The organism is Mycobacterium scrofulaceum, assembly GCF_001667885.1.
GTDB classification, from domain to species: Bacteria; Actinomycetota; Actinomycetes; order Mycobacteriales; family Mycobacteriaceae; genus Mycobacterium; species Mycobacterium scrofulaceum_C.
This window is the reverse complement of the sequence record NZ_LZJW01000017.1, coordinates 1-51,350: the sequence shown is the minus strand read 5'-3', so window position 1 is coordinate 51,350 and position 51,350 is coordinate 1. Positions and strand designations below refer to the sequence as shown.

The 51,350-nt window shown below is 67.3% G+C and carries 52 protein-coding genes and 1 riboswitch; of the genes, 28 read left to right on the top strand and 24 right to left on the bottom strand.

What is annotated here, in order from left to right; translation table 11 throughout:
- Positions 1-413: 413 nt before the first annotated feature.
- Complete coding sequence (locus A5681_RS01605) at positions 414-908, bottom strand: nitroreductase family deazaflavin-dependent oxidoreductase (RefSeq protein WP_067268836.1); 495 nt, start codon at positions 906-908, stop codon at positions 414-416.
- Between the two features lie 89 nt (positions 909-997).
- On the opposite strand from A5681_RS01605, the gene A5681_RS26235 reads away from it, so the two are divergent.
- The 5 genes from A5681_RS26235 (at position 998) to A5681_RS01585 (ending at position 3,628) form a co-directional block, all read left to right on the top strand.
- Positions 998-1,357, top strand: a complete 360-nt coding sequence (locus A5681_RS26235) for a hypothetical protein (protein WP_082968157.1) — start codon at positions 998-1,000, stop codon at positions 1,355-1,357.
- 71 nt (positions 1,358-1,428) lie between these two features.
- Positions 1,429-1,827, top strand: coding sequence for a VOC family protein (locus A5681_RS01600; RefSeq protein WP_067268835.1), 399 nt, complete (start codon positions 1,429-1,431; stop codon positions 1,825-1,827).
- Between the two features lie 110 nt (positions 1,828-1,937).
- Positions 1,938-2,297 (top strand): hypothetical protein, encoded by a 360-nt coding sequence (locus A5681_RS01595; RefSeq protein ID WP_067268834.1) that lies wholly within the window; start codon positions 1,938-1,940, stop codon positions 2,295-2,297.
- 139 nt (positions 2,298-2,436) lie between these two features.
- Positions 2,437-2,991 (top strand): glycoside hydrolase, encoded by a 555-nt coding sequence (locus tag A5681_RS01590; protein ID WP_082968156.1) that lies wholly within the window; start codon positions 2,437-2,439, stop codon positions 2,989-2,991.
- A 313-nt stretch (positions 2,992-3,304) separates the two neighbouring features.
- Entirely contained in the window at positions 3,305-3,628 is a 324-nt protein-coding gene (locus tag A5681_RS01585; protein WP_067268832.1) for a putative quinol monooxygenase, read from the top strand.
- On the opposite strand, the gene A5681_RS01580 is transcribed toward A5681_RS01585, so the two are convergent.
- Genes A5681_RS01580 through A5681_RS01570 form a run of 3 tightly spaced genes read right to left on the bottom strand, consistent with a single transcriptional unit; the run spans position 3,625 to position 5,497 of the window.
- The gene (locus A5681_RS01580; RefSeq protein ID WP_067268831.1) at positions 3,625-4,314 is read right to left on the bottom strand and encodes a guanylate cyclase; all 690 of its coding nucleotides are present in this window, start codon (positions 4,312-4,314) and stop codon (positions 3,625-3,627) included. The two genes, A5681_RS01585 and A5681_RS01580, sit on opposite strands and share 4 nt — an antisense overlap.
- Complete coding sequence (locus tag A5681_RS01575) at positions 4,314-4,685, bottom strand: carboxymuconolactone decarboxylase family protein (protein ID WP_067268830.1); 372 nt, start codon at positions 4,683-4,685, stop codon at positions 4,314-4,316. The genes A5681_RS01580 and A5681_RS01575 overlap by 1 nt, the downstream gene beginning before the upstream one ends.
- Positions 4,686-4,696: 11 nt before the next feature.
- Positions 4,697-5,497 (bottom strand): SDR family oxidoreductase, encoded by an 801-nt coding sequence (locus A5681_RS01570; protein WP_067268829.1) that lies wholly within the window; start codon positions 5,495-5,497, stop codon positions 4,697-4,699.
- 77 nt (positions 5,498-5,574) lie between these two features.
- Between A5681_RS01570 and A5681_RS01565 the strand changes: the two genes are divergently transcribed.
- Positions 5,575-5,784 (top strand): hypothetical protein, encoded by a 210-nt coding sequence (locus A5681_RS01565; protein WP_067268843.1) that lies wholly within the window; start codon positions 5,575-5,577, stop codon positions 5,782-5,784.
- Here the strand turns inward: A5681_RS01565 and A5681_RS01560 are convergent.
- Positions 5,736-6,560, bottom strand: a complete 825-nt coding sequence (locus A5681_RS01560; protein WP_067268828.1) for an adenylate/guanylate cyclase domain-containing protein — start codon at positions 6,558-6,560, stop codon at positions 5,736-5,738. The genes A5681_RS01565 and A5681_RS01560 overlap by 49 nt on opposite strands.
- Before the next feature lie 122 nt (positions 6,561-6,682).
- Between A5681_RS01560 and A5681_RS01555 the strand changes: the two genes are divergently transcribed.
- A complete protein-coding gene (locus tag A5681_RS01555) occupies positions 6,683-8,089 on the top strand; it encodes a glucose-6-phosphate dehydrogenase (protein ID WP_067268827.1) in 1,407 nt (468 codons plus the stop codon).
- 12 nt (positions 8,090-8,101) lie between these two features.
- Positions 8,102-9,124 (top strand): phosphogluconate dehydrogenase (NAD(+)-dependent, decarboxylating), encoded by a 1,023-nt coding sequence (gnd, locus tag A5681_RS01550; protein ID WP_067268826.1) that lies wholly within the window; start codon positions 8,102-8,104, stop codon positions 9,122-9,124.
- A 73-nt stretch (positions 9,125-9,197) separates the two neighbouring features.
- Here the strand turns inward: gnd and A5681_RS01545 are convergent, their stop codons facing one another.
- The gene (locus A5681_RS01545) at positions 9,198-10,061 is read right to left on the bottom strand and encodes an alpha/beta fold hydrolase (RefSeq protein WP_067268825.1); all 864 of its coding nucleotides are present in this window, start codon (positions 10,059-10,061) and stop codon (positions 9,198-9,200) included.
- A gap of 121 nt (positions 10,062-10,182) precedes the next feature.
- Between A5681_RS01545 and A5681_RS01540 the strand changes: the two genes are divergently transcribed.
- The 3 genes from A5681_RS01540 to A5681_RS01530 all read left to right on the top strand — a co-directional run bounded on the left by A5681_RS01540 (position 10,183) and on the right by A5681_RS01530 (position 12,915).
- Positions 10,183-10,656 carry a VOC family protein gene (locus tag A5681_RS01540; RefSeq protein WP_067268824.1) on the top strand — a complete coding sequence of 158 codons (474 nt, stop codon included), beginning with the start codon at positions 10,183-10,185 and terminating at the stop codon, positions 10,654-10,656.
- A gap of 111 nt (positions 10,657-10,767) precedes the next feature.
- Positions 10,768-11,673 carry an alpha/beta fold hydrolase gene (locus A5681_RS01535; RefSeq protein WP_067268823.1) on the top strand — a complete coding sequence of 302 codons (906 nt, stop codon included), beginning with the start codon at positions 10,768-10,770 and terminating at the stop codon, positions 11,671-11,673.
- Positions 11,674-12,915 (top strand): WS/DGAT domain-containing protein, encoded by a 1,242-nt coding sequence (locus tag A5681_RS01530; RefSeq protein WP_067268822.1) that lies wholly within the window; start codon positions 11,674-11,676, stop codon positions 12,913-12,915.
- Here A5681_RS01530 and A5681_RS01525 read toward each other — a convergent pair whose 3' ends face one another.
- Both A5681_RS01525 and A5681_RS01520 read right to left on the bottom strand, forming a co-directional pair.
- A complete protein-coding gene (locus tag A5681_RS01525) occupies positions 12,916-13,530 on the bottom strand; it encodes a hypothetical protein (RefSeq protein ID WP_067268821.1) in 615 nt (204 codons plus the stop codon).
- Positions 13,527-15,158, bottom strand: coding sequence for a pyruvate, phosphate dikinase (locus A5681_RS01520; RefSeq protein ID WP_231996190.1), 1,632 nt, complete (start codon positions 15,156-15,158; stop codon positions 13,527-13,529). Before A5681_RS01520 ends, A5681_RS01525 begins: the two co-directional genes overlap by 4 nt.
- A gap of 140 nt (positions 15,159-15,298) precedes the next feature.
- Between A5681_RS01520 and A5681_RS01515 the strand changes: the two genes are divergently transcribed.
- The gene (locus tag A5681_RS01515) at positions 15,299-15,808 is read left to right on the top strand and encodes a DoxX family protein (RefSeq protein ID WP_067268819.1); all 510 of its coding nucleotides are present in this window, start codon (positions 15,299-15,301) and stop codon (positions 15,806-15,808) included.
- On the opposite strand, the gene A5681_RS01510 is transcribed toward A5681_RS01515, so the two are convergent.
- The 5 genes from A5681_RS01510 to A5681_RS01490 form a co-directional block, all read right to left on the bottom strand.
- Entirely contained in the window at positions 15,805-16,269 is a 465-nt protein-coding gene (locus A5681_RS01510) for a hypothetical protein (RefSeq protein WP_231996189.1), read from the bottom strand. The two genes, A5681_RS01515 and A5681_RS01510, sit on opposite strands and share 4 nt — an antisense overlap.
- A 47-nt stretch (positions 16,270-16,316) precedes the next feature.
- Positions 16,317-17,093 (bottom strand): SseB family protein, encoded by a 777-nt coding sequence (locus A5681_RS01505; RefSeq protein WP_067268842.1) that lies wholly within the window; start codon positions 17,091-17,093, stop codon positions 16,317-16,319.
- A 116-nt stretch (positions 17,094-17,209) separates the two neighbouring features.
- Positions 17,210-17,557, bottom strand: coding sequence for a hypothetical protein (locus A5681_RS01500; protein WP_067268817.1), 348 nt, complete (start codon positions 17,555-17,557; stop codon positions 17,210-17,212).
- A 41-nt stretch (positions 17,558-17,598) separates the two neighbouring features.
- Positions 17,599-17,934 carry a hypothetical protein gene (locus A5681_RS01495; RefSeq protein WP_067268841.1) on the bottom strand — a complete coding sequence of 112 codons (336 nt, stop codon included), beginning with the start codon at positions 17,932-17,934 and terminating at the stop codon, positions 17,599-17,601.
- 188 nt (positions 17,935-18,122) lie between these two features.
- A complete protein-coding gene (locus tag A5681_RS01490) occupies positions 18,123-19,487 on the bottom strand; it encodes a flavin monoamine oxidase family protein (protein WP_067268816.1) in 1,365 nt (454 codons plus the stop codon).
- Between the two features lie 117 nt (positions 19,488-19,604).
- Here A5681_RS01490 and prpD point away from each other — a divergent pair, with 117 nt between their 5' ends.
- Positions 19,605-21,110, top strand: a complete 1,506-nt coding sequence (gene prpD, locus A5681_RS01485) for a 2-methylcitrate dehydratase PrpD (RefSeq protein WP_082968155.1) — start codon at positions 19,605-19,607, stop codon at positions 21,108-21,110.
- A 108-nt stretch (positions 21,111-21,218) separates the two neighbouring features.
- Here the strand turns inward: prpD and A5681_RS01480 are convergent, their stop codons facing one another.
- Positions 21,219-21,437 (bottom strand): hypothetical protein, encoded by a 219-nt coding sequence (locus A5681_RS01480; RefSeq protein WP_067268814.1) that lies wholly within the window; start codon positions 21,435-21,437, stop codon positions 21,219-21,221.
- 125 nt (positions 21,438-21,562) lie between these two features.
- Here A5681_RS01480 and A5681_RS01475 point away from each other — a divergent pair, with 125 nt between their 5' ends.
- Entirely contained in the window at positions 21,563-23,293 is a 1,731-nt protein-coding gene (locus A5681_RS01475; RefSeq protein ID WP_067268813.1) for a DUF3556 domain-containing protein, read from the top strand.
- A gap of 67 nt (positions 23,294-23,360) precedes the next feature.
- Here the strand turns inward: A5681_RS01475 and metE are convergent, their stop codons facing one another.
- Entirely contained in the window at positions 23,361-25,631 is a 2,271-nt protein-coding gene (gene metE / locus A5681_RS01470) for a 5-methyltetrahydropteroyltriglutamate--homocysteine S-methyltransferase (protein ID WP_067268812.1), read from the bottom strand.
- 138 nt (positions 25,632-25,769) lie between these two features.
- Positions 25,770-25,967, bottom strand: a riboswitch (cobalamin riboswitch).
- A gap of 61 nt (positions 25,968-26,028) precedes the next feature.
- Positions 26,029-26,670 carry an SDR family oxidoreductase gene (locus A5681_RS01465; protein WP_067268811.1) on the bottom strand — a complete coding sequence of 214 codons (642 nt, stop codon included), beginning with the start codon at positions 26,668-26,670 and terminating at the stop codon, positions 26,029-26,031.
- Between the two features lie 124 nt (positions 26,671-26,794).
- Here A5681_RS01465 and A5681_RS26230 point away from each other — a divergent pair, with 124 nt between their 5' ends.
- The 3 genes from A5681_RS26230 (at position 26,795) to A5681_RS01450 (ending at position 30,877) form a co-directional block, all read left to right on the top strand.
- A complete protein-coding gene (locus tag A5681_RS26230; protein ID WP_197498475.1) occupies positions 26,795-27,787 on the top strand; it encodes an AraC family transcriptional regulator in 993 nt (330 codons plus the stop codon).
- 235 nt (positions 27,788-28,022) lie between these two features.
- The gene (locus A5681_RS01455; protein WP_082968154.1) at positions 28,023-29,651 is read left to right on the top strand and encodes a GMC family oxidoreductase; all 1,629 of its coding nucleotides are present in this window, start codon (positions 28,023-28,025) and stop codon (positions 29,649-29,651) included.
- A 20-nt stretch (positions 29,652-29,671) separates the two neighbouring features.
- Entirely contained in the window at positions 29,672-30,877 is a 1,206-nt protein-coding gene (locus A5681_RS01450) for a cytochrome P450 (protein WP_197498474.1), read from the top strand.
- Here A5681_RS01450 and A5681_RS01445 read toward each other — a convergent pair.
- From A5681_RS01445 to A5681_RS01425, 5 genes are all read right to left on the bottom strand, one after another.
- Positions 30,874-31,716, bottom strand: coding sequence for an SDR family oxidoreductase (locus tag A5681_RS01445; RefSeq protein WP_067268809.1), 843 nt, complete (start codon positions 31,714-31,716; stop codon positions 30,874-30,876). The two genes, A5681_RS01450 and A5681_RS01445, sit on opposite strands and share 4 nt — an antisense overlap.
- A 77-nt stretch (positions 31,717-31,793) precedes the next feature.
- Positions 31,794-33,074 (bottom strand): TetR/AcrR family transcriptional regulator, encoded by a 1,281-nt coding sequence (locus A5681_RS01440; protein WP_067268808.1) that lies wholly within the window; start codon positions 33,072-33,074, stop codon positions 31,794-31,796.
- A gap of 137 nt (positions 33,075-33,211) precedes the next feature.
- Complete coding sequence (locus A5681_RS01435) at positions 33,212-33,859, bottom strand: nitroreductase family protein (RefSeq protein WP_067268807.1); 648 nt, start codon at positions 33,857-33,859, stop codon at positions 33,212-33,214.
- The gene (locus tag A5681_RS01430; protein ID WP_067268806.1) at positions 33,859-34,959 is read right to left on the bottom strand and encodes an acyl-CoA dehydrogenase family protein; all 1,101 of its coding nucleotides are present in this window, start codon (positions 34,957-34,959) and stop codon (positions 33,859-33,861) included. Before A5681_RS01430 ends, A5681_RS01435 begins: the two co-directional genes overlap by 1 nt.
- Positions 34,956-36,101 (bottom strand): acyl-CoA dehydrogenase family protein, encoded by a 1,146-nt coding sequence (locus A5681_RS01425; protein ID WP_067268805.1) that lies wholly within the window; start codon positions 36,099-36,101, stop codon positions 34,956-34,958. The genes A5681_RS01430 and A5681_RS01425 overlap by 4 nt, the downstream gene beginning before the upstream one ends.
- A gap of 204 nt (positions 36,102-36,305) precedes the next feature.
- On the opposite strand from A5681_RS01425, the gene A5681_RS01420 reads away from it, so the two are divergent.
- From A5681_RS01420 to A5681_RS01390, 7 genes are all read left to right on the top strand, one after another.
- Complete coding sequence (locus A5681_RS01420; protein WP_082968158.1) at positions 36,306-37,955, top strand: nitric oxide reductase activation protein NorD; 1,650 nt, start codon at positions 36,306-36,308, stop codon at positions 37,953-37,955.
- A gap of 108 nt (positions 37,956-38,063) precedes the next feature.
- Positions 38,064-38,906, top strand: coding sequence for a CbbQ/NirQ/NorQ/GpvN family protein (locus tag A5681_RS01415; RefSeq protein ID WP_067268803.1), 843 nt, complete (start codon positions 38,064-38,066; stop codon positions 38,904-38,906).
- An 84-nt stretch (positions 38,907-38,990) separates the two neighbouring features.
- Entirely contained in the window at positions 38,991-40,103 is a 1,113-nt protein-coding gene (locus A5681_RS01410) for an ABC transporter substrate-binding protein (protein ID WP_067268802.1), read from the top strand.
- Between the two features lie 11 nt (positions 40,104-40,114).
- Complete coding sequence (locus A5681_RS01405) at positions 40,115-41,257, top strand: spirocyclase AveC family protein (RefSeq protein ID WP_067268838.1); 1,143 nt, start codon at positions 40,115-40,117, stop codon at positions 41,255-41,257.
- Positions 41,250-42,239: an SDR family oxidoreductase gene (locus tag A5681_RS01400; RefSeq protein WP_067268801.1), complete on the top strand. Its 990-nt coding sequence runs from the start codon at positions 41,250-41,252 to the stop codon at positions 42,237-42,239. The genes A5681_RS01405 and A5681_RS01400 overlap by 8 nt, the downstream gene beginning before the upstream one ends.
- Positions 42,240-42,247: 8 nt before the next feature.
- Positions 42,248-43,462, top strand: a complete 1,215-nt coding sequence (locus A5681_RS01395; RefSeq protein WP_067268800.1) for a cytochrome P450 — start codon at positions 42,248-42,250, stop codon at positions 43,460-43,462.
- 90 nt (positions 43,463-43,552) lie between these two features.
- Positions 43,553-45,037 (top strand): aldehyde dehydrogenase family protein, encoded by a 1,485-nt coding sequence (locus A5681_RS01390; protein ID WP_067268799.1) that lies wholly within the window; start codon positions 43,553-43,555, stop codon positions 45,035-45,037.
- A 77-nt stretch (positions 45,038-45,114) separates the two neighbouring features.
- On the opposite strand, the gene A5681_RS01385 is transcribed toward A5681_RS01390, so the two are convergent.
- On the bottom strand, positions 45,115-45,405 hold the full coding sequence (locus A5681_RS01385) for a hypothetical protein (protein WP_067268798.1): 291 nt from the start codon (positions 45,403-45,405) through the stop codon (positions 45,115-45,117).
- A 196-nt stretch (positions 45,406-45,601) separates the two neighbouring features.
- Between A5681_RS01385 and A5681_RS01380 the strand changes: the two genes are divergently transcribed.
- Both A5681_RS01380 and A5681_RS01375 read left to right on the top strand, forming a co-directional pair.
- Positions 45,602-46,750 carry a thiolase family protein gene (locus A5681_RS01380; protein ID WP_067268797.1) on the top strand — a complete coding sequence of 383 codons (1,149 nt, stop codon included), beginning with the start codon at positions 45,602-45,604 and terminating at the stop codon, positions 46,748-46,750.
- 53 nt (positions 46,751-46,803) lie between these two features.
- Positions 46,804-47,550, top strand: a complete 747-nt coding sequence (locus A5681_RS01375) for a crotonase/enoyl-CoA hydratase family protein (RefSeq protein WP_067268837.1) — start codon at positions 46,804-46,806, stop codon at positions 47,548-47,550.
- Between the two features lie 165 nt (positions 47,551-47,715).
- On the opposite strand, the gene A5681_RS01370 is transcribed toward A5681_RS01375, so the two are convergent.
- Both A5681_RS01370 and A5681_RS01365 read right to left on the bottom strand, forming a co-directional pair.
- Positions 47,716-48,732, bottom strand: coding sequence for an NAD(P)/FAD-dependent oxidoreductase (locus A5681_RS01370; protein ID WP_067268796.1), 1,017 nt, complete (start codon positions 48,730-48,732; stop codon positions 47,716-47,718).
- A complete protein-coding gene (locus A5681_RS01365) occupies positions 48,729-49,229 on the bottom strand; it encodes an isoprenylcysteine carboxyl methyltransferase family protein (RefSeq protein WP_067268795.1) in 501 nt (166 codons plus the stop codon). Before A5681_RS01365 ends, A5681_RS01370 begins: the two co-directional genes overlap by 4 nt.
- 178 nt (positions 49,230-49,407) lie before the next feature.
- On the opposite strand from A5681_RS01365, the gene A5681_RS01360 reads away from it, so the two are divergent.
- Positions 49,408-50,553 (top strand): NAD(P)H-binding protein, encoded by a 1,146-nt coding sequence (locus A5681_RS01360; RefSeq protein ID WP_067268794.1) that lies wholly within the window; start codon positions 49,408-49,410, stop codon positions 50,551-50,553.
- A complete protein-coding gene (locus A5681_RS01355) occupies positions 50,550-51,272 on the top strand; it encodes a CPBP family intramembrane glutamic endopeptidase (protein ID WP_067268793.1) in 723 nt (240 codons plus the stop codon). Before A5681_RS01360 ends, A5681_RS01355 begins: the two co-directional genes overlap by 4 nt.
- Positions 51,273-51,350 lie beyond the last annotated feature (78 nt).

Genomic DNA, 51,350 nt, shown 5'->3' with positions numbered 1-51,350 from the left:
ACGGAAAACCCGAACTTCATTACGCCACACCGTGTACTGACGTCCGCCGACGGATACCCGATCACCGGCGCGGCAGGCTTCGTCTTGCCTGCCAGGCAAGGCCGGGGACGCTACGTGCGAGGTCCGGCCGACTCCCGGCGAAACAGCGCAGCGCACGATAGAACGCCCAAACCTGCCGCGCCGGTGATCGGGTATCCGTCGGCGGACGTCAGTACACGGTGTGGCGTAATGAAGTTCGGGTTTTCCGTCGAGCGGGAACACTGGCTTCATGGGACGAACTGACACCGCTTCGTTGGTGATTGCCGCCCCGCTGAGTCGGCGCGTAACCCCGCATCGCGCAAAGCAATTCACCATTAGCGGCGAAGCGACGAGCGGGCTCCGATGACATCGCGGACGGGAAGCCCGGTCCGGCGCTAGCGCGATTTCAGCCGGAAGATCGGAATGTCGCGGCCCGCGGGCGCCGCGCGGTCCCGGTATTCGGCGTATCCCGAGTAGATCCGGTTGGCCAACTCGAAGAGTCGGGCGTACTCGCCGGGATCGGTGACCAGCTGGGCGGTGAAGCGCTCGCCGCCGAATTCGCAGTCCGGATGCGCCTTCAAGTTGTAATACCACTGCGGGTGCTTGGTGCCGCCGAAGTTAGAGGCCAACAGGATGACGTCGGGCCCGTCATGGAAGTAGGTGAGTTGCACCACGCGCTTCTGACCGGACTTCGCGCCGGTGGTGACGAGCGGCGCATTGATGATCGAGCCCATGTTGACTCGGCCGCCGGTGAGGCGGAACAGGTGCGGATCGGTATGGCGTGCGATGTGGCGGGCCATGAACTGCCCCGCTCGCGAGCGTCCGAAACGAACGCTTGCCCGATACAGCGGACCCCGTCGTTTGTGCGGGTCCACGTACCTCAGCGGCATGTCCCGACGATACTTGGGCTAGGTCGAGGAAACGTTTGGGGCTTGCCTGCATTCCGGTCCGGCGAAATGCTTGAAGGATGGGTGAACGAATGAGGCCGTGCGTCCGGCGGTTCCGGCAAACCTTGATGGGCGGTGCGCTGGCGTTGTTCGCGCTCGGGCTGGCCGGCGGCCAGGCTCAGGCGGCACCGACCTCTCACTGGTGCCCGGGCAACCCATGGGACCCGAGCTGGGGCAACGTCTACGACTGGGACTGGGGTACGTGCCACGACTGGCAAGGCCCGGCGGGCCAAAGTTTCCCGACGGGCGCGGGGCCATGGGGCCCCGCACCGCTATGGGCGCCCCCACCGCCGCCCCCGCCGTCCTGGGCGCCCGGGGCCAAGCTGATGTGGAACCCGACCGGCCCCGGCAACTGGGGATTCTGGAACCACGGAATCTGGACCCCGGTCTAGTCGCACCCGCCCTCCTTGTCGGTGGTGCTCCGTAACATGCCCTCGTCACGTCACCGCAGTCGGGAGGGCCCATGAAATTCGTTTCCACGCGCATCATCACCGCCGACGTCAACCGGCTCGTCGGTTTCTACGAGACGGTCACCGGGGTCCCCGCGGTATGGGGCAACGAGCTTTTCGCCGAGATCCCCACCCCGGTTGGCACCCTGGCGATCGGCAGCGACAAGACCGTGCCGCTGTTTGCGGCCAAATCCGCCGAACCCGCGGCCAACCGCAGCGCGATCGTGGAATTCATGGTCGACGACGTCGACGCGGAGTACGAGCGACTGCGCGGACATGTCGGGGAGGTCGTGACCGAGCCGACCACCATGCCGTGGGGAAACCGCGCACTGCTCCTGCGGGATCCGGACGGAAACCTCGTCAACCTGTTCACTCCGGTCACCGACGAGGCCCGCGCCAAATTCGGAATCTGACTGTCGCGCAAGCGTATTCGGTCATCGTATGACGATGGACCGGGACGGCTTCAGCCCGTGGGCGGCCAACACCCGTGCATTCGGGCCATCGCGGCGTTATCGTTTAGCTCGTGGCCGTTGAGGACCGCCCCGAACCACCCGGAGAACTCGAACGTCAGGCCGACGCGCTTGATAAGCGCGAGGAGGCGCTCGATCAGCGCGAAGCCGAAGTCAAAAGGCGCGAGTGGCTGGCGGGTAGACGAGATCGGCTCGCCGACCAGCGGGATCGAATCGCGGACGACCGCGAGCGTCTAGCGGACGATCGGGAGCGGCGCGCGGACGAACGCGAGGGCACGGTCGAGCAGCGTGAGCGCGCTCGACTCCGGCGTGTGGACGAACAGGCGTCGCGCACCGAGGCGACGGCCCAGCGCGAGCAAGCCGACATCGATCGGGAGATGGCGGAAACCGAACGCGGGCCCGACTACACCTGAGTCGGCGCGTTTGCTGGTAGCCGGATCCGGTGGGACACCGGATTTGCTGGAAGTGCGGCGGACGCCATTGTCCGCTTTGCGAATGATGTAGGCCACAAATTTTGGCGAACAATAACCGCTATTGCTAGCGTCCCCGGCCATGGTAGTACTTGCAACATTGATGTCATTGATTAATCAGGTTTCCGGGACGCCCTATATTCCGGGTGGCGATTCTCCCGCTGGAACGGATTGCTCAGGACTCGTTTCGTGGGTTGCCAACGCAGCATCCGACAGGCCAGTCTTCGGCAACCGGTTCAACACCGGAAACGAAGAAGCGGCGTTGTTGGCCCGGGGTTTCCAGTACGGGACCGCCCCCAACGCCCTCGTGATCGGATGGAATGGCGGTCACACCGCCGCGACGCTGCCGGACGGAACCCCCGTCGCCAGTGGTGAGCGCGGTGGCGTGCACATTGGTGGTGCGGGCGCCTACCAGGCCGGGTTCACCCACCACATGTTCCTGCCGATGCCGCCGGATGGCGAGGGCGCACTTCCGCCTCCGCCGGACGCGCCGCCCCCGCCGCCCGACGCGCCGCCGCCACCGCCGGAGGCGCCGCCCGTGCTGGTCGACGCCGCGGCTCCAGCGCCGCCCGCGCCACCGGCCCCGCCTGCGCCGGAATTGCCGCCGCCCGGCGATCCCGGAATTGCGAATCCCTAACGAATTTAATTCGGGAAGGAATCGATTTCGCATATAGGCGAATTCCGCGAAGTCGGTCTTCAGGGGCATTCCCAGCAGCAGTCAAGTGAAATAGGTCCGGACACACCTGGTTTGTGATCTGGGCCACTTGGCTCGCGCAGCGCAGCGCGCCGGGATTTGCACAAGAACGAAGTGAAGTGTGCCCCGGCCGTCGATCAAGACGGCCGGGGCACACTTTGCTGGCGGCCCGGTGGAGCCGGACGGATATGCTGGCGCTGCCCGCGCCGTATCGGGCGGGCGTAACTTCTTTCAGCGAGCGAGGCGGATACCGGACATGATCTTCATCGTCGTCAAGTTCGAGACCAAGCCCGAGTGGACGGATCGCTGGACGGATCTGGTCGCCTCGTTCACCGCGGCCACCCGCGCCGAGGACGGCAACCTGTGGTTCGAGTGGTCCCGCAGCCTGGACAACCCGGCGGAGTACGTCTTGGTCGAGGCTTTTCGTGACGACGAGGCAGGCGCCATCCACGTCAACAGCGATCACTTCAAGCGGGCGATGCGAGAACTGCCGCAGGCCCTCACGGCAACTCCGAAGATCATCAACCAAACAATCGACGCCACCGGATGGTCGGAATTGGGCGAAATGTCGGTCGCCTAGCCGACTTCGCCTACCGTCACGGCGATTTCGCTGCCCAGTTGATAGCCCGGCGCCAGCGGAAGGGTGTCACCGCTCCAAAATTTGCCCGGGTCGAACCAGTTCGCGTCCTTGTCGGTGTTGAGCAATCCCATTTCCTCGTAGGTGATCGCCACCGTCTCCGCGCAGTAGGCCGTGGAAAGGCTCATCTTGCGTTCTTCGCGACGACGTCGCGTCTGCTCGCGAACCTTCTTGTCCACCAGAGGGATTCCCCGTACCCAGTCATTGATGGTCGGGAGCCGGCCGCGGAACCAGCGACCGGTCAGCCGTGCGGTGGTGGGAAACGCGGTGCCGTCCATCCGCGCGATCACCCGCAGCAGTTTGTTCTCCTGCTCGCGGGTGGGGTTGGGCGTCAGCTGGCGTAGCCAGCAGCGCTGCTGGTAGCGCTGCGTCCACTGCAGAACGGCCTGCTGCAGATCGTTGAGTTGCACGCCCCGGTGGTTGGTGCCGGTCCACAAGTCGACGAGTTTGTCGCCCAACTCCGCGTGCCAGATCAACGGCGGCAGGTCGTCGATCGCCACCGTCATGCCGACATGATTCACCGGTGCGTTGGTCAGCGTCTGAATCGCCCGGTCCGGACGCGAGCGGCCGCGGAACAACCAGAGATCACCGGTGCGAGTCTCGTTCAGGGCTTGATCGAGGGTGAGCATCAGGAACCCGCGAGGGCTTCGCGTGCGACCGTGCGGGCGGTTGCGGCGGCGGGATAGCCGGCGTAACCCGTCATGTGGTAGATCACCTCTTCGATCTCGGCGATGCTCAGGCCGTTGCGCAGCGCGATCTGGAAGTGAAACTTCATCTCCTCGGTGGCCCGCAGGGCGATGAGCGCGCCGAGCGTGACCAGGCTGCGCGAGCGACGATCCAGCCCGGGCCGGTTCCAGATGGCGCCGAAGACGTGGTCGAGGCCCAAGTCTCCGAGTTCGTCGGCGATGCCGCCGTCGCGCATCGTGGTGGTGCCGTCCGGGATCACCCCGGGCAACATGTCCCTGAACACGTTCAGTCCTTCGCTGCGTGGGTCAGCCATTCGGTTACCTTTCAATCCGGTTCGCGTGAGATCTGGTAGTCGATGTAGGCGTCCCAATCGTCGACGCGGCGGCGCAACTCGTCGACGACCGGCGGATGGGTGGGCAGGAAGAAGCGGTTGCGCAGGATGGCGTCGGCGACCATTTCGCCGACGGCCGCCGCGTCGAGCAGCTCGAACTGTTCACCGGGGATGCGCAGCGGCGCCCCGCGGCCGAATCTGGGTACCGCGGCGGCGATGTTGGTCAACACCGGCCCGGGACACAACAGGGTGACGCCAATGTTTCTGGGTCGCAGGTAAATTGCGAGCCCTTCGCTGAGCGCAACGATGGCGGCCTTGGTGGCCGCGTAGGGCAGCCGATCGTAGGAATAGGTGAACAGCCCGGCGAAGGATGCGGTGTTGACCAGGTGCCCGCTGCCCTGCCCGAGCAGCAGGGGCAGGAACGCCGCGTTGCTGCGCACCACCGACATCAGGTTGATGTCCAGAATGCGTTGCCACTCGCCGACCGGAATGTCTTCGGGTAGCCCGTTCGTCAGGACGCCGACGTTGTTGACGACGATGTCCACACGGCCGAACCGCCGCAGTGCGGCATCGCGAATGCCCTCAAACGCATCCGATTTCGAGACGTCGGCATGCTGCGGCAAAGCGGCACCGCCCCGGTTGCTCAGCTCATCGGTCAGCGCGGCAAGACCGTCATCGTCGACATCGACCGCGACGATGTGCGCGCCACCGTCGGCGAGGGCGCACGCGATCGCGCGGCCGATGCCGCTGGCCGCCCCGGTGATGACCGCGACCTTGTCGCGAAGAGTCTCCATGCGTCCGCGCCCGTTTGAGTCAAAATCACCTGTTGCAAGAGCACACAAGTTAATCACAGCGCGAATACGCTGTGGTGATGCGCAGAGCGTGGAAGTGGATCGGGCTGGCCGGCGTCGCCGGTGTCGTCGCCGGGGGCGCGCTGGTCGCGCGCGATCAACGCAAACGCCGCGCCTACACCGCGGACGAGGTCCGGTCGCGGCTGCATCAACGGCTGGCCGAATACGACGGGGAGGGCTTTCAGTCCAGGTCGGGGTCGGCCGGGGCCTCCACGGCGAACAACGAATAGGTCCCCGAAAAACCTTTCAGCTCGACCTCGCGGCCCTTGTCGAAGTGGATGTCGTCGCAGTCGGAAAGGGCATCCCGCACAGGCTGACTCACCAGGATCTCGCCGCCGGCGGCCTGGGCTGCCACCCGCGCAGCCATCGCGACGTTGCGGCCGAACAGATCATCGCCGCGCCGCACCGACCGGCCCATATGGATACCGATCCGAACGCGAATCTCCTCGTGCCGCTTGCGTTTTGCGTCCTTGCGCAACGCGTGCTGCAGGTCGATGCCGCACCGCACCGCCTGGTCGGCGCGGGAGAAGGCGATCATGAAGCCGTCGCCCTGGCTCTTCACCACGTGTCCGGACCGCTGCTGCACCAGGTCCGACACCAGCTTGTCATGTGCGCCAATGAGTTTGACAAAGGCGCGATCACCGATCCGCTCGTTGAGCGCGGTGGATTCTTCGATGTCGGAGAACAGGATCACCACCCGGCCGTCGGGGGTCACCTTGGCCAGGTCGGGCCGTTCCACCTCCGCCCAGTCGGCAAGATCCTCGATCGAGCTGCGTACGGCGGCGCCGAAGCCTTCTTTGCGGACCACGTTGGCGGTGTTCCACACGGTTTTGAGGGCCTCGCGCCCGCCCGACAGCAGCCAGCTGCGGGTGTCGGTCCGGTGCCGCAATTCGTCGATCTCCTGGCGGCTGCGCACCAGCAACCGCGAAAGCACGCCGAGTGCGACCGCTTCGATCGCGGCGATGCCCGCCACGACGTAGACCGTGATATGCAGCGCATCACCCACGCAAGCATCCTGCCAAGGCCGCGATGGCTTGCGGTTGTCGGGCCTGTGTGCGGTGTCTAGTGTTAGGTCCGACCGCCGCGGGTAGTGAGTTGTAAAGAGCCAACGACTTCGGAGGTGCGGGCTTGGCTGACGGCGGTGACAACTCTTCGAACAAGCTGGTGATCTTCGGCATCACCGGCGATCTGGCGCGCAAGATGACCTACCGCGCTCTGTACCGCCTCGAGGCCCGCGAGTTGCTCGACATCCCGATCATCGGCGTGGCCAGTGACGACATGCCGCTCGAAAAGCTGGTCGAGCGCGCCCGCGAGGCCATCAAGGCCTCCGGGGAGAAGTTCGACGATGCGGTCTTCGACCGGCTCGCGGGCCGGCTGTCCTACCTGCACGGCGACGTCACCGACGAAGAGCTGTACGGCCGGCTCGCCAAGGAGATCGGCAAGGACTGCCGGCCCCTGTACTACCTGGAAATGCCGCCGTCCCTGTTCGCGCCGATCGTCGAAAACCTCGCCAAGGCCGACCTGCTGGAGTGCGCCCGCGTCGCGGTGGAAAAGCCGTTCGGCCACGACCTGGCCTCGGCGCGCGACCTGAACGCCCGGTTGCGGGCGGTGCTCGACGAGGACCAGATCCTGCGGGTGGACCACTTCCTGGGCAAGCAGCCCGTCGAAGAGCTGCAATACCTGCGCTTCGCGAACAACGCCCTGGCCAAGCTGTGGGATCGCGACAGCATCTCCGAAATCCACATCACCATGGCCGAGGACTTCGGCATCGAGGACCGCGGCAAGTTCTACGACGCGGTCGGCACCCTGCGCGACGTCGTGCAAAACCATCTGCTGCAGGTGCTCGCGCTGGTCGCGATGGAGCCCCCGGTCGGTCCCAGCGCCGACGACCTGAACGACAAGAAGGCCGAGGTGTTCCGGGCGATGCCGGCGTTGGATCCCGGGCGGTGCGTGCGGGGTCAGTACCGCGGCTACACCGACGTCAACGGGGTGGCCAAGGATTCGCAGACCGAGACCTACATCGCGCTGCGGACCGAGATCGACAACTGGCGCTGGGCGGGCGTGCCGATCTTCCTGCGCGCCGGAAAGGCGCTGCCGGAGAAGGTGACCGAGGTGCGAATGTTCCTGCACCACGTGCCGGGGTTCTCGTTTCTGCCGAACCGCCGGCCACCCGAGCCCAACCAGATCGTGCTGCGCATCGATCCCGATCCCGGAATGCGGCTGCAGCTGTCGGCCCAAGTCGGCGACGGATGGCACGACGTGCACCTGGACTCGTCGTTCGCCGAGGACCTCGGCGAGGCCGTGCGGCCCTACGAACGGCTCCTGTACGCCGCGCTCACCGGGGACCGGCAGCTCTTCGCCCGGGAAGACGCCATCGAGGAGACGTGGCGCATCGTGCAGCCCGTGCTGGACAAGCCGAGCCGCATCCACCATTACGACCAGGGCTCGTGGGGGCCCGAGGCCGCGCAGTCGCTGCTGCATGGTCATCGCAGCTGGCAAGAGCCGTGGCTGCCCAAGCACACGTCGTCACAGTAAGGAGATCGGGAAGTGCAGCTCGGAATGATCGGACTCGGCCGGATGGGCGCGAACATCGTTCGCCGGGTCGCCAAGGATGGGCACGAATGCGTGGTCTACGACCACAACCCCGACGCGGTCAAGGCGATGGCGGGGGAGGAGCGCACCACCGGGGTGTCGTCGCTGCGGGAGCTCGCCGAGAAGCTGACCGCGCCGCGGGTGGTCTGGGTGATGGTGCCGGCCGGGACCATCACGACGGGCGTCATCGAGGAGCTGGCCGAGACGCTGGAGCCCGGCGACATCGTCATCGACGGCGGCAACTCGTACTACCGCGACGACATCAGCCACGCAAAGACGCTGTCCGAGAAGGGCATTCACCTGCTCGACTGCGGCACCAGCGGTGGGGTCTGGGGACGGGAGCGCGGCTATTGCCTGATGATCGGCGGCAGCGACGAGGCTTTTCTGCACGCCGAACCCATCTTCGCCTCGGTAGCTCCCGGAGTGGACGCGGCGCCGCGCACGCCGGGCCGTGACGGCGAGGTGGACCGGTCGGAGAAGGGATACCTGCACTGCGGGCCGTCCGGCGCCGGGCACTTCGTCAAGATGGTGCACAACGGCATCGAGTACGGGATGATGGCCTCCCTCGCCGAGGGGCTCAACATCTTGCGCAACGCCGACATCGGCAAACACGTGCAGGAGGGCGACGCCGAAACGGCGCCGCTGTCGAATCCGGAGTACTACCAATACGACTTCGACATCCCCGAGGTCGCCGAGGTGTGGCGCCGCGGCAGCGTGATCGGTTCCTGGCTCTTGGACCTGACCGCGAGCGCGCTGCGCGAATCGCCCGATCTCAAGGAGTTTTCGGGACGGGTCTCCGACTCCGGGGAGGGTCGCTGGACCGCCATCGCGGCGATCGACGAGGGCGTCCCGTCGCCCGTGCTGACGACCGCGCTGCAGTCCCGCTTCGCGTCGCGGTCGCTCGACGACTTCGCCAACAAGGCGCTGTCGGCGATGCGCAAGCAGTTCGGCGGGCACGCCGAAAAACCGGCGAACTAGTCACTGCGCCACCAAGAACCAGTGGCGATTGCGAGGGCGGCGTAGCCGGGCGATGCGGGTCGCCACCGTCGGACTAGTGGCGCTTGACGAACTTCACCACGGCGTCGCTGAACGCGTCGTTGTCGTCGCCGGCCGCGGTGTGCCCGGCGTTGGAAAGCTCGACGAACTCCGCCCGCGGCACCGTGGCCAAAAAGTGCCTGACCCCCTCGGGGCTCACCACGTCGGACAGCTTGCCGCGGATCAGCAGGACAGGAATCGACAGGTGCTTCGCGGCCTGCTCGAAGTTCTCCGTGCGCAACTCGGGGTCGTCGCCCGGCTTGGTCATGAACGCCGGGTCCCAATGCCAGTACCAGCGGCCGTCGCGCAGGCGCAGGTTCTTCTTCAACCCCTCGGGGCTGCGCGGCTTCTCTCGATACGGCAGGTAGCTGGCAACGGCGTCGGCGGCCTCCTCCAGCGAGTCGAAACCTTCGAGGCCGCTGATCATGAAATCGCGAATGCGGGCGCTGCCGCCCTTCTCGAATCGCGGCACCACGTCGACGAGGACCAGCCGGGTCACCTTCGCCGGCCCGGCCCGGTGGGCGGCGAGGATGCCCGTCAGCCCGCCCATGCTCGCCCCGATGATCATCACCGGCCGGCCGATCGCCTCGATCACCTGCAGGACGTCGGCGGTCAGGGTGTCGACGTCGTAGTCGGCGTCGGGGGCGCGATCGCTGTCGCCATGTCCGCGGCTGTCGAGCGCCACGACGTGCAGGCCCTCGTCGGCGAGGGTCTGACCGGTGTTTTTCCACGAATGCCGGTTCTGGCCGCCACCATGCAGCATCAGGACGCTGGGTCGGCCCGCGCCGTCGGTCCCGCGATTCCATTCGTCGGCGACCAGCCTGATCCCGCCGGCGCCGGAAAACTCGACCGTCTCGGGGCTGCTGGTGACGGTGCTCATGCGACCTGACGTTACATAGCGCATATATGCACCGTTCGCCGGGGCGACGGCGCGATGAGTTTCCGTCCCGGCCCGGGTCTATCGAGACGACACCAACGAGCCAATGAGGAGGCCGCAGCCCATGCCATCGATCACCCCGTCGTTGTGGTTCGACCACGACTTGGAGGAGGCAGCCGAGTTCTACACCTCCGTTTTCCCGAACTCCCACATCGAGGGCTTCAACCGGACCACAGAGGCCGGACCCGGCGAACCGGGCACGGTGCTGTCGGGCAGCTTCGTGCTCGATGGCGCCCGCTTCATCGGGATCAACGGCGGCCCGCACTTCCGGTTCACCGAGGCGGTCTCCTTCACCGTCCACTGCAAGGATCAGGACGAGGTCGACTACTACTGGGAGCGGCTGACCGACGGTGGCGAGGAATCGCAGTGCGGCTGGTGCAAAGACCGCTTCGGCCTGAGCTGGCAGATCATCCCGGATCGGCTGTACGAGTTGATCGGGGATCCGGACCGGCAGCGCGCGGCGGCGGCCACGCAGGCGATGTATGGCATGCGGAAGATTGTCATCGCCGATTTGAATCGGGCCGCCGCGCAGGTATAACGAAACTCCCTGTCGCAGGCCCGGTTTGACCGCTCGGGCCATGCGGTCGGTGCGTCGTGGACCCGCACGCGTTAGGTTGGTCCCTGCGGACGCGCCGAGCAGGGAGTGGACATGGGTGAACCGGGCTGGATCGACGTGCCGAGCCCTGCCGGGAACCTGAAGGCACTCACCTGGGGGCCCAGCGACGCCCCCCTCGCGTTGTGCCTGCACGGCTTCCCCGACACACCCTACGGATTTCGCAAGATCGCTCCGCGGCTCGTGGAGGCGGGCTGGCGGGTGGTGGCGCCCTTCATGCGGGGGTACGCACCTTCCTCGATTCCGGCCGACGGCAGCTATCACATCGGCGCGATGATGGACGACGCCCTGCGCGTCCGTTCGGCCGCGGGCGGCACCGACGGTGACGTCGTGATCGGCCACGACTGGGGCGCGATCGCCACCACCGGTCTGGCCGCCATGCCCGACAGCCCGTTCACCAAGGCGGTGATCATGTCGGTGCCACCGTCGGCGAGCTTCCGTCGCCCGGCAGGCGCCGGCGAGCGCGCTCGGCTCGTCGCACACCTGGCGCGCCAGCTGTTGCGCAGCTGGTACATCATGTACTTCCAAATCCCTTGGCTGCCAGAACGTTCCGAGTCGTGGGTGCTGCCGCTGCTTTGGCGACGATGGTCCCCGGGATATCGCGCCGATGAGGATCTGCGTCACGTCGACGCGGCAATCGGGACGCCGGAGAGCTGGCGCGCCGCGCTGGGGCCCTACCGCGCCACGATCCGCAACACTCGGCCGCCGGCGCAGTATGCCCAACTGAACGAGCTGTGGACCGAAGAGCCGGTGTGGCCTTGCCTGTACCTGCATGGCCGCGACGACGGCTGCATGACACCGGCTTTCGCCCGCTGGGCGGAGAAGGTGTTGCCGCCGGGCAGCGAGGTGGCCATCGTCGAACACGCGGGGCACTTCCTGCAGCTCGAACAGCCCGAGAAGGTCGCCGATCTGGTGCTCGGGTTCATCGGTTCACCCGGCTGAATGGCCGCGGAGCCGCTGGCCGCCGTCGATGCGCAGTTCTATTGGATGTCGGCCAAGATCCCCAGTGACGAGTTCCTGCTGTACGCCTTCGACGGCGAGCCCGCGGACTACCCGGCCGCGGTCGACCACGTCCGCAGCAGGGCCGGTGCCGACCCGGCGCTGACGCTGCGCGTGGAAGACGGCAGTCCGCTGACGTACCCGCGATGGGTTCCGTCGGCCGTCACCCCCGAGTGGGTGGTACGCCACGACCTCGACGACCGGAGCTGGGCCGGCTGCCTGGCGGCCGTCCTCGCCCTCGCCGGAGACCAGCTGGACGTGCGCCGGATGCCCTGGCGGCTGCACGTCTTCACCCCGGTGCCGGACATCCCGGGCGTCAACGGGTCCGGCACCGTCGCCGTACTGCAGGTCGCGCACGCGCTGGCCGACGGGGCGCGGGCGGCCGCCATGGCGGGCTGGCTGTTCGGCCGGCCGGATCCGGTGCCGCGGGTCCAGCGCCTGCGGGCCGGGTTCCTGCCCTGGCGAGCCGCCCAGGCGGCGCGGGCCCACCGGCGGCTGGTCGCCGAGACCCGCGCCGGGCTGCTGTCCCCCCCGCCCGGCCCGCGGCCCCTGCTGCCGACGAACGCGCGCCCCGGCGCGGCCCGCTCGGTGCGCACACTGGTGCGACACCGCAAGCAGTTGCGCGGTCCCACCGTCACCGTAGGCGCGCTGTCGGCGATCTCCACGGCGCTGTCCAACCTGTTGGGTGATGTCGCCGATACGGCGGGCGCCGAAGTGCCGATGGCCAAACCCGGTGCGGCGCATGCGCACAACCATTTCGGGAATGTCGTGGTGGGCCTCTACCCGAGGCTGGGGTCGCCGGCCCGCGCCGAGCGGATCGCGGCGGAGCTGGCCGCTGGCCGGAGTCGCTTCTCGCACCCGGCGACGCGCTACGCCGACCGGGCTTTCGCCGCGGTGCCGGCGCCGCTATTGCGCTGGGGCGTAGCCCAATTCGACCCCGACATCCGTCCGACGCAGGTCTCGGGCAACACCGTCGTGTCCAGCGTCAACCGCGGGGGTGCCGATCTGACCTTCGGCGGCGCGCGGGTGGTGTTGACGGCCGGCTTTCCGGCGCTGTCGCCGGCGATGGGGCTGACGCACGGGGTGCACGGCATCGGCGACACCATAGCGATCAGCGTGCACGCGGCCGCGACGGCCGTTCCCGACATCGACGCGTATCTGGAGTTGCTCGACGCCGCGCTGTAGCTACTGCGCGTCGCCGGATCGGGCCGCTTCCTCGCGCGTCAGGCCGACGGCGGAAATCAGCTCCTCGTGCATCTCGAACCACACCGTGTGGTAGGAGTCGATCAGCGGCCTGGTCAGCCAGGCGATGTCTCCGGCCCGCGCTTTGTCCAGTGCCGCAGCAAGTTTCGTCGAGTAGGCGTTCAGCCGGGGCAGTTGCGTCGCGGCCGCGGCGATGATCGGCTGCACGCGCGCGTGCACATCGTCGAGGCGGGCCAGCACCGCGGCGTCGTAGTCCGGGTCGTCGTGGGCGTTGGGAGTTCCGCCGGGGCCGCCCTTGAGCTGCCAATCGGTCACCACGGCCTTGAAATCGGCGTTGACGGAGCGAAAGTTGTCGTAGGCCGCCGCGATCGCGGCCCGGTCGACGCCCCTGCGCTCCTCGTCGAGCAGCGCAGCGAGCCTGTCGCGCCCGCCGGCGGTGATTCGCACCGTCGCGCCGTCGGCGAGGAGGCCCGCCTCGGTCAGCCGTTCGACGGTCGTCGTGACGTCGGCGAGGTCCTCGCCCAAGGTGGCGGCCAGGTCGGCGGGCCGCACCCGCCCCTTCAACCGAACCGCTTGCAGCACGGCCAATTCGCTCATCGGTTCGTCCCGTCGGCCAGGCGCAGGGCGGTCAGCATGACGATCAGCGGGGTGGCCGAGACGACGTCGGTGTGCCCGCTTTTGAGCGCCGCGGCCACCGCGGCCTCGGTGTTGTCGGCCAGCCGCAGGTGCTCGCCGGCATTGTGGGCGCGCAGCGGGCTGATCCGACGAGCGATGTCGGCGAGCTCGCGCAATTCGGGCGTGTCGTTCTCCGACCACGCGGACAGGCTCAGGTTGCCCTCGCGCACTTCGCCTTTCGCGCCGTCGACGGTGATCGACTTGCCGGCCAATGAGGCGGCGACTCCGGGGCCGCAACCCACCACCGCCACCCGCCCGAGTTCCCGGCTGACCACCGCCGCGTGGCTGGCCGCGCCGCCGACTTCGGTGACGATCCCCTGCGCGGCAAGCATGCCCGAAACGTCCTCGGGCCTGGTGTGGTCGCGCACCAGGATCACTGACTCGCCCCGTTCGGCGGCATCGAGCGCCTCGTCGACGTCGGTGTAGGCCGTGCCCGACGCCACGCCCGGGCAGGCGGGCAATCCCCTCGCCAAAAGCCGCGCCGCCAAGCGCGTTTCCGGTTGCAACGCGGGCATCAGCAGCGTCTTCACGTGCGCGGGCGTCACGCGCCGCAGCGTTTCGGCGTCGTCGATCAGCCCCTCGTGCCGCAGCTGCAGCGCCAGACGCACCGCGGCCTGCGCCGACCGCTCCGCGCCGCGGGTTTGCAGCAGCCACAGCTTGCCGTCCTCGACGGTGAATTCGATCTCTTGGACGTCGGACTCCAGCCGTTCCAATCGTCGTGCGGCGTCCATCAATTCGTCGTAGACGCCCGGCTGCTCGTCGCGCAGGGCGCTGACGGGTTCGACGTCGACCGATCCGGACACCACGTCATCGCCCTGGCCGCCGGGGAGCCATTCTCCGAACGGTTCGTCGTCCCCGGTGATCGGGTTCCGTGAAATCAGCACCCCCGCACCGGAGTCGGGACCGCGGTTGCCGAACACCATCGCCTGTACGACGACGGCCGTGCCGCTCTGGTCGCCGCCGCCGGAATGGGCCCGGTAGGCGACCGCGCGGGGTGAGTTCCACGAGGCGAACACCGCCTCGATCCCGGTGCGTAGCTGCTCATAAGGGTCGGCGGGCACCGACTCGTGTTCGCCCAGGCCGACGATGCGCCGATACATCCGGTCGAATCGCTGGCGGGTGTCGCGGGCGAACCCCGGGGCGACGGCGGCCAGCGCCCGCTCGGCCTCGTCGTTGATCCCGAGGTCAAGGATCGTGTCCATCATGCCCGGCATCGACTGGGTGGCCCCGGACCGCACGCTGACGAGCAGGGGATTTGGACCCCGCCCGAACGCGCGCGAGGTCTGCGCCTCCAGCCAGCTCATCCGGTCGAGCACGTCGTCCCAAATGGCGTCCATCACCGCCCGCGGGTCCGCGAGGTACCGCAGGCCCACCTCGGTGGTGATGCAAAACGCGGGCGGCACCGGCAAACCATGCCGGCGCATCACCTCGATGCCGTGGCCCTTATTGCCCAACAGCTCCCGCGGGTGCCTCGCTGTGCCGTCCAGTAACACCACGTATTGCCCGCCAGAAGCGGCCCCGGGCGCGTCACGGCGGGTGCCGCGTGCGATACGAGCCGTGGTGCACCCCCTTTTTATGAGCCGTCGAAAGGCCAACGTCGGACCGCCCGCAATGTTCCCACATGGGCCGACGGAGTTAGCTGCTCGGCGGTCCTGTTGTCCGGTCCGCCCCATGATCTAGGTTTGCAGGTATGACTCCCTACGACGTCGGGTTACTCATCCTGCGGCTGGTATTGGGCGTGACGTTGGCCGCGCACGGCTACAACAAGTTCTTCGGTGGCGGCCGGATCCCGGGCACGGCGCGGTGGTTCGAAAGCATCGGCATGAAGCCGGGCAAGTTCCACGCCACCGTGGCCGCCACGACCGAGATGGCCGCCGGGCTGGGCCTGGCCGCGGGGCTGCTGACACCGATCCCGGCGGCGGGCTTCGTGTCTTTGATGCTGGTGGCGGCCTGGACCGTGCACCGGGCCAACGGCTTCTTCATCGTCAAGGAGGGCTGGGAGTACAACCTGGTCCTGGCAGTCAGCGCCATCGCGGTGGCCACCCTGGGCGCCGGCAAGCTGAGCCTGGATTACGTCGTGTTCGGGCACAACTGGATGGACGGCTGGCGTGGCCTGCTGATCTCGCTGGTGCTCGGGCTCGCCGGCGCGGTCGGCCAGCTGGTGATCTTCTACCGGCCGCCCGCTAAGCAGGCCGGTTAGCTGACAGCGCTCTTCGTTCTCGCGAACGTGAGCGCGGTGCACACCACCAGCACGCCGGTGGCCGCGGCTTCGGCGATCAACGCGGAGGAATTCAGCACGTCCCGGTCTGGGACCGGAGAGATGCCCAAGTCGTGTTTGGCATCGCCGGCCAGTACCGCCGGATAGATCAGACACAGGGCGGCGCTGAGGAATGCGATGACCGCGCTTCCGCACGCGACGAGTCCCAACACCCGCACTCGGCGCGCGCCGAGCAACGCGCCGCCGGCGGCGATCGAGGCGATCAGCACGACCCAGCCGGGCGTGCCGTTGACCAGGCCGGTGAACAGACCGCCATAGTGTTCGCCATAGTCGCCGATGTAGATGCCCAGACCGTTCCAACGCATGGGCAAGCCCAATGGGCTGGTATCGACCCACGGCAGAAGAGTCATTGCGGCCGAAGCGGTGGCCGCCACGACGGCCACTAACTCAATTGCTCTCGTGCGCACCCGGTTTCCTCCCGATATCTTCGTCAAGCAAGGAGTTCGGTTAACGCAAACCAAATGTACGGACCTGCGGGGTTAATTACGATTCCGCTGTGCCCCTGCTCGCGTGCCATGTTCACCACGCGCTCGATCGTTAGCGACAACGCCGCGTCGGCAGGGTTGAAGGCGAGGACCTCCGGCGCGCTGGTGAAGCTGAAGATACTTGTGGTGCCGTCTGGGTGCGTGGTGGTGCGGATACCCACGCCGCCACGTGAGTCGTCGGCAGCCAGAACCATTGGGCCGTTGTCGCGTAGGACTTTGAGTACGCTCTGCCTGTCGACTTTGCCATCATTGTGGTCGGCCAGAACTTGCTTGAGCCGTTGGTTATTGCCGTTGCGCAGCGCGAAATCAATCTCCGGCGCTGACAGTGCGCACGTGGGCCCCGCGGGGTCGATGTAGAGCCAGGCGTACCCGTGGCTTCGAGCCAACTCAAGCGCCCCGATAGCCGGCTGGACCAACGACTGTGTGGGGGCGCCCGGTGGATGTAGGCGAGCGATTTCCTCGTTGCGGGTGTAGCAGAACAGCGCTGAACCACCATTGGGGCCAGTGCCGCCTCGAATTTGCAGCTGAGAGCCCGCGGCGAACGGTTTGTCGCTTAGTGCGTCGGATCCGGTGACATCGAGCAACACTTCCCCGTACATGCACGAGCGCAGTACCTCAAGGGCCCCGCGTTGGTTGGGTTGGGCGGCGAAGGCTGCAACGGCTCGTCGCAGCACCACGTGATCGACCAGTCTGACGCGATCGCGGTAACGCTCACCTGTCATGACTCGCATTCCCCCCAAACTGGCCTCGTGTGAGGACCAGCGATAAATTTTGGCCTCAGCAATATCGTCCGCCGTCGAACCGGGCGGGATGTCAACGGCACCGGGCCTTACGAGCTTCAAGTGTCAGCCGGCACCCCATCGAGGAGCAGACCACCATCAGTTAATTCAACCGTGGTCCTTGAGCGATCTATGAGGTCGAAGCGTTTCGCGCCGAACCGTACGTCAGACATCCACGCGGCGTTCAGCAGTGGGGACGGCACATTGAATTCACCCTCGGCGGTCAGGATGATGGTGGTGCCCCCATCGCGGAGTCTCATGATCGAATGATCCGTCGGGGCGATAGGTACCTCACGCAGTGGACCGGGCATTGTGCCGATGAAGAAACGCGCGCTGTAGAGATCGGTCGTGGTCGTGACACAGATCAGGGTGTTGTCAGCGCCGCGGGCCAGGTATTCGATCCGCATATTAGATCTCAGTGTTCCAGCCATACCGCGATGGACTTTCGTTAACCGCGGTCACGAGTCGGCCAGATCTCAACGGGATTTGCGCCCAAAGGCTCAATGACAATGGCCACGTCCTTCATCAGCTCGATCGAGCGATTGGTTTCGAGGACTCTCTGTATGTCTCCCTCGAGAATCATGTAATTCGAGCGATTCATTTGTTCGTAGAAAGCCATAAGCGACTCCCTACTGCGGAACACAGGGAAGAACTGCGCCTCGCCGCGTCCGAGTAAAAAGAGCTTTCGTTTGCCATCTTTGGTGTCGCCAAACGGCGTGGAGTAATAGACCTTATCCTCACCGACAGCGTGTGTCGCATGACGTTTCTTCCTGAAGAGGCTCACAGCGTTTTCCTTCACGGCGGTGCTGCTGGTGTGCCAGCAAGTGCGACGTTACGTTCAAATTCATGGTTTGTGGCTATCCGGGCCAAGGGGCTAGAAGTGGGGTGCCCGATTCGCTCGTGCTGCAAGCGGACTCGCGGACCCATCGAATACTATGCCGCGCACATAAATATTGGCGCTCTTAAGCTCGGCTAGACGACCGCGGCGGTCTCGGCCTCCCGGACCTCCGCGGCCGCCCGCTCGCCGGAGCGGATCGCGCCGTCGATCCACCCGCACATGATGGCCGAGCTCTCGGTTCCGGCCCAGTGAATGCGGCCGCATGGCTCGCGCAGCGTATAGCCGAATTCGGTCAGCACACCGGTCGGTGCGTGACCGATCATCCCGCCGCCGGAGTAGCGGTCGACGGTCCAGTTTTGCTCGTGGTACTCCTGCGGCGTTCTGGCTTTCTCGCCGAATCGGTCGACCAACTCGCCGATGAGCGCCGCTCGCCGCTCCGCCTCGTTCAGCTTCGTCAGCCGCCGTGCCGCGGGCCCTTCGGAGATGACACACATGACGCCGGGGTCGCCGGTGTCCGTGCAGGCGTCGATCGTCAGGCTGGCGGGGGATCCCGGCGCGGCCGACTGACCGGAGAGCCCGTCGGCGCGCCAGAACGGCTCGTCGTAGACGATCGACGTCTTGATGACCGCACCGCTCGGCATGCGCTGGTGCAGCATCGCCCGATCCACCGGCAGCATCGGCTCGTAGACGATCGAGGAAGCGATGGCCAGTGGGATCGCCACGATGACCCGGCGCGCGCGCACCGTCAGGTCGGAGGCCGTCACCGTCACGCCGTCGGCATCCTGGGCGATTTGGCGAACCGGTTGCGAAAGGTGCACCGCGTCGCCCAGTTCGGCCGCGATGGGGCCATAGATGGCGCCCATTCCGCCGACCGGGCGGGCGTCCTGGGAGCCGCCCTTGCCCGAAATCGCGAACGTCAGTCCGCCCGCCGACGCCGTTTGCAGCAATCCCCACAACAACGACGTCTCCGACGCCGCCGAGGTGTAGAGGCCGGCAAAGGCCATGTCCAGCATCTCGCGGGCCTGCTTGGACATGGTGTTCTGTTCGAGCCATTCCCCGATGCTGATGCGGTCCCACTCGTCCGCCTGCTTGGCATCCCAGGGCGCTTCCCGCGGAAGCGATTTGGCCATTTTCTCGATCGACAACAAACCCATCCCGAGGTTGGCGACCGCCCACGGGCTCATCGTCCACGGGATGGTGCCGCCATAGCGGTGCTTCTTGCCGTCGACGATCATCATGGCGTCGCCATCGTTGTGCTGCTTGTACTCGGCCACGCCGAACTCGTCCATCATCGCGTAGATCCGGTCCTGGCCCGGTCCGATCCACGCGCCGCCCCGGTCGATCCACGAGCCGTCGGCACGGTACTCGGTGAACGTGCGGCCGCCGACCCTGTCGCGCGCCTCCAGCAAGGCCACCGAAAGGCCGGCCTGTTTCAACCGCAGGGCCGCCGCCAGACCCGCGAATCCCGCTCCGACCACGCAGTAATCGACCTCTGCCACGGCTGACTCCTCAACCTAGCCCCGCCCCAGCAGCAAACTACACCGCGGGCGGCGCCGATGGTGGCGGGTTAACTCAGATTTCTGCGCGCGTTCGTGCCGGCCCTAGGGTGCGGATTTGTGTTGACGCATACGGTTCGCACGCGGCGCAGCTCCGACGACTTCCCCCGCGCCGAGCATTTGGCGGCCAAGATCGCCGAGGTCGCCGCCGACCCCGTTGCCGTCGAGCCGGAAACGGCGGAGATGGTGGTGAACCGGATCATCGACAACGCGGCCGTCAGCGCCGCCGCCGTGCTGCGTCGGCCCGTCACGGTGGCGCGACGACAGGCACTGGCCCATCCGGCGCGCCGGGGCGCCCGGGTGTTCGGCGTCGACGGCACGTATTCGGCGGAGTGGGCGGCCTGGGCCAACAGCGTCGCGGTGCGCGAACTCGACTTCCACGACACGTTTTTGGCCGCCGAATACTCCCACCCGGGCGACAACATCCCCCCGCTAGTCGCGGTGGCCCAGCAGCGGGGACTGCCGGGCGCCGACCTGATCCGTGGTGTGGTCACCGCTTACGAAATCCAGATCGACCTGGCCCGCGGAATCTGCCTGCACGAACACAAGATCGACCACGTTGCGCACCTGGGTCCGTCCGTGGCGGCCGGCATCGGGACCATGCTGCGGCTGGACACCGAGACGATCTATCAGGCGGTCGGGCAGGCGCTGCACCTGACCACCAGCACCCGCCAGTCGCGCAAGGGGCTGATCTCCAGTTGGAAGGCCTTCGCGCCCGCGCACGCGGGCAAGGTCGCCATCGAGGCGGTGGATCGGGCGATGCGTGGCGAGGGATCACCGGCCCCGATCTGGGAGGGCGAGGACGGGGTGATCGCCTGGCTGCTGGGCGGACCGGACCGCGAATACCAGGTGCCGCTGCCCGCTCCCGATGAGCCCAAGCGCGCGATCCTGGACAGTTACACCAAGGAGCACTCGGCGGAGTACCAGAGTCAGGCGCCGATCGACCTGGCGCGGCGGCTCCGCGAGCGGATCGGCGACCTCGGCGAGGTATCGACCATCGTGCTGCACACCAGTCACCACACCCACGTCGTGATCGGTACGGGGTCGGGCGATCCGCAGAAGTTCGACCCGGACGCGTCGCGGGAGACGCTCGACCACTCGCTGCCCTACATCTTCGCCGTCGCGCTGCAGGACGGAAGCTGGCACCACGAGCGGTCCTACGCCGCCGAGCGGGCCCACCGGCCCGACACCGTCGAACTGTGGCGCAAGATTTCGACGGTCGAGGATCCGGAGTGGACCCGCCGCTATCACTCGGCGGATCCGGCGCAAAAGGCGTTCGGCGCGCGCGCCGAGGTCACGCTGAAAAGCGGAGAGGTGATCGTCGACGAACTGGCCGTCGCCGACGCGCATCCGCTTGGCGCGCGGCCGTTCCGGCGTCCGCAGTACGTGCAGAAGTTCACCCGGCTTGCCGGCGACGTCGTGGAACCCGCCGAGCGGCAACGGTTTCTGGACGCAGTCGATTCCTTGGCCGGCCTGCGCGCCGGCGCGCTGGCCGCGCTCAATCTACGCGTTGACCCAGGGGCTCTCGAGCGGGCCCCGGCGACGCCGCCGGGCATCTTCGAGTGACCGAAATCGGGTGTGCAGTCACGGCTTTGAGTGTGCGGCCAGGGCGGAGTTTTCGCGGATTTCTCGCCCTCACTTCACGCTGGACGCCCTCAGCTCACCCTGGAAGCCTTAAGGGCTGGGCGCCGGCCCGCCGTACTGCCACACCAAATTGTGGGCGCCGGTCATCGTGGGGTTGCACCACATCGTCCGGCCGTTGGCGTCCTGGGTGGTCGCGTGCAACGCCGCGCACCCGTCGCCGGGCGCCGGCGCGTCGGCCCGGGCGACCGCGATCGGTGAGACGGCGGCGACCAGCACCGCAGCCGATATGGAAATGAAAAGCCTGCTCATGGCGGACGCCTCCTAGTGGGCCGCGCCGATCCGGTTTTCACGCTATCCGTCGGTGAGGGCACAGGCAATGGATTGTTGCCCGGCTTGAGTGCGGTTCGCCTAGAACACGTTCTAATCTGACCACCATGGGATTTCTCAAGCCTGAGCTGCCGCAGCTCGACATGGCCGAGTGGAACAAGGGCACGCGTAGCGAGAAGATCCGGCCGATGGCCAGGCACTGGGCCGAGGTGGGCTTCGGCACGCCGGTCGTGCTGCACCTGTTCTACGTCGCCAAGATCCTGCTCTACATCCTCGGCGCGTGGGTGTTCGCCTCGGCCACCAGGGGACTCGGCGGATTCACCCACGTCGCGTCGTGGTGGTCGGAGCCGATCGTGTTCGAGAAGGTCGTGCTGTACACGATGCTGTTCGAGGTGATCGGGCTGGGCTGCGGCTTCGGCCCGCTGAACAACCGGTTCTTCCCGCCCATGGGCTCGGTCCTGTACTGGATGCGGTTCGGCACCATCCGGCTGCCACCGTGGCCGAACCGGGTCCCACTGACCGAGGGCACCAAGCGCAAGCCGATCGACGTCGCGCTGTACGCGCTGTTCCTGCTGGTGACATTCGCGGCGCTGTTCGCCGACGGCACCGGACCGATCCCCGAGCTCGGCACGACGATCGGATTGCTGCCGGCCTGGAAGATCGTGCTGATCCTGCTGCTGCTCGGTGTGCTCGGCCTGCGCGACAAGGTGATCTTTTTGGCCGCGCGCGGTGAGGTCTACGCGACCATGGCGGTGACGTTCCTCTTCGGCGGGGTGGACATGATCGTCGGGTCCAAGGTGGTGTTCCTGGTGATCTGGATGGGCGCCGCCACGTCCAAGCTCAACAAGCACTTCCCGTTCGTGATCTCGACGATGATGTCCAACAACCCGCTGGTGCGGCCCCGCTGGCTGAAGCGGCAGTTCTTCGAGAGGTTCCCGGACGACCTGCGGCCCGGTCGGTTGTCGCGATGGCTGGCCCACATCAGCACGGCCATCGAGATGCTGGTGCCGTTGCCGTTGTTCTTCTGCCACAGCGGCTGGCCCATCACGATCGCCGCCATCGTGATGGTCTGCTTCCACCTCGGCATCCTGGTGTCGATCCCCATGGGCGTCCCGCTGGAGTGGAACGTCTTCATGATCTTCGGTGTGCTGTCGCTGTTCGTCGCGCACGCCCGCCTGGGCCTGCGTGACCTGAGGCACCCCGTGGTGGTGGCGATACTGTTCGTCGTCATCGCGGGAATCGTCTTGCTGGGCAACATGTTTCCCCGCAAAATCTCGTTCCTGCCCGGCATGCGGTACTACGCCGGGAACTGGGACACCACGCTGTGGTGCATCAAGCCGTCGGCGAGCGACAAGATCGCCAGGGGCATCGTGGCGATCGCCAGCATGCCGCAGGCCCAGCTGGAGAGGTTCTACGGCAGCCCGGAGGCCGCGCAGATCCCGCTCTACATGGGATATGCGTTCCGCGGGTTCAACACTCACGGCCGTGCGCTGTTCACCCTGGCGCATCGCGCGATGGCGGGCCAGAACGAGGACGACTACGTCCTGACCGACGGCGAACGCATCTGCAGCACCGCCATCGGCTGGAACTTCGGCGACGGCCACATGCACAACGAGCAGCTGATCGCCGCGCTGCAGGAGCGCTGCCACTTCGAGCCGGGGGAGGTGCGGGTGGTGCTGCTCGACGCGCAGCCCATCCACAAGCAGACCCAGGCGTATCGGCTGGTGGACGCGGCGACCGGCGAGTTCGAGCGCGGCATCGTCCGCGTCGCCGACATGGTGACCCGGCAACCGTGGGCCGACGACGTTCCCGTCCAGGTGCTGCCCAGGTCCGAATAGGCCGCGAGCGTAACCACACTGCGAAAAACCGAGCCGAAAATCGCAGTGAGGTTACGCTCGCGAAACCTCAAGCCTCCGAACGGACCTCCCGGGCCGCGGCGACCATGTTCTTCAGCGACGCGGTGACCTCGTCGGAGTTGCGGGTCTTCAAGCCGCAATCGGGATTGACCCAGAGCCGTTCCGCGGGAACCGCTCTCAGCGCCGCGCGCAAAGACTCAGCCATCTCGGCTGTGCTCGGCACCCTCGGCGAATGGATGTCGTAGACGCCCGGTCCGACGCTGTTGGAGAAGCCCGCCGCGTTGAGGTCGTCCAGCACCTCCATGCGCGAGCGTGCCGCCTCGATCGACGTCACGTCGGCGTCCAGGTCGGCAATGGCCCCGATCACCTCGCCGAACTCCGAATAGCACAGGTGGGTGTGGATCTGCGTGGAGTCCGCGACGCCGGAGGTGGCCAATCGGAAAGACCCTACCGCCCAACGCAAATAGTCCTCCTGATCGGCGCGGCGCAGCGGCAGCAGTTCCCGCAGCGCCGGCTCGTCGACCTGGATGACGGCGATGCCCGCGGATTGCAGGTCCACGGTCTCGTCGCGGATGGCCAGCGCCACCTGGTTGGCGGTCTCGGCCAACGGCTGATCGTCGCGGACGAACGACCAGGCGAGGATCGTCACCGGACCGGTCAGCATGCCCTTCACCGGCTTGTCGGTCAGCGACTGCGCGTACTCGATCCACTCGACGGTCATCGGGTGGGTACGGATGACATCGCCGTAGAGGATCGGCGGACGCACACAACGGCTGCCATACGACTGCACCCATCCGTTGGACGTCGCGAAGAAACCCGTCAACTGCTCGGCGAAGTACTGCACCATGTCGTTGCGCTCCGGTTCGCCATGCACCAGCACGTCGAGGCCCAGCTCCTCCTGCAGCATGATGACGTCGGCGATCTCCTTTTTCATCCGCTTCTCGTACTCCGCCTGGTCGATCTCGCCGGAGCGCAGCGCCGCGCGCGCCTTACGGATCGCGGACGTCTGCGGATAGGAGCCGATGGTCGTTGTCGGCAACGGAGGCAGGTGCAGCCGCGCTTCCTGACTCGCGCGCCGCTCCGCCGCGTCGCCGCGGTGGGTGCCGGTGGCGACGATCGAGTCGATGCGGGCCCGCAGCTCGTCGTTGTGCAGCCGGGGATCGCTCTGGCGGGAGGCCACCGCGGCGTTGGACGCTTCGATCTCGTCGGCGACGGCCTCACGCCCGTCACGCAGGGCGCGCGCGAGCGTCACCACCTCGGCAACCTTCTCCTGCCCGAACGCCAGCCAGCTGCGCAGCGCGTCGTCGAGTTCGGTTTCGGGTTCCAGCGAATACGGCACGTGCATCGTGGAACACGAGGTCGAAACCGCCACGGCACCAGCAGAATTGAGAAGGGCCTTCAGTTTCCCGAGCGCAGCCTCGAGGTCGGTGCGCCAGATGTTGCGCCCGTCCACGACGCCGGCCACCAGTGTCTTGCCGGACAACTCGGGGATTCCCGCCACCGCGGCGCCGGCCCCGTAGACCAGGTCGACGCCGATCGCCTCGACCGGGGTGCGGGCCAGCCCGGCCAGGGCGGCGCCGGGATCGCCGAAGTAGGTGGCGACGTAGATGGCGGGGCGGTTGCCCGCCTTGCCCAGCGCGGTGTAGGTGGCCTCGGCCAGTGCCGGGGCATCGGGGGAGATGTCGGTCACCAACGCCGGCTCGTCGAACTGCACCCACTGCGCGCCGTTGTCCGCGAGCAACGACAACAGCTCCGAGTAGATTCCCACCAGCTCCTGCAGCCGATCGATCGGCGCGCCACCGCCGTTGACCGCCTTGCTCAACAGCAGGAAGGTGATCGGCCCAATGATGACCGGTCGGGCGCTGATGCCTTGCGCGAGAGCTTCTTTCAGCTCGGCGAGCACTTTGTCGGGGTTGAGCGCGAACGAGGTCGCGGGCTCGATCTCGGGAACCAGGTAGTGGTAATTGGTGTCGAACCACTTGGTCATCTCCATCGGCGCGACCTCGGAGTTGCCGCGCGCGGCGGCGAAGTAGCGATCCAGGTCGTCGGACACCTGCGCGGCCCGGGCCGGCAGGGCGCCGAGCATCACCGCCGTGTCCAGCATCTGGTCGTAATAGGAGAAGGTGTTCACCGGGACGGAGTCCAGGCCGGCGGCGGCGAGGCCGGCCCACATGTCGCGCCGCAGGGTGGCGGCAACCGATTCCAGCTCCGAACGACTGGTGCGTCCGGCCCAGTAGCCCTCGGTGGCGCGTTTGAGTTCGCGCCTGGGGCCGATCCGCGGGGAGCCGACGACCGTTGCGGTAAAGGGTTGAGGGGTCACGATATCTTTCGTCCTTCAATCGACGGGGTGGTCACCGCCAGCGGACGCGAGCCGACCGGTTGCGATGCACCTGAAGTACATAAATCGCAACCGGCGCAGCCAAACGCCCATTCCACGAGGCGATGAGCCGCCGGGCGCGGCGCGCCCGGCGCAGCTGGCAGGTCTTCGGACTCGCAGGCGCGCACCCGCTGGTGCTCCTACTGACCGTCGCTTCCCAGTCTTGCGACCAGTGCTTGTGTGACGGCGGTCGTTCCTGCATACCGCTGCGGGACAGTCCCGGGCTCTCACCGGGTTCCCTCTCGCGAAGCGTCACTAACCCGCCTCGCTCGATGCCGAAGCCGCGTGGTGCGGCGACGGCAGACCAGCTGCGTAGCGGAGCTTACGCCCGTCGTGCGGGTCAGCTCGCCAGCGCCTCGGCGATCGGCACCTCGCCGTTGTTGAAGTCGATCGTTCGGCCGACGGTCGAGTCGTCCGCCAGCGCGGCCGCCGCCACGAGGGCGACGTCGGCCCGCGACACTTCGCCCTTGCCCCGGCCGAGGGTGATGCGCCCGGTGGGCGGTTCGAGGGTGAGCCGACCCGGTCCCAGCACGGTCCAGTCCAGGCCGCTCGCGCGCAGGTGGGCGTCGGCCGCCGCCTTGGCTTCCGCGTAGGGGAAGAATGAATCATCTTGCGGCACACCGTGATCAGGTCCAGCACCGAAGTAGGAGACCGTGACGAATCGCTTGACACCTGCGCGTTCGGCGGCGTCGATCACCCGGATCGCGGCGTCGCGGTCGACGGCGTAGGTGCGCGCCGGGTCGCCGCCGCCGGCCCCCGCCGAGAAGACGACCGCGTCCTGCCCGGCGAGCAGGTCGCCCAACGCATCGGTGTCGAGTCGTTCGATGTCGGCCACCACGGGCGTGGCGCCGGTCGCAGCGACGTCCTCGGAGTGGTCGGGATTGCGGAACACCGAACTCACCTCGTCGCCGCGTTCGGTCAGGATGCGGGCCAGCTGCAGCGCGACCTTGCCGTGCCCGCCGATGATGATGATCCGTGCCATGCCCCGACGGTACCGGGGTCAGGGCAGCAGGGGGGTGGCGCGTTGCGGCGACGACGCGATGAACCGATGGCGTCGCCCGTCCGTTCTTGGGGGAGAGGCAGTCTGTCGACTTGAGAGAGAGACGATGGGGAGGACACCTTCCAGCGGCGAGGGAACGACCACCTTTCGCACCCGCTCACCGGACCACGCGATCCATCTGTGTGAATCGGCGTTCCACTCCCACAAACTTCGCCTGCTCGGTCCGTCGGAGGGCTTCGGCTTCACGCAACGACTGGTACAGGCCGGGCCTATCACGCTGGCCGAGCTCGCCTACGACACCGACGTGTCACTCGGTTTCGCGGAGGGCCGTGACAGCTACTACGTTCACATTCCCATCGAAGGCTGGCTCGAGTCGCAACACCTCGGGCGAGAGCTCGTTTCGTCTCCGACGACCGCTTCGATCTACCGGCCCGACGCCGAGATGGCGGTCACCCGATGGCCCGGTGGTTCTCGCCATCTGGGCGTCAAGATCGATCAACTGGTGGTCGACACCGCGCTGGAGACCCTTCTCGGTCACCGGCCGCGCGCGCCCATCGCCTTCGACCTGACGCTGCCACTCACCGACGGCGCCGCCAGGAGCTGGGTGAGTCAGGTTTTCTGGATCAACCGCGAACTGGCCCGCGTGGACAACCCGCTGCGTCACTGGGCGGTACGGGACCGACTGGCGGAGAGCCTGATCTATGGACTGCTGCTGGTGGCGAACCATCCGTATCGGGAGGAGCTGGCATCCTCGGTGCGGCCCGCCAGGCCGGCAGCCGTACGTGAAGCCGTGGACATCATCGAAAGGGCACCGCAGTCGGCTCTCTCGACGGCGGCGCTGGCACGGCAGTGCAACGTGAGCGTGCGGGCGCTGCAGGAAGGTTTCCGACAACACGTGGGGATGTCGCCAATGGGATACCTTCGGTTGGTCAGACTGCGCCGCGTGCACGCCGATCTGCGTGTGTCGCACCCCTCGCAAACCACCGTCGCCGCCATCGCCCAGCGCTGGGGGATCGGCCACCTCGGTCGGTTCGCCGCGGCCTACCAAGCCACGTTCGGCGAGACGCCGGTCCAGACCCTGCGCGCACGCGCCGACTGACGGCCCCCGCACAACCACTTGGTCTTTGAGTCGTCGGGCAACCCTTCGTGCCCTGATCGTGCTTGGTCCGTCCGCTCGGTCTATCCGAAAAACGCCGAGCGATGGCCGCTGAGCGCGCCCGTCCCCGCCGAGCGCCGCTAGTCATGGCGCCGGTCGTGTAGCCATGAATCATGGCGCAAACGATGCGGTTTCGCCGAAAGTTGATTGCCGGCTTTGCCGGCGATGAGGAGGAAAAATGACATCGGCATCCAGCGAAAAAGATTTTCTCGCAGCGGTATTCGCCGATCGCGTGCACCGGAATCAACGGCGGCTTGCCGCACGGCTGAGGCCGCAATACGACTTCATTGTATGCGGATCGGGATCTTCGGGCTCGGTGGTGGCCCGCCGGCTGGCGGAAAACCCCGCCGCGAGTGTCCTGGTGCTCGAGGCAGGCGGCTGCGACGGCGGGCCCGAGATCAGCAAACCAGAGATGTGGCTTGCGAATCTGGGCAGCGAGCGGGACTGGAAATTCACCGCCGAGCCGAACTGCCACTTGAACGGGCGAGCGATCCCGTACTCGATGGGCAAGGTCCTAGGTGGCGGTTCGAGCATCAATGTCATGGTGTGGGCCCGGGGCCACAGAAACGACTGGAACTACTTCGCCTCGGATGCCAAGGATCCGCAATGGAACTATGACTCGGTGCTCGCCATCTACCGGGCGATCGAGGACTGGCACGGTGTTCCGGACGCCGAGCACCGCGGCACCGGCGGGCCGGTATACGTCGAACCCGCGGCCGATCCCAGCCCGATCGCGCATGCCGGACTGGCGGCCGCAGACTCGCTGGGCATCCCGACCTTCAACAGCCAGAACGGCGAGCTGATGGAAAGCGACGGAGGCGCGTCGCTCGTGGATCTGCGTATCCGTAACGGACTGCGACAGTCGGTCTTTCGCACCTACCTGTTCCCACTGATGGACCGGCCGAACGTGACGGTGCTGACGCGCGCGCTGGTTACCCGAATCACGCTTGACGGCGGACGGGCCACCGGCGTGGAGTTCATTCAGGACGGCAAGCTGCACAGCATCGAGTCGAGGTCCGAGGTGATCCTCTCACTCGGCGCGATCCACACTCCCAAGGTCTTGATGCAGTCTGGAATCGGCGACCAAAATGAGCTGCAATCACACGGTATTCGGACCGTGCAGCACTTGCCGGGTGTCGGCCGGAATTTGCAGGATCACCCCGGTTTCTCGTCTGTCTGGGAGTACTCGGAACCGCTACAGTGGCGCAACAGCGGTGGAGAGATGACCGTGTTCGCCCGAAGCGCTGCCGGTTTGCGCACGCCGGATCTGCAGGCCTACCAGCTCGAGTTCCCCTTCTCGAGTGAGCAGAACGCCGAGAGATTCGGCCTGCCCGAGGCGGGGTGGAGCATGTATGGCGCGGTGGTGCGCCCGAAAAGCCGCGGCCAGATTCGTCTGACCGGCCCGAACCCTGGCGACCCGGTCCGGATTCACGCCAACCTGCTCTCCCATCCCGACGACCTCAAAGCCGCACTGGTATGCCTCGAATTGTGCCGGGAACTCGGCAATTCCGGCCCCCTTCGCCGGTTCAGCAAACGAGAAGTCATGCCGGGAAGCCTCGACAAAGCTGACCTGGTGCGTTTCATCCGCAACGAGGTCACCACCTACCACCATCAGGCAGGTACGGCGAAGATGGGCCACGACAGCATGTCGGTGGTCGACGGATCGCTGAAAGTCTATGGGGTAGAGGGACTTCGCATCGCGGATGCGTCCATCATGCCGCGTGTCACCACCGGAAACACCATGGCCCCCTGCGTCGTGATCGGCGAGCGCGCCGGACAGATCCTGCGCCACCGGCACGCTCTGTGAGCCGACTCGGAGAAATGAAAATGGGATCGAAACCAATGGTGGACCTGACCGGCAGCTTCACCACGCGGATGCACGAGGTTCTCGGCGAGGCGGCGCGGCGTGGCCCGTTGGCCACCGACGAGATCACAGGCGCCACCGTAGTGTTGCGGCAACGCGACGTTGAGGTGCTGGCCCGCGACGAGCGGCTGAATGGCATCGGGCTGGCCCTGTTCGACACCATGGGGATCAGCGACGGGCCGCTGCGCGACTGGTACAGCAAGCTGATGTTCACCACCGAGGGTGATTATCATCGCCGCCTGCGGTCGCTGGTGTCCCGCGCCTTCACCCCGCGCTCGGTCGGGGAGCTGAGGTCGACCGCAGCGGACATGGCCACCGCTGCGATCGCCTCGGCAATGCTGAACGGGGGAGACCTGGTGGCTTCCTGCGCCGGACTGTCAACCCGGTTGATCTGTCGCCTCCTCGGAGTCCCGGACAGCGATGTCGGTGTGTTCTCCCGATGGGCGGATGCGTTGAGTCCGGTGTTCTACGTGATGACCCCTGACGAGATCGCGGAGGCGACAAGAGCGATTGTCGAATTGCGGCAGTATCTCGAGGCGCTGGCGCAGCGCCGAACCGAAGACCCCGGTCCCGATCTCATCACCGGATTGTTGACCGCCGAGGCCGGCGGGGAGTTGCTCACCCGCGACGAGACCGTGACGATGATCGCGAATCTTCTTGTCGCCGGCCACGACACGATGGGCAGTCAGATACCGTGCAGCCTGCTGGTGACGTTGCAGTACCGCGACCGCCTCACTGAGGTGGCGCACGATGACGCGCGGCTTGCGAGTGTGGCCGCTGAGACCATTCGCCTCGAGCCCAGCATCCCGCTGATACAGCGCACCGCCGTCGCGCCGATCGACCTGCACGACACAACCATCCCGGCGGGGCAGATGGTGCTGCTCTGCATCGCCTCGGCATGCCGGGACGCCTCGGCGTGGCGGTCGCCGAACTGCTTCGATCCCGAGCGGTTCGCCCGTGCGGGCACGCCCCGGCTCATGAACTTCGGTGCCGGAGCGCATTACTGCCTGGGTACCTCGCTCGCGAAAGTCGCGGTGGAGGAGTGCGTGCGCGCCGCGCTCGCCGCACGGCCCGCCCTGCACTTGGGGCAGGACCCCGCCCGCATCCCGTGGCGCCGCGTCCTGGGCCGCAGCCCGGAACGCCTGCTCATCGGCGTCGACGAGAGTTAGAGCTTGACCCGCCCCATGATGATGTCGATGATGGGCTTGCCCGGCGGGTAGGCGTTGGTCAGCGAGGCCATGGTGTGCCCGTAGTCCACCAGCAGGGTGATACCGCTGATGCCGAAGGCGGCGGCGCTGTTGAGGAACGCCATCACGTCGCCCATCTGCTCCGGGGTGTGCACCTTCGAACCGGTCTCTTCGCGGTAGTCCTGCGCGAAGGTGAGCCAGAGGTCGGCGTTGGCCTGGGCCAAAGGCGTGTCGGTCGGGCCGGGGCAGATCGCGTTGATTCGGATGCCCTTCTTCAGCAGCGGGTAACCCTGGGTCGCGACGTAGGCGTTGACGACCTTCTTGGAGAAGCCGTAGTGGATGATGCCTTCGGCCTCGTGCGCCTTGACCCACTCCTGCGCCGAGGCGAAGTCCGGCGTCGCGAGGAACTCCGTCAGCAGTTCCAGGTCGTTCTCCCAGCCCATGCCCGCGACCGAGGAGATGAAGCAGATCGCCGAGCCCGAGGGCAGCTGATTCTTCTCGAGGAGCCGGTCGATGAGATGACGGTGGCCGATGAAGTTGATCGCCATCAGGTCGGTCGTTCCGTCGGCGATGCCGGCGGCCGAGAACAGGGCGTGGACCGGACCGTCGAGCTGATCGAGCGCGCAGTCGATCGAGGCGGGATCGCGCAGGTCCACCTGGATGGACTTGGCGACGTCGTAGTTCACCGGCGCGTAGTCCATCACGATCACTTCGGCGCCGAGTTCGGCCGCTGACTTGGCCGCGGCCGCGCCCATGCCGGTGGCGCCGCCGACGACAAGAGCCCGTTTGCCGTCGTAGCGCAACCGATCGACAATAGTCATGGAAATCCCCTTCTCTTTCACTGCCAACGCGGTTCTAATCGCCCAACTGTATGGGTAACAGTTTTTTGGTTCAATACCTACCCGGCGGGAACCGCGACGCCACGCAAAACCGTGTCGCGGACGTGCACCAGGGCCGCGCGCTTGCCGATGTCGGCGAGGATGTTCTCCGGTATCCACTGCAGACCGATGACGCAGCGTGCGAGCATTGCGGTGGACGCCGCGTCGACGGTGATCTCCCCCGAACGGATGCCTTCGGACAGAAGCGTTTTCATTTGCCGAAGGCGGGTCGCGTATAGCCAGCCCGGGTTTGGAGTGTCCGGCGGAGATTGCCGCATCCAGGCGAGTTGAATCCGGAATTCGTCGGAGAACCGATCCAGGGCATTGACGTTTACCCAGCTCAGAGCGTCGAGCTTCTCGATGGTCGTGGCGTCCGAGCGCAGGACGCCGACCCAGCCCGCCTCGACCTTGCGGCCGAAGGATTCCATGATCGACGCGAGGAGTTCGTCCTTCGAGCCGATAACCCGGTAAACCGTTCCCGTGCCCAGGCCGGCCGCGGAGGCGATGTCGCGGACGGTGGTGGCCTCGTAGCCCTTACGGCCGAATTCGGTTCGCGCCACCGCACGGACGTGCGCCGCTTTGTCGCTGGGGTCGGCCTCGCTGTCGTCCGACCAGGTCTCGATGACGTCACTGGCGGCGGCGAAGGCGTTGGACCCGTCCAGCGCCGAGTCGGTCGGTGGTCGGGTTGCCAACCCTTGCAACATGATTCGGCAAAGCAGCGCGGCCACCTGGTCGGGGGGCGACTTATGCCTCATGACGTCGAGGCCGACCTGCAACATGGTTTGGCAGATGCGATCGGCCAACGTGGGCAGATCGATGTCGGGCTTGATGTAGCCGCTCCACCTGCCCGCGCGCAGCGTCTGCAGCATCGCCTCCTGAATCGCGACCGGCTGTTGCCGCGTCAGCTTCATCAACTCCGGGTCCGTGCTGGGCCCCTCGTAGAACGACATCTGCAGCGCGGCGCGGTGCTGCACGGCGCAGTTGGCGATCGCCGAGCCCAGCTCGACGACCTGCTCCGGAACCGGGCGCGGGTCGGGTTTGTCCAACTTCGCTTGCGCGGCTTGCCCGATTCGGTCCAGATCCTCCTGGTAACGACGGATCAACTCGATCAGGATCGCCTCTTTGGATTCGAAATGGTGATAGAGGCTGCCGGGGAGAATGCCTGCCGCGTCGGCGATCTCCTGCAAGGAGGTCCGCAATCCCGACTGCGCGATCAACGAGGCCGCGGTGGTCAGGATCTCGGTGCGGCGCGTCCCCGGATCTGCTGGGCCGCCCGCACCCAATGACTCGGCTCTCGGCATGATCAGCCGCGTGCGCGTCCGGGCGACTGCGGACGAGCATGTCTTCGCATTCGTCCCTCTCACCAAACCAAATCTTTGTTAAAGGCTATCAGAGCGGGCCCAACGAATGCGCTGCATAACGGCGGTGCCAGACCATTCTAAAGCGCCGGCCCGTCCCAACCGTCACGCGCGACCACCTCACCGACCGGCCGTCGCCGCGCGGGCCGGAATGTCTGCCCGGCACGCAGCCGGCCCACCGGAAGCAGACAACCCTGAACGTAGCTTTCGGGGATCCCGAGCAGCCGCCGCACCTCCGCCTCGCGATGCAGGTGCAGGGTGGTGATACAGGTCCCGTATCCGCGGGTGTGCAGCGCCAGCTGAAAGTTCCAGACGGCCGGGAAGATCGAGCCGTACACCGTGGCCTGATGAAACGATTCGTCGCCGTCGATGCGGGGCAGGTACGGCTGATAGCAAGGGATCACCAGCAGCGGAACACGCGACATGTTCTCGACCAGCCATTCCGTCGACGACATGATCCGGGCTTCGGGCGTTCCGGCCGGCACCAGGTCGGCGATCAGCTGGCCGCCGACGCGCAGCAGATAGGCCGCGCGATACAGCTCGGCGATCTCGGCGCGCAGCGCCGGGTCGGCGATCACCAGCCAGCGCCATGATTGCTGATTGGAGCCGTTGGCCGCCTGCAAACCGATCCGCAAACATTCCCGGATGTCGGCGAGGTCGACCGGCGCTTCCAGGTCGAGCGCCTTGCGCGCCGAGCGGGTGGCGCTGAGCAGGTGCTCGACATCCATCACGGTTTGCCCCTCTTCGCAAGGCGCGCACCGACTTCGGTGAGGTAATGATCGGGACCAGCCAGGAACGCGCTCCAACTGAGCAGGCGCTTGAGATACAGGTGCGCGTCGTGCTCCCAGGTGTAGCCGATGCCGCCGAACACCTGGATGGCCGTGTCACCGACCGTGGCCAGGCGCCCGGCGAACGCCTTCGCGCGCAGCGCGGACAGGTGCCGCTCCTCAGGGTCGGCGTTGTCGGCAGCCCAGAGCGCGTGGATCACGCCGCTGCGGGCCAGCTCCACCGTCTCGAACATGTCGACACACAGATGCTGGACCGCCTGGAACGAGCCGATCGGCTGCCCGAATTGTGTTCTGGTTTTGGCGTATTCGACGGCCATCTCCATGACGGCCCGCGCGGCGCCCAGGGCGTCGGCGGCGTTCGCGATCAGCACATCGTCGATCACCGCGGCGACGTCTCCCGGGGACGGCGCCGCCAGCCACCGCCCGGGCGCTGAGTCGAGCGTGACGCGGAATTGCTTGCGGGTCTGATCGATACTGTGCTCGGGCGCGAGCGAGACCCCTGGCGAGTCGGTGCGCACCGCGAAAAGCCCTTGACTGCCGTCATCCTCGGCGAGCGCCAGCAGCACGTCTGCGGCGGCGGCGTCGGGCACCGCGGCGATCTCGCCGTGCAACACAACGCGCTCGGAGTCCTCCCGGCTCGCGGCGACCGGAGCGTCAGTGAGGAAGCCGAGCGTGGCGACCGTAGTGCCATCGGCGATGCCGGTCAACAGTTCCGCTCCGGCTTCCGTCGCACCGAGCCGGGTCAACGCTCGGGCGGCGGCGATCGCGGTCGACAGCCACGGCCCGGGGTGCAGGGCGGCACCCAGTTCTTCGGCAACGATTCCGGCCTCGACCATCGTCATGCCGGCGCCGCCGTAAACCTCCGGCACCAGCAGACCGGTGGTCCCGAGGTCGGCCAGGCCGCGCCACACGGGCTGCGTGGTGCCGGTCGGGTCGTCCAGCTGCGGACGCACATGATCGGAGATGGAGGCCTTTTCGGCGAGATAACGGCGGGTGGTGTCGCGCAGCGCGACCTGCTCGTCGGAAAGTTCGAGGTTCATTTGCGCGGCAACCCGAGTACCCGCTGGGCGGTGATGTTCTTGTTGATCTGACTGGTGCCGCCCGCAATGGTCAGCGACCGCGACGTCAGGCGGTAGTTCGCCCACGGCGCGCCGGCGCCGCTGATGCCCAGCACGTCGAAGGCCAGCGCGGCCATGTCCTGTCCGATCTCGCCCCACACGGTCTTGGCGAGGCTTGCCGTTCCGAAGGCGTCACCGCCGTGTAGCGCGGCCGAGATCGACCGTTGGCACAGGACTTCCAAATACTTGATGCGCAAAGCGATTTCGCCGAGGCGCCGCAACGTCACGGGATCGTCGAGCGCATCGGTGTGTGTGGCGATGTCGTCGGTCAATTCCTCGAGCCGCACCTGCATTTCGGCGTACAGCCGGGCTGCCCCGGCCCGCTCGTGGCTGAGTGTGGTGGTCGCCACCTGCCAGCCCGCGTTGAGTGGTCCGAGCAGCGCGTCCGCCGGCACGCGCACGTCGTGAAAGAAGACCTCGGCGAAGTCGGCTTCACCGTTCAGCGTCACCAGCGGGCGGACTTCGATGCCCGGCAGTGTCATGTCGACGATCAGGCAGGAGATGCCCTTGTGCTTGGGCGCTTCGGGGTCGGTGCGCACGTAGAGCTGGCACCAGTCCGCACGATGCCCCAACGAGGTCCAGATCTTCTGACCGTTGACGACGAAGTCGTCACCGTCGCGGACGGCGCGGGTGCGCAGTGCTGCGAGGTCAGAACCCGCTTCGGGCTCTGACATCCCTTGGCACCAGATGTCGTCGGCACGCATCATGCGGGGGAGCAGGGTGAGTTTCTGGTCTTCGGTGCCATATTGCATGATCGCCGGCGCGATGTTGTTCAGCCCAATGACGTTGAGCGGCATCGGGGCTCGGGCTCGCGTGGTTTCCTCGGTGTACACCAGTTGCTCGAGAATCGTCGCGCCGCGGCCGCCGTACTCGCGGGGCCACGAGACCGCGGCCCAGCCCGCGTCGGCCATTGTCGCGCTCCAGGCGCGCAGCATCTCGATGGCGGCGTCGTCGCGTCCGGCGGGCCGGCGGGCGGCCACCAGCTCGTCGGTCAGGTTGTCCGATAGCCAGTCGCGCAGCTCGACGCGGAACTGCTCCACTTCCGCCGGGTATGAAAAGTCCACTTTTCCTTGTTCCCTGGTGAATTTGCGACCTAGCCGGACTTTACGGTCGAGCGGATAGCCGGTCAACAACGTCGGTGTTGCCCTGATTGACTGCGGCGGCGCCGGGCTCTACCGTGGAACAGATATTTGGTCAATGGAGTCCAAGCGGTTCGGAGATCGAGCGTGTCGACCGACGTTCGCGGTGACCGCCTGCCGGGCCTGGGCATGCTCGCGTCCGCGCTGGCGGGCCGAGCCGTGGCGGTGGCCGAACTGCGTCCGGGCGAACCGTCGTGGACCGACGGCCAGACGATCCACATCGATGCGGGTGCGAGCCCCCGCCGGCAGCTCGAAGCCGTCGCCGTGCAGGCGTCGATGATCGCGGCCGGCAGCCTGGATCCCGACGTGATGCGTCGCCTGCTGCGCCGCCCCCGGGTGGCCAAGCGGTACCTGGCGGTGGAGGGGCGCCGCGCGCTCGTCGCCAATGCCGACCTGTTGCCGGGGGTTCTGGCGTCGCTGGGCGACCCCGACACGGCGGGGCGCAGCGATTCGCCCGCCGCTTCGCTGCGAATCGCGAAGGGGCGGGTCGCCATTGCCGATGCCGCACCGGAATTCGGGGTCCTCCGCGCGGCGAAGGTGCTGGCCACCTACGCGCGGGCGGCCGAACAGCGGGACACGGAACAGCCCGGGCATGTCCCGAGGAGCAACGACACCGACGAATTGAAAGAACTCGATGACGACGAGGCCGACGGTTCCGACGATCCCGACATGTTCACCAGCCCGGTGGGTGGCGGGGGTTTCATTGGCAAGTGGCTGAAGAAGATGCTCTCGTCGGCGCGCAAGACCGCCAGTGGCGGCGGACCGCCAGGCGCGGACGCCCCGACGCACCGGACCAACTCCGCCAAGCGCGGGCCGCACGCGGTGACGTCGCTGGCCGCCACCTCGGGCGAGGACGGCGCGGACCGAGCGGGGCCCACGGACGGCGTCACCTACCCGGAATGGGACGCCGGGCGCAGGATGTACCGGCCGGCGTGGTGCACCGTGCGCGAGATCGACGCGGAGATCAAACCGTCGGCGACGCACGCGATCGAAGCCGCCATCAGCGTGCGTCGCCCGCTGGCGCGGCTGGGGATGGGCCTGCACCGCCGCCACCGGCAGGCGCAGGGCGACGACATCGACATCGACGCGGCGGTCGAGGCCCGCGTCGAGGTGCTGGCGGGGTCGGTGCCCGACGAGGCGGTGTACCTCGACAGCCTGCGGCGCCGACGGGATCTGTCGGTGTTGCTGCTGCTCGATGTCTCGGGCTCGGCCGCGGAGCCCGGCACGGTTGGGCGCACGGTGCACGAGCAGCAGCGCACGGCGGTCGCCAACCTGGCGGTCGCGCTGCACGACCTGGGCGACCGGGTCGCGCTCTACGCCTACTACTCGCAGGGCCGGCGCGCGGTGAACATGGTGCCGGTCAAGCGATTCGACGACCGTTTGGACGCCCGAGTCATGCGGAGGCTCAACAGCCTTGAGCCGGGCGCTTATTCGCGCCTCGGTGCCGCCATCCGGCACGGGTCGGCGGTGCTGGAGGCGCGCGGCGGTACATCGCGGCGGCTGCTGGTGGTGCTCTCCGACGGGCTGGCCTACGACCACGGCTACGAGCGGGCCTACGGCGCCGCCGACGCGCGTCGAGCCTTGGCCGAGGCCCGCCGCCGCGGCACCGGCTGCGTGTGCCTGACCATCGGCGCGGGCACCGACGTCCTCTCGCTGCGCCGGGTGTTCGGCAACGCCGCGCACGCCACGATCGCGCGCCCGGACCAACTCGCGGGCGTGATCGGCCCATTGTTCCGGTCCGCGCTGCGTTCGGCCGAGGTCCGGCACCGGGCGTCATGACGCGGCGTGGAAATCGATTCTTGAGTCTAAACGCGCTTGCCAGCAAGCTTGAAACAAAGATCTGTTCCGCTATAGGCTTCGTGCACCGTGGGTAGCAGAGGGGATGCTATGGCCAACGAGTCCGGGCTGGTGCGCCGGAACGGCGTGATGCCCGAGGCCGAGGGGGCACGCCCCTATTACAAGGCGATCGGCGGCGAGGAAGCCGTTTTCAAGGCGGCGTATCGCCAGGGCCTCGCGCTGGTTTTGAAGGGGCCCACGGGCTGTGGCAAGACCCGATTCGTCGAGGCGATGGCGCACGATCTCGGCCGGCCGCTGATCACCGTGGCCTGCCACGACGACCTCACGACGGCCGACCTGGTCGGCCGGTACCTGCTGCAGGGCGGCGAAACCGTATGGGTGGACGGGCCGCTGACTCGGGCGGTGCGCGAAGGGGCTATCTGCTACCTCGACGAGGTGGTGGAAGCCCGGCAAGACACCACCGTCGTCCTGCATCCGCTCGCGGATCACCGGCGGCAGCTGCCGATCGAGCGCCTCGGCGTCACGCTGGACGCGGCGCCCGGGTTCGGCCTGGTGGTCTCGTACAACCCCGGTTACCAGAGTGTGCTGAAAGACCTCAAGGATTCGACCCGGCAGCGAATGGTTGCCATCGAATTCGGTTTTCCCGCAGCCGATGTCGAAGAGGGAATCGTCGCGCACGAGGCCGGCGTGGACGACGCCACCGCGGCGGAGCTGGTGCGCTTGGGGCAGGCCATCCGCCGGCTGGAAACCGGCGGGCTGCGCGAGGTCGCGTCGACCCGCGTGCTGATCGCCGCGGGCAGGCTGGTGGCCGAGGGCCTCACCATGCGGGAGGCGGCTCGGGCCGCGATCGCGGGGCCGCTCACCGACGATGTGGCGGTGGGCCGGGCGCTGGGCGAGATGATCGGGATCTATCTGGGCGGCCCGGGCGGATGATTGACGCTGCAAACGGCCGCCGCTAGGGTCTGAACAAATATTAGGTTTACAACGAGCCCGCGCGCGTGAAGTTCGGGAGGTCCGATGTCCTACGAAAGCAGCGCTGAGCCGATCAAGGTCGGCTACCTGATGGACTTCACGCTGCCACCGGGCTTCCCCGAGGAATTGATGGCCAGTTTCACGCGATGCTTCGACCTGGTCTTCGAAGAAGCCTTGGAACAGGGCCTGATCGATCGCCCCGTGCACATGATCTACCGCGAGGTGGAGGGCCTGCCCAAGGGTTCGGTCAAGGCGGTGATCGACGCGTTCGGCGAGCTCGTCGACGAGGGCTGCCTGGTGGTGTTCGGGCCGCACATCACCGACAACTGCGTGCCCACCCGCGAGGCGATCGAGGAGCGGTTCAAGGTGCCGGCGATCAGCGTCACCGGGACCGACGACTGGCTGGGCGAATGGACGTTCGCCTTCCCGCAGGGCTCGATGACCGATGAGCCGATCTTCATCGCCGACCTGGTCGCCAAGCGTGGGCTATCCGAAATCGGTGTCCTCGTGGAGCAGAACCTGATCGGTGAAAGCTACCTGAAGAACCTCCGAAGCGCCTGCCGCCGCAAGGGCATTCGCATCGTCGCGGAGGTGGCGATCGCCCAGACCGCGCACGACATCAACGACGCCGTCCGCACGCTGCACGAGGCCAAGGCCGAAGCGATCGTGCATTTGGGCTTCGGCTTCGGCGTCGTCTTCATCAACCCCGCGCTTGAGGCCGTGGATTGGGATCCACCGCGATTCACCACCACCGCATTCCAGAACGCCTGGGTGAACCCGATCATGTGGAGCGCGTTCATGGGCTGGGTCGGGGTCGACCAGTACGACGAGGACAACCGGCTCGGCCAGGACTTCCTTGACCGTTACGCGAAGAAATACGACGGCAGCCGGCCCGAGTATTGCGTGTCGGTGGTCAACCATGACGTCGCCGCCACGCTCGTCCGCGCGTTCGGCGATGCCCATCCGCTCAGCCCGCGCGGGGTCAAGGAGGCATTGGAGCGCGTGAAGATGATGCCCGCCGCATCGGGCGCCCCCGGCACACGCGTGTCCTTCGGGAAGTGGACGCGCCGCGCGTGGATGGGCGCCGGGTATCTGGTCGCCCGCACGCTGGACGCCGACGGCACCAACTCGCACCTGGTCGATCGCTTCGGAGAGTGAGGCGCAACGACATGAGCACTGATCAATCCGCGCCCCTTGCCGCGCAACAAGATCCCGCGCTCACGGGACGCGCGGAGAGGCGGGGCTGGGGTGGCCGGATCGCCGGCGGCGCCCTCGCCGCGTTCGTGTTGTTTTTCATCGCGAACTGCCGCGTCGCCCTCGACCCGCGCGTGGCCAACCCGAACGTGCAAGGTCGGCCGCGTCCGGTGAAGTTCGCGTTCGGGCTCGACTACATCGGATTCCTGGACTGGGCCACCGTGGTGGCGTTGATCGTGCTGCTGGTGGTGTTCATCAGGGGCTGGCGGCGCAATCCGGGCAGCTCGGTGATGTTGATGTTCCTGTGCACCACGCTGATCGTGTGGCAGGACCCGATCATGAACTGGTCGCCGTTCGCGGTCTACAACCCTGACCTCGTTCACTGGCCGGAGTCTTGGCCGCTCGTCTCGTTGTCGCCAACCGTCGAGCCGTTCGTGGTGTTCGGCTACGTCATGTTCTATTTCGGCCCTTACTTCCCTGCGGTCTGGATTTTGCGGAGGCTACAGGCCAAATACGGGCCCGGGGCTTTCGTGTCGCGACACCCCTTGGTTTGCCTCGGCCTGGTCACCATGGTGATCGGCTTTGTCATGGATGCGTTTTTGGAGAACACCCTCATCCACTGGGGTATGTACATCTACTCCCAGGTGATTCCGTGGGGCTCGGTGTTCACCGGCACGACGTTCCAGTTCCCGCTGATCTGGGAGTCGTTCTCGGTGACGTTTGTGATGGTGCCCGCGGCGATCCTCTGCTATCGCGACGACACCGGTAAGTCGGTGGCGGAGAAGCTGGCCGCGAAGGCAAAGATCTTCCCGAGCCGCCCGGTCCTCGGCACATTCCTGGTGATGTTCGCCATCATCAACGTGTCCTACTTCGCCTACGGCGCATGGTTCTGGGTCATCAAGATCAGCCATGCGGCAACCTCCGTTGCGTGCCCGTGGCCCTACCCCGAGGCGAAAGTCTATGATCCGCAAGGCTATTACGAGAAGGCGGGTGCGCAAGGGCCATACTCGGTCGGCATCTGGTCGACCTGGGCGAGCGGCGAGCCTAGGGGGCGGCCTCATGTCGACCCGCCCCCGCCGGGTGTGGGCGCCTGCGCAACCCCGAGCGTGCATGGCTGAGCCGCGCGCCGTCGTCATCACCGGCGCGTCCCGGGGTCTGGGGTTCGCGTCCGCGGTGCGCCTGTACCGCGAAGGGTGGCGGGTGGTTGCGGCGATGCGGACGCCCGACCGCGGGATGCCGCCGCTTCGGGAGGCCACGGGCGCCGGTCAAGACGACGATCGGCTGGTCGGCGTGCAGCTCGACCTGTTGGACCCCGCATCGATCTCGGCGGCGGCCAAGGTCATCGAAGAAACCGCCGGCGCTCCTTATGCGCTGGTGCACAACGCCGGGATCTCCGCAGCCGGAATGGTGGAGGAGACCGATATGGCGTTGTGGCACAGGATGTTCGAGACCAACGTCATGGGCCCCGTTGCGCTCACCCAGGCATTGCTGCCGTCGATGCGGGCGGCAGGCGAGGGACGCATCGTCCTGGTCTCCAGTGCGGCCGGGGTACGCGGCCAGCCGGCCACCGCGCCGTACTCGGCGGCCAAGGGCGCGTTGGAGCGGTGGGGAGAGGCCATGGCGTGCGAGATCGCGCCCTTCGGATTGGGCGTCACCGTGTTGGTCGCCGGCACCTATGACACCGCGATCATCACCGACGCGGGAACCACCGACAATCGCGACTTCGGCGGTCCGTACGCACGGTTGCATACCACCATGAACACCCGGGGCAGGGCCGCGATGAAACTCGCCAGGCCTCCCGAGAAATTCACCGACGGCCTGGTCAAGGCGCTGGATGACCGGGTGCCCTTCCGCCGCCGTGGCGTTGGTCCGGACGCTTCGATGCTGTTGGCCGCCAACAGGATCCTGCCGGCTCCTGGCATGCACCACGTGTCGCGGGTGGTGCTCGGCATACCCAGACAGGGTTCGATGCGGGACGGAGCGTGGCCGCTGACAGTGGGCCAACGGGCGATGGTGTTCGCGGCGCGCGTGCTACCGCGGCCGGTGTTGCAGCGCGTGGCCGCGGTGGCGGCGAAGCGCAAGGAAAGGCAAGGGGGCTGAGCGAAAGTATGGAGCAGCTATTCGACGATCTGGAGGACTTCGGCGCCTTCGACGACGCGGTCTCGGGAGACGTGCGTGACCCGTACACGGAACTGGCGCGGCTGCGCCGCGAGGACCCCATTCAGCGCCTGGACGTTTCCGGGATGCCGCACGAGGAATCCAAACCGGTCTTCATCGTGTACCGCCACGAAGAAGCCCAGCAGATGCTGCGCGACAACGAGACGTTCTCCTCGGCGGCCGTCATCGCCGCGTTCGGGCCGGTGCTCGGGGAGCGCGTCATGCTGGGCATGGACGAACCGGTGCACGGGCGGCTGAGGTCACTGGTGTCGAAGGCGTTCTCGCAGAAGTCATTGGCGCGCTGGGAGGACGAGCTCGTCTCACGGGTGGGCAACGGCCTGATCGACAAGTTCGCGGCGAACGGCAAGGCCGACCTGGTCAAGGAGTTCACCTTCGACTACCCGAGTCAGATCATCGCGGGTCTGTTGGGCCTGCCGGAGGAGGACTATCCGCAGTTTCAGCGGTGGTCGATCTCGTTGCTGAGTTGGATACTGAATCCGGAACGCGGCCTCGCCGCCTCGGCCGCGCTCTGCGACTACTTCGCGCCCATCCTCGCGGCCCGGCGCGCCGAGCCGAAGGACGACCTGATCAGCGCTCTGGCCCAGGCCGAGATCGACGGGGAGAAGCTCGAGGACGAGGAGATCTACTCGTTCCTCCGGCTGCTGCTGCCCGCCGGGGTGGAAACGACGTACCGGTCGCTGGGCAGCCTGCTGCTCGCGCTGCTCTCCGACCCCGCGCAGCTGGATGCCATCCGCGCGGACCGGTCGCTACTGCCACAGGCCATCGAGGAGGGTGTGCGCTGGGAACCGCCCCTGCTGACGATCACCCGCGTGGCCACCCGCGACACCGAACTCGGTGGCGTGCCGATACCGGCGGGCTCGACCGTGATGCCGATGCTGGGGTCCGCCAACCGGCAGGAAGACCGTTACCCCGATCCGGACAGGTTCGACATCTTCCGTGCGCCGAGGGCACACCTGGGCTGGGGCCACGGCGTGCACGTCTGCCTCGGCATGCATCTGGCGCGGCTGGAAATGCGCACCGCCATCAACCTTTTGCTCGACCGCTTGCCCAACCTGCGGCTCGACCCCGACGCGGACGACCCGCACATCCGCGGGCAGGTTTTCCGTTCGCCGACGTCGGTGCCGGTGCTGTTCGACCCCCGATAACCAGGCCCGTCGGGGTTGTCGCTTGCCAATCGGCTAGTTTCCGGTAAGGCTCTCTGTAGCCCCTCAACGACCCAGAAGAGAGTGACAAACATGACCGAGGCTGTAAAGGTGCGGTTCGAGCCGAAGATGATGATCGACGGCAAGCTCGTCGACGGGCAGGCCGGCACCTTCACCAACATCAACCCGGCGACCGAGGAGCCGCTCGGGGAGGTCGCCGACGCGTCCAAGGAGGACATGCACCGGGCGATCGACGCCGCGCGGCGCGCCTTCGACGAGAGCGACTGGTCGACCAACCGGGAGCTGCGCAAGCGCTGCCTCTTGCAGCTGCACGAGGCGATCGAGTCGGAGAAGGAAGAGCTGCGCGAGGAGCTCATCCTCGAGGTGGGATCGCCGCGGGCCATCACCTTCGGGCCCCAGCTGGACGCCCCGCTGGAGGACGGGCTGCGCTACCCCGCCAGGCTGATCGACGAGTACGCCTGGGAGACCGATCTGGGCGACAAGGTGATCAGCCTGACCGGCACGCTGACCACCCGCAAGGTGTGGCGCGAGCCGGTGGGTGTCGTCGGCGCGATCGTGCCGTGGAACTTTCCGTTCGAGGTCACCCTCAACAAGCTCGGCCAGGCGCTGGGCACCGGCAACACCGTGGTGCTTAAGCCGGCGCCGAACACGCCGTTCAACGCGACCCGGCTGGGCCGGCTGATCGCCGAGAAGACCGACATTCCCGCGGGCGTCGTGAACGTCGTGACCGCCTCGGATCACTTTGTGGGTGAGGAACTTACGCTGTCGCCGAAGGTCGACCTGATCTCGTTCACCGGCTCGACCGTGGTGGGGCAGCGGATCATGGAAAAGGGCGCCGCCACCATGAAGCGGCTCTTCCTCGAGCTGGGCGGCAAGTCGGCCACGATCGTGCTGGAGGACGCCGACTTCCCGACGGCTTGCATGGTCGGCATCGCGCCGTGCATGCACGCCGGCCAAGGCTGCGCCAACCCCACCCGGATGCTGTTGCCGCGCTCCCGCTACGACGAGGGCGTCGCGATCCTCAAGAGCATCTACGAGAACGTCACGTGCGGCGACCCGCAGGATCCCGGAACCCTGTGCGGGCCGGTCATTTCGGAGGTGCAGCGCAACCGCGTGATGGGCTACATCCGCAAGGGCGTCGAAGAGGGCGCCACCGCGCTCGTCGGCGGTCCCGACGCCCCGACCGGCTTTGACAAGGGGTTCTATGTCAGGCCAACGCTTTTCACCGATGTCGACAACTCCATGACGATCGCCCAGGAGGAGATCTTCGGACCGGTGCTGTCCGTCATCCCGTTCGACGACGAGGAGGACGCGATCCGAATCGCCAACGACAGCAAGTACGGCCTGGCGGGCAATGTGATGTCGGGCTCCCTGGAGCGGTCCCTGGCGGTGGCCCGCCGGATTCGCGCGGGGTTCATGGGCGTCAACGGCGGCGCGCCGTACGGCGCCGACACACCGTTCGGCGGTTACAAGTACAGCGGGGTGGGCCGACAGAACGGTGTCGCCGGGTTCGACCAGTACACCGAGATCAAATCGGTGGCCTATCCCGCCGTTTAAGGGTCAGCTCGTCGAGATTGCCGTCCCGGCCGCGGATTTGGGCTCAACCGCGACCGTGGCGGCAATCTCGGCGTGAGTCAGGCGGGCGCGACCGGCCGCTTCAATGTGCAGACGATGCTCCACTCGAAGTAGTGGTCGCCGCCCTTGTCATAGTCCTTGAAGCGGTGGGCGACCTGGGTGCGCTGCACCGACGACCCGACGATCTCCCAGCCCTGTTCTCCGTAGGCCTGGGTGAGACGGTTCGCCTCCTCCAGCACCGCCTGCAGGGATTCGTTCGTGTACGCCACAAAGGTGCTTTCCCATTGCTGGGGATACCATTTGCCGTCCGAGGCCAGCCACCAACCGGGGCCCGGTGAAGGGGTGCTCACATCGGGGCACCCTACGTCGCCGAGGCTCACGGAAAAATGGACTGCACATGACGCGCCGCCGAAGAACTGGCATCGGATGGCCGGTTGACCGCCCAACCGCACCCCGCCCCGCGCCCTCCCAACGCGTTGGTTGACAATCGAGGCAAGGTTCGACTTCCCCAATATTCGAGGTCCTAGCGTCAAAGGAGACACCACCATGGCTGAAGCCGTCATCGTCGAGGCAGTGCGCTCACCGATCGGGAAGCGCAACGGCGGGTTGTCCGGGGTGCACCCGGCGGACCTGTCGGCACAGGTGCTCAACGGGCTGGTGGATAAGGCGGGCGTCGACCCCGGCCTGGTCGACGACGTGATCTGGGGCTGCGTGATGCAGGCCGGCGAGCAGGCCCTCGACATCGGCCGCACCGCCCTGCTGGCCGCCGGCTGGCCGGAGTCCGTCCCCGGTGTGACCGTCGACCGCCAGTGCGGCTCGAGCCAGCAGTCGATCCACTTCGCGGCCGCCGGCGTGGTGGCCGGGCACTACGACGTCGTCGTCGCCGGTGGGGTGGAGTCGATGTCGCGCACCCCGATGGGTTCCTCGCTGGCTAATGGCGGGCGGCCGTACCCGAAGACCTTCCTGGACCGTTACGAAGGCCGGATCCCCAACCAGGGCATCGGCGCCGAGATGATCGCCGAGCGATGGGGATTCGACCGCACCGCGCTCGACGAGTTCTCCCTGGGCTCCCACGAAAAGGCCGCGGCGGCACAGGATTCCGGCGCTTTCGATGACCAGATCGTCGGGATCAAGGACCCGGACGGCAACGTGGTCTTGAAGGACGAGGGCATCCGTCGCGGCACGCCGATGGAGAAGATGGCGTCACTGAAGCCGGCGTTCAAGGAAGACGGTGTGATCCACGCCGGCAACTCGTCGCAGATCTCCGACGGCTCGGCCGCGATCCTGTTCATGTCGGCCGAGAAGGCCAAGGAGCTCGGCCTGAAGCCGATCGCGAAGGTGCACACCGCGACGCTGGCCGGGGCCGACCCGGTGATCATGCTGACCGCGCCGATCCCCGCCACCCAGAAGGTGCTGAAGCGCTCCGGCCTGTCCATCGACGACATCGGGGCCTACGAGGTCAACGAGGCGTTCGCGCCGGTGCCGCTGGCCTGGCTGAAAGACATTGGCGCCGACGAGAAGAAGCTCAACCCCAACGGCGGCGCCATCGCGCTGGGGCACCCGCTCGGCGGCTCGGGCGCCCGGATCATGACGACGCTGCTGTACCACATGCGGGACAAGGGAATTCGCTACGGCCTGCAGACCATGTGCGAGGGTGGCGGCCAGGCCAACGCCACCATCGTGGAATTGTTGTGACCGACGTCGACACCGCGGCGCCCGGCGCGCTGACCGAGCGCCGCGGCAACGTCATGGTGATCACCATCAATCGGCCGGAAGCCCGCAACGCGATCAACGGTGCCGTCAGCATCGGCGTTGGCGACGCGCTGGAAGAAGCCCAACGTGATCGCGGGGTCCGGGCCGTGGTGATCACCGGCGCGGGCGACAAGTCGTTCTGCGCCGGGGCCGACCTCAAGGCGATCTCCCGTCGGGAGAACATCTACCACCCCGACCATCCGGAGTGGGGCTTCGCCGGATACGTGCACCACTTCATCGACAAACCCACGATCGCGGCGGTCAACGGCACCGCGCTGGGCGGCGGCACCGAGCTGGCGTTGGCCAGCGATCTGGTGGTGGCCGACGAGCGGGCCCGGTTTGGGCTGCCCGAGGTCAAGCGGGGGCTCATCGCGGCCGCGGGCGGCGTCTTTCGCATCGTGCAGCAGCTCCCGCGCAAGGTCGCGATGGAGCTGCTGCTGACCGGCGAGCCGATCACCGCCGCCGACGCCCTCGAATGGGGCCTGATCAATCAGGTGGTCGAGGAGGGCACGGTGCTGGAAGCCGCACTGGCGCTGGCCGCGCGGGTGACGGTCAACGCGCCGCTGTCGGTGCAGGCCAGCAAGCGCATCGCCTACGGGGTCGACGACGGCGTCATCACGGACGAGGAGGTGGGCTGGGCGCGGACCATGAACGAGATGCGCAGCCTGATCCGGTCGGAGGACGCCAAGGAGGGCCCGCTGGCGTTCGCCGAGAAGCGCGAGCCGGTCTGGAAGGCGCGTTAGTGGCGATCGCGAGCGCGGCGAAGCCGGGCGAAGCGGGTCGCCACAGTCAGGACTAGCGCGATCGCGAGCGCGGCGAAGCCGGGCGAAGCGGGTCGCCACAGTCAGGACTGCGGCGATCGCGAGCGCGGCGAAGCCGGGCGAAGCGGGTCGCCACAGTCAGGACAACTAGCCCGCTAGCACGTTCACCCCGCGCTGGAACGCGCCGGGTAGCAGCGTGCACGCCGGCACGATCGCGCGGCGCGCGATCGGCGGGGCGCTGCCCAGTACCAGCGCGCGGGTGAGCAGTCGGTAGTTGCGGGTAATCCGTTGCCACGCAAGCTCATACGACGGCGGCGCCTCGTCGACAATGGCGGCGACGGCCGCGGCCGCTTGCTTGACCGCCAGGCTGATGCCCTCACCGGTCAGCGCGTCCTCGTAACCCGCCGCGTCGCCCACCAGCAGCACCCGGCCCGCGACCCGGCGGGAGACCACCTGGCGCAACGGGCCGCAACCGCGCGCGTCGCCGCGGGCGGCGCTGCCCAGTTGGCGGGCCAGGCCGGGAAACCAGGCGAGGTCGGGGCGCCCGCGCGAGAGGATCGCCACGCCCACCAGATCCGGCTCCACCGGCGTCACGTACGCCTCGCCCCAGCGCGACCAATGCACTTCGACGAACTCCGACCAGGCCGGTACCCGGAAGTGCCAGCGCACGCCGTAGCGCCGCGGCGTTCCGGCCGTCGCGGTGATCCCGACGGCCCGCCTGACCTGTGAGTGCAGTCCGTCGGCCGCCACCAGCCATTTCGCGCGCACGCCCGCGGCCGTCACCCCGTGAGCGTCCTGTTGCACGGTCGTCACCCGCGCCCGAAGCCATTCGGTGTCTTGCTCTTTGGCGCGCGCGGCCAGCGCCGCGTGCAGCGTGGTGCGACGCACACCCCGGCCCGGGCCGGCGCTGAACCGCGCCTGCGCGCGGCGGTGTTCACTCACGTAGGCGATTCCCTGAAAGGGCATGCCGGCCGGGTCGACGCCGAGGGACGTCAGCTCCGCCAGCCCACCGGGCATCAGCCCCTCGCCGCACGCCTTGTCGATCGGACCCTCGCGCGGGTCGGCGACGATCACCGAAAGCCCGTGCCGCCGAGCGTGTAACGCCGTGGCCAGGCCGCCCGGCCCGCCGCCGACGATCAACAGGTCGGTGTCGTATCCGCTCACGTGTAGCCCAGAGCGGAGTTCTCGACCTGCAGCCGCACCTTGAGCAACGCCGCGTTGGCGAGCGTGAAGATGGCCGCGGTCAGCCATGCCGTGTGCACCAACGGCAGCGCCAACCCCTCAGCCACCACTGCAACATAGTTCGGATGGTGCAGCCAGCGGTAGGGACCCTGGCGCACCAGCGGTGCCTGCGGCAGCACGATGACCCGGGTGTTCCACCGCCGGCCCAGGGTGGTGATGCACCACCAGCGCAACCCCTGGCTGAGTGCCACCACCGCCAGCATCGGCCAGCCCAGCCATCCGATGAACGGCCGGTGCAGCGCCCACGGCTCGAGGATGCAGCCGACCAGCAGTGCGGTGTGCAGCACCACCATCACCGGATAGTGCGCTCGGCCAAACTCCTTGGCGCCCTGGGCAAAAGACCAGTGCGCATTGCGCTTGGAAACGATCAGCTCCACGACGCGTTCGATCCCGACAGCCAGCACCAGTAGGTAATACATCTCTCCACAATCTCTTGCCCTCACACCCGGTCACGGTGCCGCCGCCACGGGGGTTCAATATCCGCGAGCGTAACGGCATGGCGAAAATCCGGCCCGGGAAGCGCCATGGCGTTACGTGCGATCCGCGGCCCGCGGCCGCCAGGTTTGCGTTGACGGCCGCCGGGCTAGGTTGAAAGGTATGCGGGTCCTCGTCACCGGTGCCACCGGATATGTCGGATCGCGACTGGTCACGGCGCTGCTGGCGGACCGGCACGACGTCGTGGCCGCCACCCGGAAGCCCGAGCGCCTCAGGCGGTTCGGATGGTTCGACGACGTCATGCCGGTGACCCTCGACGCCGCCGATCCGGTGTCGACCCGGGCGGCCTTCGCCGACGCCGGCCCCGTCGACGTGGTGTATTACCTGGTGCACGCCATCGGGCAGCCCGGCTTCCGCGACGCCGACAAGTCCGCGGCCGCCAACCTCGCCGCGGCGGCCAGGGACGCCGGCGTGCGCCGCATCGTCTACCTGGGCGGGTTCGTGCCCGCCGACGAGGTGCTGTCCGAGCACCTGGCCAGCCGGGCCGAGGTGGCCGAGGCCCTGACGGTGCCGGACGGCCCGGAGCTGGTCTGGCTGGGCGCCGCGATGATCATCGGCGCCGGCTCCACCTCGTTCGAGATGATGCGCTACGTCGGCGACCGCTTCCCGCTCCTGCCCATCCCGAACTGGATGGACAACCCGATGGACCCGATCTCGATCCGCGACGTGTTGCACTACCTGGTCGCCGCGGCCGATCCCGGCCTGCTGCCGCCGGGGGCGTACGACATCGCCGGCCCGGACACCACGTCCTACCGGGAGCTGCTCAAAACGTATGCGCGGATCTCCGGGAGATGGCACGCCGGGTTGCCGGTCGGCAGGGTCGACACCGGGTTGGCGTCGCTGGTCACCGGTGTCGCGCTGCCGGTGCCGCCCGGGCTGGCCGGTGATCTGGTCGAATCGCTGGACCATCCGATGGTGGCGTCGGAAAGCGATCTTCGCGATCGAGTGCCCGACCCGCCTGGTGGGTTGCTCGGCGTCGAGGACGCGATTGCCCTAGCCTTGGCCGATCAGCCCAATCGCCCGTGTCCGGTCAACGCCCTGGCCGATCCCCATCACCTGGCCAACACCGATCCCGTGTGGGCCGGGGGTGACGCGCGGCGCATCCGCCATGTCGCGCGGCGGCTCACCCCGCCGGTCGTGCGGCCGGCTCTGGGGTTGGTCAACATGGTCCCGGGTCCGCTGGCCGGAGCGCTTCGAACCGGTCTTGACCTCCTGATCGCCTTGACCCCGAAGGTGCGTCCCGCATGAGCCAGTCAACCGCCCAGTCCGCCACCGGCACGCTGACCGAGCTGCGCCGTGCGCTCACCAAAGTCGCTGTGCCACACCATGAGTCGCCCATCGTCGTGCGCCGTCGGCGGGTCATCGTGGCCGTCACCGTCGTCCTCGGTGCCATGGTGCTCGGGTTTTCGTTGCGGCGCCATCCGGGCGATTCCAGCTTCTACTGGCTGACCTTGGCGCTGGCCGGGGTGTGGGTCGTCGGCGGGTTCGCCTCCGGCCCGCTGCACCTGGGTGGCATCTGCTGGCGCGGGCGCAACCAGCGCCCGGTCATCACCGGGACGGCGATCGGCCTGTTGCTGGGCGCGGTCTTCGTGGTCGGTGGGCTGATAGCACGCGAGATCACGCCCGTGGCCGAGCTCATCACCAGGGTGCTGGAATACGCCCACCACGGGTGGTATCCGGTGATCGTGGCGATCACCCTGGTCAACGGCGTCGCCGAGGAAGTGTTCTTTCGCGGCGCGCTCTACACGGCCCTGGGCCGGTACCACCCCGTCTTGATTTCGACGGTCCTCTACACGATCGCGACGCTGGCGAGCGGCAATCCCATGCTGGGGTTCGCCGCCGTCATCCTGGGGACGGTCTGCGCGTTCGAGCGCTGGGCGACCGGCGGTGTCCTGGCGCCGGTGCTGACCCACCTGGTGTGGGGGCTGATCATGGTTCTGGTGCTGCCGCCGATGTTCGGCGTCTAGCTGTACTCGGCCGACACGTTAGTGACGGTTGTTGATTGTGGGGAGGACCCCCGGGCTTAGTGGAGATGTCTGACGTCT

What these genes read in the sequence shown, in the direction of transcription:
- A5681_RS01475 (WP_067268813.1), top strand. Translation starts at nt 21,563, where the DNA reads ATGGGATTTCTCAAGCCTGAGCTGCCGCAGCTCGACATGGCCGAGTGG.
- A5681_RS01400 (WP_067268801.1), top strand. Translation starts at nt 41,250, where the DNA reads ATGGCTGAGCCGCGCGCCGTCGTCATCACCGGCGCGTCCCGGGGTCTG.
- A5681_RS01590 (WP_082968156.1), top strand. Translation starts at nt 2,437, where the DNA reads ATGGTAGTACTTGCAACATTGATGTCATTGATTAATCAGGTTTCCGGG.
- A5681_RS01570 (WP_067268829.1), bottom strand. Translation starts at nt 5,497, where the DNA reads ATGGAGACTCTTCGCGACAAGGTCGCGGTCATCACCGGGGCGGCCAGC.
- A5681_RS01375 (WP_067268837.1), top strand. Translation starts at nt 46,804, where the DNA reads ATGGTGATCACCATCAATCGGCCGGAAGCCCGCAACGCGATCAACGGT.
- A5681_RS01525 (WP_067268821.1), bottom strand. Translation starts at nt 13,530, where the DNA reads ATGAGCGAATTGGCCGTGCTGCAAGCGGTTCGGTTGAAGGGGCGGGTG.
- A5681_RS01410 (WP_067268802.1), top strand. Translation starts at nt 38,991, where the DNA reads ATGTCCTACGAAAGCAGCGCTGAGCCGATCAAGGTCGGCTACCTGATG.
- A5681_RS01605 (WP_067268836.1), bottom strand. Translation starts at nt 908, where the DNA reads ATGCCGCTGAGGTACGTGGACCCGCACAAACGACGGGGTCCGCTGTAT.
- A5681_RS01405 (WP_067268838.1), top strand. Translation starts at nt 40,115, where the DNA reads ATGAGCACTGATCAATCCGCGCCCCTTGCCGCGCAACAAGATCCCGCG.
- A5681_RS01450 (WP_197498474.1), top strand. Translation starts at nt 29,672, where the DNA reads ATGGGATCGAAACCAATGGTGGACCTGACCGGCAGCTTCACCACGCGG.
- A5681_RS01390 (WP_067268799.1), top strand. Translation starts at nt 43,553, where the DNA reads ATGACCGAGGCTGTAAAGGTGCGGTTCGAGCCGAAGATGATGATCGAC.
- A5681_RS01360 (WP_067268794.1), top strand. Translation starts at nt 49,408, where the DNA reads ATGCGGGTCCTCGTCACCGGTGCCACCGGATATGTCGGATCGCGACTG.
- A5681_RS01515 (WP_067268819.1), top strand. Translation starts at nt 15,299, where the DNA reads ATGACTCCCTACGACGTCGGGTTACTCATCCTGCGGCTGGTATTGGGC.
- A5681_RS01565 (WP_067268843.1), top strand. Translation starts at nt 5,575, where the DNA reads ATGCGCAGAGCGTGGAAGTGGATCGGGCTGGCCGGCGTCGCCGGTGTC.
- A5681_RS01355 (WP_067268793.1), top strand. Translation starts at nt 50,550, where the DNA reads ATGAGCCAGTCAACCGCCCAGTCCGCCACCGGCACGCTGACCGAGCTG.
- A5681_RS01575 (WP_067268830.1), bottom strand. Translation starts at nt 4,685, where the DNA reads ATGGCTGACCCACGCAGCGAAGGACTGAACGTGTTCAGGGACATGTTG.
- A5681_RS01380 (WP_067268797.1), top strand. Translation starts at nt 45,602, where the DNA reads ATGGCTGAAGCCGTCATCGTCGAGGCAGTGCGCTCACCGATCGGGAAG.
- A5681_RS26230 (WP_197498475.1), top strand. Translation starts at nt 26,795, where the DNA reads ATGGGGAGGACACCTTCCAGCGGCGAGGGAACGACCACCTTTCGCACC.
- A5681_RS01420 (WP_082968158.1), top strand. Translation starts at nt 36,306, where the DNA reads ATGCTCGCGTCCGCGCTGGCGGGCCGAGCCGTGGCGGTGGCCGAACTG.
- A5681_RS01585 (WP_067268832.1), top strand. Translation starts at nt 3,305, where the DNA reads ATGATCTTCATCGTCGTCAAGTTCGAGACCAAGCCCGAGTGGACGGAT.
- A5681_RS01580 (WP_067268831.1), bottom strand. Translation starts at nt 4,314, where the DNA reads ATGCTCACCCTCGATCAAGCCCTGAACGAGACTCGCACCGGTGATCTC.
- A5681_RS26235 (WP_082968157.1), top strand. Translation starts at nt 998, where the DNA reads ATGAGGCCGTGCGTCCGGCGGTTCCGGCAAACCTTGATGGGCGGTGCG.
- A5681_RS01430 (WP_067268806.1), bottom strand. Translation starts at nt 34,959, where the DNA reads ATGAACCTCGAACTTTCCGACGAGCAGGTCGCGCTGCGCGACACCACC.
- A5681_RS01435 (WP_067268807.1), bottom strand. Translation starts at nt 33,859, where the DNA reads ATGGATGTCGAGCACCTGCTCAGCGCCACCCGCTCGGCGCGCAAGGCG.
- A5681_RS01540 (WP_067268824.1), top strand. Translation starts at nt 10,183, where the DNA reads ATGCCATCGATCACCCCGTCGTTGTGGTTCGACCACGACTTGGAGGAG.
- A5681_RS01530 (WP_067268822.1), top strand. Translation starts at nt 11,674, where the DNA reads ATGGCCGCGGAGCCGCTGGCCGCCGTCGATGCGCAGTTCTATTGGATG.
- A5681_RS01545 (WP_067268825.1), bottom strand. Translation starts at nt 10,061, where the DNA reads ATGAGCACCGTCACCAGCAGCCCCGAGACGGTCGAGTTTTCCGGCGCC.
- A5681_RS01465 (WP_067268811.1), bottom strand. Translation starts at nt 26,670, where the DNA reads ATGGCACGGATCATCATCATCGGCGGGCACGGCAAGGTCGCGCTGCAG.
- A5681_RS01365 (WP_067268795.1), bottom strand. Translation starts at nt 49,229, where the DNA reads ATGTATTACCTACTGGTGCTGGCTGTCGGGATCGAACGCGTCGTGGAG.
- A5681_RS01415 (WP_067268803.1), top strand. Translation starts at nt 38,064, where the DNA reads ATGGCCAACGAGTCCGGGCTGGTGCGCCGGAACGGCGTGATGCCCGAG.
- A5681_RS01600 (WP_067268835.1), top strand. Translation starts at nt 1,429, where the DNA reads ATGAAATTCGTTTCCACGCGCATCATCACCGCCGACGTCAACCGGCTC.
- A5681_RS01480 (WP_067268814.1), bottom strand. Translation starts at nt 21,437, where the DNA reads ATGAGCAGGCTTTTCATTTCCATATCGGCTGCGGTGCTGGTCGCCGCC.
- A5681_RS01500 (WP_067268817.1), bottom strand. Translation starts at nt 17,557, where the DNA reads ATGCGGATCGAATACCTGGCCCGCGGCGCTGACAACACCCTGATCTGT.
- A5681_RS01445 (WP_067268809.1), bottom strand. Translation starts at nt 31,716, where the DNA reads ATGACTATTGTCGATCGGTTGCGCTACGACGGCAAACGGGCTCTTGTC.
- A5681_RS01455 (WP_082968154.1), top strand. Translation starts at nt 28,023, where the DNA reads ATGACATCGGCATCCAGCGAAAAAGATTTTCTCGCAGCGGTATTCGCC.
- A5681_RS01505 (WP_067268842.1), bottom strand. Translation starts at nt 17,093, where the DNA reads ATGACAGGTGAGCGTTACCGCGATCGCGTCAGACTGGTCGATCACGTG.
- A5681_RS01535 (WP_067268823.1), top strand. Translation starts at nt 10,768, where the DNA reads ATGGGTGAACCGGGCTGGATCGACGTGCCGAGCCCTGCCGGGAACCTG.
- A5681_RS01440 (WP_067268808.1), bottom strand. Translation starts at nt 33,074, where the DNA reads ATGCCGAGAGCCGAGTCATTGGGTGCGGGCGGCCCAGCAGATCCGGGG.
- A5681_RS01395 (WP_067268800.1), top strand. Translation starts at nt 42,248, where the DNA reads ATGGAGCAGCTATTCGACGATCTGGAGGACTTCGGCGCCTTCGACGAC.